Source organism: Burkholderia sp. 4M9327F10, from assembly GCF_005503145.1.
In the GTDB taxonomy this organism is placed as follows: Bacteria; Pseudomonadota; Gammaproteobacteria; order Burkholderiales; family Burkholderiaceae; genus Paraburkholderia.
In genome coordinates, this window is sequence record NZ_SCNV01000057.1 from 1 (window position 1) to 56,787 (window position 56,787).

A 56,787-nucleotide genomic window follows, 5' to 3' on the forward strand; every position below is an offset into this window, starting at 1 on the left:
GGGTAGGTGCCTCAGGCGCCCTTGGCGAGCGGAAACTCGATCGTGACCTCGAGTCCGGGTCCGGGGGTCCGGTTGCGCAGGCGCAGGCCGCCGCGGTAGCGGCCGACGAGGCGCTGCACGATCGCCATGCCGAGGCCGGTGCCGTTGGCCTGGGTGCGTGCGGTATCGACCCGGTAGAACGGCCGCGTGACGAGCGAGAGTTGATCTTCCGGAATGCCCGGTCCCTCGTCGACCACTGAGAGCTCGACCCGCGAATGCGACACGCGCGTCTCGAGGATCACGTGCGGAATGCCGTCGGTTTCGCTCAGGCCATACTTGCGGGCGTTCTCCAGCAGGTTGCCGATGACGCGCCGCATGTCGGTTTCGTCAGCCTCGATCACCGCCGACGGCGCGAGCCGCGTGATCAGCCGCATGCCGTCTTCCGACGCGATCCGCGCCGCCAGCTCGCCGGCGATCACGGAAAGGTCGACGGGTTCCGGCACGCGTTGTACCGGCCGCGCGTAATCGAGGAAGCGGCCGATGATCATGTCCATCTGCTCGATGTCGTCCACCATCGCGTCCTTGGTGGTCTGATCGGACGGGCTCATCTCGGTTTCGAGCCGCAGGCGCGCGAGCGGGGTGCGCAGATCGTGTGAGATACCGGCCAGCATCAGCGCGCGGTCGGCCTCGAGCTGTTCGAGGTCCTGCACCATCTGGTTGAAGCTACGGTTGGTCTCGGCGGCCACGCCCATGCCGCGTTCGGGCAAGGGCTCGGGCAACTGCCCTGAGCCCACCCTGCGTGCGGCCATGGCAAGGCGCGCGAATGGCCGGTTCACCAGACTCGTGATGAAGGCCGCGCCAAACAGCGAGAGCGCCAGCGCGAACACGCCCCAGCCAGCCCATTGCAGGCCGGTGGCGTTGTCGAGCTGGTCGCGGTCGAGCGCCACCCAGTAGTCGTCGTCGTCGATCTTGAAGCTGATCCACACGCCTGGGATGTCGTTGACCGATTGCGCAATCACGGTGTCGTCGCCAAGGCGCCCGCGAATGTCGTGCTCGATCAGGCGGTTCAGCGACTCGTCCGGTTGCAGCTTGTACTTGTCGGTGGTTTCGCGCGGATACACGCGCACCCCTTCGTTACTCTCCAGATCCTGCAGCAGCGCGCGCCGCAGGTCGGGATCGGAATAGAGGAGTGCGGTGCGCGTGAGCTTCACGATGGCGACGAGCTGCAGAGCCACGCGCTGTGCGCGCGGCTCGCGTTCGATCACCCGGAAGCTCTGGAACCAGGCGGCGAGACTGACTGCGATCAGCAGTGCAATCAACAGAAAGGTCCGCCAGAAAAGGCCGCCGAACGCGAGCGTCAGGAGGCGCCGGTCGATCCGCATGGGCCCTTCTTATCAGAAAACAAAAACGGAAAGCGCGATCAAGCTCAGGCTGCGCCGTCGGGAATGAATACGTAGCCCAGACCCCAGACGGTCTGGATGAAGCGCGGACTGCCCGGATCCGGTTCGATCAGCTTGCGCAGACGCGAGATCTGCACGTCGAGACTGCGGTCGAACACTTCGTACTCGCGGCCGCGCGCCAGTTCCATCAGCTTTTCGCGCGACAGCGGTTGCCGCGGATGGCGGGCAAACACCTTCAGCACGGAGAATTCACCGGTGGTCAGCGGGATTTCCTGGCCGGCCTTGGTCAGCGTGCGGGTGGCGAGGTTGAGGGCGAACTCGCCGAACTCGAAGACCTCAGTGGTTTCGGACGGCGCGCCCGGCAACTCGGACGGCGATTGCCGGCGCAGCACCGCGTGGATGCGGGCCACCAGCTCGCGCGGATTGAACGGCTTCGGCAAATAGTCGTCAGCGCCCATCTCGAGGCCGACGATACGGTCGACGTCTTCACCCTTGGCCGTGAGCATGATGATCGGCGTGCGGTCGTTGCTGCCGCGCAGGCGCCGGCAGATCGACAGACCGTCTTCACCCGGCAGCATCAGGTCGAGCACCAGCAGATCGAATCGCTCGCGCACCCAGAGCTTGTTCATTGACGGCGCGTTTTCGGCGACGTAGACGTTAAAGCCCTGTTCGCCAAGGTAGCGGCGCAGAAGATCGCGCAGACGCGGATCGTCGTCGACGACGAGGATTTTCGAAGGGTTTTTGGTTTCCATGGTCGGCATCTTAGCGCGATTACAAAGTGGTGCGAGTTTGCATCAATTCGCGGGTTACAGTCAGTTACAAAATTTACCCGCACTGTGGCACGGCGTAAAGCGGTGACGCGTAGACTGCTTTACTGAATGCGGCTGTTCGGTGGATACTTCACTCGACCAAAAAATTCGCGCCCGGCATCTTCTCCGGGTTCTGTACACGCATTTAGGGTAGCCGGTTGCCGCACCACGAAGGGAACAAGATGAAGGGAGGGGTTTGGCCGAATGTGCGCCTAAGCGTGATTGCGCTGGCAGCGGCCGGCTCACTCGCGGGCACATTAGGCCCTACGCTCGCCCATGCCCAGTCCTCCGAAGAGCGGGCATCGAACGCCCACGTGCCACGCCCCCGGGGTCCGAAGCCACCTCATCAGCCTCGCAATCCCAATCTCGATCATCCTGCTTCAGACGCCATGATGCGTGCTGCAGTTCCCCCCGATCTTGATCAACGCCGCCGCGACGGTCACATGACGCCCGAAGAGCGGCGTCTGTTGCGCCAGCATATCGAAGACGCCGTCCGCGAGTTGTACAAGCGCTAGGGCGGACACGCCTAACGCCCGTCATCGTGTGCCGCGATGTGCGTGAAAAATTTCGTTGCACTTCCCCCGTCAACTTTCCGCTCCTGTCTGCCGTTGAGTCGCCAGAGGGGACAACCGCACGTCATGCGCAAGTCTGCCTGCGTTTGCCTGCCATCGACCACCGCCACCGATAACGGACAACTGATAATGAAAACGCTGTTCTCGAGGACTCGCGGCCTATCGGCTCCATTGCTGGCCGCCGCGGCATGTGCGGCGCTCGGTTGCGCCTTGCCGGCAGTGGCTCAGGATGGTGCGTCTGCCGTACCGGGCTATACCCGGCATAGCCAGCACACCCAGCATACCCAGCGCAGCAAACACCAGACCCCAGTGGCGGCCGAGGCCGTGGACGATTCGGCCGCGGCTCTACTCGACGATGACGACGCACGCTTTTTCCTGACCCGCGTGGGGTTCGCGCCCGATAACGCCGAGGTCGCCCAATACGTCGGCCTGACACGGGAACAGGCGGTCGACAAGGTGCTGGGGACGGCGCGCACGGAAGCCTTCACACCCATGCCCGCCTGGGTGCTGGAGCCGATCCCGACGCGCGAGGAGCGCAAGGTCTGGACCCAGGACCAGCGCCAGGCCGAACAGCGCACGCGCGGCCAGCGCTACGAAGAGCTGCGCGCATGGTGGGTGCGCGAGATGCTGACGACGCCTTCGCCGCTGACCGAACGCATGACGCTCTTCTGGCACAACCACTTCACCTCGGGACAGGACAAGGTGGGCTACCCGCAACAGATGGCGCAGCAGAACATGCTGCTGCGGCACGACGCACTGGGTAATTTCGGCGACATGCTGCACGCCGTGGCGAAAGATCCGGCCATGCTGCAGTACCTCGACGGCGCCAGCAATCGCAAGGGCAAGCCCAACGAGAATTTCGCCCGCGAGGTGATGGAGCTGTTCACGCTCGGTGAGGGCCACTATTCACAGCAGGACGTGTCGGAGGCGGCGCGCGCCTATACCGGATGGACGCTCGATCCGGACACTCAGGCCTACGTGTGGCTTCCCAATCAGCACGATGACGGCGTGAAGCGGGTACTCGGCCAGAGCGGTCCGTTCGACGGCGATCAGGTGCTCGACCTTCTGCTGGCCCGCCCGGAGACCGCTACCTTCGTGACGACCAAGCTGTGGCGCGAGTTCGTCTCCGATACGCCGGACCCGGCACAGATTGCGCCGATTGCCGACCGGTTTCGCGCCAGCCACTACGACATCAAGGTCGCGTTGCGCGGACTCTTCCTGGGCGATGCCTTCTGGGACGAGCGTAACCGCGGCATTCTCGTGAAGTCGCCCGCTGAGTTCGTGGTGGGAGCGCTGCGCGAATTCGATATCGGCTACGACAACACGGCGCCATTCGCCGGCGAAATTCGCACCCTGGGCGAGAACCTGTTTTATCCGCCCAACGTCAAGGGCTGGCCCGGTGGCACCACGTGGATCAACAGCACGACACTGCTCGCACGCAAGCAGTTCGTCGAACAGATTTTCCGCGCCACCGAGACCGCTGCGCCGCATCATCCGCAGAACGCCATGAGCCAGGATCAGAAGGGCGCGATGGTGCAGCGGGCAATGGCGCGAGTAGGTCAGGGGGGAGTACGCTTCGATATCGACACCTGGCTCACCCAGTTCAATACCGCGCCGACGGCAAAAGCCGGCCTGTCGGCAGAGTTGCAGTTGCAGCACGCGGTCCTGGCGCTCCCGCCGGTCGACGCGATCGAAACCGATTCGACCGCCAGCGCCTATCTGGAGGCACTGTTGATGGACCCGGCTTACCAGTTGAAATGAAACGGACTGAACGGCGTCGCAACGAGCGGCGCGAGCCGGGTGGCGCACTCTGCGCAGCCATAACCGAACGAGGTGCAGTATGAAACGGCGCGACTTTCTTTCGATGACCACCGCGGCGGGCGCCGCCCTCTGGCTGCCGCGGGCGTTCGGTGCGCAGGGGCCAACGGGCCTCGCTGCCGATCCGGCCGTGCCGGCACGCGGCGGCTATGGCAACCTGCTGATCCTCGTGGAGCTGAAGGGCGGCAACGACGGCCTGAACACGGTGATCCCCTACGCCGATCCGACTTATTACCAGCTGCGCAAGAACATCGGCATCAAGCGCGAGCAGATCATTCAGCTCGACGAGCGCACCGGCCTGCATCCATCGCTGCAGCCTTTGATGCCGCTGTGGCAGAGCCAGCAACTGGCGATCGTGCAGGGCGTCAGCTATGAGAAGCCGAACCTGTCGCATTTCCGCTCGATCGAGATCTGGGACACCGCCTCGCGCTCCGACCAGTATCTGCGCGAAGGATGGCTCACACGTGCGTTCGCGCAGCATGCGGTGCCGCCGACTTTTGTAGCAGACGGTGTGGTGATCGGCAGCGCAGAGATGGGGCCGCTTGCCAACGGCGCACGGGCAATTGCGCTGGTGAACCCGGCACAGTTCATCAAGGCCTCCCGGCTCGCAACCCCGGTCTCACTGCACGAACGCAATCCCGAGCTGGCGCATATTCTCGACGTCGAAAACGACATCGTGAAGGCCGCTGACCGGCTGCGTCCGCGTGAAGGGCAATTCCCGCTGAAGACTGCTTTTCCATCAGGCGCGTTCGGGACTTCCATCAAGACCGCGATGCAGGTGCTGGCCGCCGGCGACACGCCACAGGGCAAGCCGCTAAACGGGCAGGGCGTGGCGGTGATCCGCCTCACGCTAAACGGCTTCGACACGCACCAGAACCAGCCCGGACAGCAGGCCGCGTTGCTCAAGCAACTCGCGGAGGGATTTGCGTCGATGAAGTCGGCGCTGGTCGAAATGGGGCGCTGGAACAATACGCTCGTGATGACCTACGCCGAGTTCGGCCGGCGGCCGCGTGAGAATCAGAGCAACGGCACCGATCACGGCACGGTCGCACCGCATTTTGTGATGGGCGGCCGGGTGCGCGGCGGCCTGTACGGCGCGCCGCCGGTGCTGACGCAACTGGATGGCGGCGGCAACCTGCCGGTGGGCGTCGACTTCCGCCAGATCTATGCAACCGTGCTTGGCCCCTGGTGGGGGCTGGATTCCACGGCCGTGTTGCAGCAGCGCTTCGAACCGCTGCCGTTGCTGCGCGCGTGAGCTGAACTGAGCTGCCTGCGCGCGCACGCGCGTAGTGGCCCTTGCCGATAGGCGAGCGTCGTGCAGCGCTGTGATGCACGCATTCGCCTAGCGCTGACGCGCGGCACGCCACGCGATCCACAGCTTGCGGATCGGCGTGAGGGCAATGCTTTGATGCAGCACCTGGTAACCGTCGCGCTCGACCTCATCGAGCAAGGCGAGCGCGAGCGCGGCCTGCGCCCGCAAGGTCCGCTGCGTGCGGCGTTCGCCAGACGGCAGGGCGGCGATGGCGGTGTTCAGGGCGTCCCGGGCGCGTTTGGTCTGAAAGCGCATCATCTCGATGAAGGCGTCGCTGTACTTGCGGTTGATCACATCCGCGGCGGTGACGTTGTAGCGCTGCATTTCGTCGATCGGAATATAGATACGTCCGTGGCGCGCATCGTTGCCGAGTTCGGCGACCAGTTGCGCCTGCAGCAGTGCCTGGCCGAGCGGCGCCGCCCAGGCGGCGGCCTGCGCCGGATCCTGCGCGGTGGCGCGGGCGACCAGCGTCGCAAAGGTGCCGCCGACGCCTTGCAGATAGCGGCGCAGATTCGGATAGTCCAGGTAGCGGGCCTGATCGAGGTCCATTTCGAAGCCGGCCAGCAGTGTTTGCAGTGCCGGGTATTCGGCTTCGATGGCCGCCGTGACCGCTGCGGCCCCGGCAGCCTCTGAGGATGCCGGAGCCTTTGTGCCGTTATTCACCCCGTCACCGAGATGCGCGGCGAGCGCCTTCGAAACCGGATGCGAAGGCGTCCCGGCGGCGAGCGCGGCGATTTCTTTTTGCCACCAGGCGAGCTTGGTGCGGCCGACCGTCGGATCGCTGGTTTCCTTCACCGTTTCTTCGAATTCGCGGCGCAGCGCGAACAGGGCGGTCAGGAGCGGCTGGCGTCCTGCGGGCGCCTGACGGAGCGCGTAGTAGCTGCTCGAGCCGGGAGGCGCCGCCTTCTGCTGGCAATATTCGTCGAAATTCACTTGAATGGAGTGTGGGGCTGGAGCACGGTGGGGCACGGCAGGCGTGCCGTATGAACATTAGCCAAAAATTGTAGCATCGAGATACGTCGGGCAAATGCAGACAAGCGCAAATCAATCGGTTAGAATCTCGCGCTTACGCTTTCGGACGTGATGCCGAACCGGCCTGGCCGGTGAGGGACGGCTGTCGGCGAGCCAGACATCGGGAGCGGCGCGTATGCGCTTGACCCGGCTGCGAGGATGGCGAAATTGGTAGACGCACCAGGTTTAGGTCCTGACGCCAGCAATGGTGTAGGGGTTCGAGTCCCCTTCCTCGCACCACGTATTTGTGAATGTGAAAACCCCGCCAGTCGATGACTGGCGGGGTTTTTTGCTTGGTGGTGATGCGAATGGGCAGACCACATCCTAACTCGCTGTTCTCCGCAAATTGGTTGCGCGTGCAACTAGTTTGCCCTATCCTGAAGAAACGGAGCAAGGTGCCTGAGAGCAGCACTCCGTCCGTCAGACCAGGAGACAACCATGCCCGCCCTCGACATCCCATCCCGCGCAGCCCCCGGTGGGCAATCCGCCGACGCTGCCAGCGAACACGCGTTGCGCATCCAGCTCGCCGGCACCTATCGCATCTTCGCGATGCTCGGCTGGACCGAGTTGATCTACAACCACATCACGCTGCGGGTGCCCGGACCCGAGCGGCATTTTCTGATCAACCCGTTCGGCCTGCACTACACCGAGGTGTGCGCATCGAACCTGGTCAAGATCGATCTCGACGGTAATGTCGTGGGTACTTCAGAACATCCGGTGAACCCGGCCGGTTTCGTCGTGCACGCAGCGCTGCATCGCGCGCTGCCTGATGCGCACTGCGTGATGCACACCCATACGAGCGCGGGTCTCGCCGTCGCGTGCTCGCAAAGCGGGCTCGAAAATTCGAACTTCTATTCCGCCCAGCTCCACGACATGGTGGCGTATCACGACTTCGAGGGCATCACGATACGCGCCGACGAGGGGCCGCGCCTCGTCGCCAATCTCGGCGACAAGCGCTTGCTGATCCTGCGTAACCATGGTTTGCTATCGATCGGCACAACCATCGCACAAGCCTTTGCGCGCTTGTGGACCCTCAATCGCGCGTGTGAAATCCAGTTGGCGACGGCGGCTCTGGGCGCCGCCCGCATGATCCCGGACGATATCGCCGCGCGTTGCACACGTGATTCCCTGCAGTTCGATCCGCGCCACGGCGCCGGTCAGGATGTGCTCGACGCCTTGCTGCGCCAGGTCGAGCGCATCGATCCGTCTTACAAGGAGTGATGCCCGTATGAATGCGCAACAGACTCGAACCACCGTGGTCGGAGCCGGCGCGATCGGCGGCCTGATCGCCGCCGCGCTCGCTCAGGCAGGACACGCAGTTAGCGTGCTCGCGCGCGGCAAGACGCTCGATGCGATTCGCGCCCAGGGAATTCGCATCGTGGATCAGGAGCGCGAGACCGTCGCGCGCGTGGCCGCAGAGGATGACCCGGCGGCACTCGGGGTCCAGGACTTTGTGGTGATTGCGCTCAAAGCCCAGGCGCTGCCCGCGATCGCCGCGAGTCTCAAGCCGCTGATCGGACCTGAAACCGTCGTCGTGGCGGCGATGAACGGTCTGCCGTGGTGGTTCCTGAGCGGCCTGGCTGGACCGCTTGCCGGTCAAGGAATCGAGGCTGTCGATCCCGCCGGTATCGTGTCCGCAGCGTTGCCGCCTGCCCAGTCGATTGGGTGCGTCGTGCACCTGTCGTCGTCGACCGACGCGCCCGGCGTGATCCGGCGCGGGCGCGGCAACCATCTGATCGTCGGTGCGCCGCGGCCTTCACTGGCGCCGCAAGCGCAAGCCTTTGCCATGGCGTTGCAGGAAGGCGGCTTCGAGGTGACTGTCTCGGACCGGATTCGCACCGAGATCTGGGTGAAGCTGTGGGGCAACATGAACATGAATCCGCTGAGCGCGTTGACCGGCTCCGCGGCTGACCGGCTGCTCGACGATCCGCTGACGCATGCGCTGGTGCTGAGGATGATGGAGGAGGCCGATGCAATCGGCACGAGGCTGGGCTTGCCGACTGGCATGAGCGCACCGGAGCGCGTCGCGCTGACGCGCAAGCTCGGCGCATTTCGCACTTCGATGCTGCAGGATTTCGAGGCAGGCCGCCCGCTCGAAATCGAGCCGATTCTGGGCGTCTTTCCGGAGCTGGGCCGCAAGCTGGATCTGCCGACGCCGTTTTGCGACGCCGTCCTCGGGCTATTGCGGCAACGCGCGATCAACAGCGGTTTGTAGTGCGTGCAGCGCGGCGGGCCGCGCGCCTCACTCGGTGCGCGCCTGCACGCTCTCGATGATGCGGTCGAGCGCGGCGCTGAAGGCGGCTCTCTCATCCTCGTTGAGGCAGTCGAACAGATCCACGTTCCACTTGCGTGCAATCGGCATGATCTTGCGGTACAGCTCGCGTCCGTCCGCGGTGAGCGAAATCAGCACGACGCGCCCGTCCTCGACGCTTGCCTCGCGTTGTATGAGCCCTTCCTTGATCAGCGAATCGGCCGCGCGGCTCGCCTGGCTCTTGTCGAGGTTCGCATGCCGCGCCAGATCCATGATCGAAAACGGCCCGAACGATCCCACCGACGCAATCACGCGCGCCTCCGGCAACGTCACGCCGAGCTTTTCCTGATAGCGCTCGCCGATACCGCGCTCGGCCAGCTTGTTCAATACGTGCAGGCGGTAGGTCAGAAACTGTTCGAGTCCGGCTTTGGCGGAGGCCTTCATGGTCGTCCCGATAGTGAGTGGTAGCGGTCGTGGCGCTGTGATTGTTGCCGCAACCGCCTCACCGGTCAACGCGTGCCGTATCTCAGGCGCGTCAACTGCTCGGCTTCGTTGCTGAGCAGGCGGGCTGCATCGCGAATCGCGACCTCGAGCGTGATCGGGCCGGGCGCCGGGGAGAAGCAGCCGCTGAAGTGTTCGGCGAGGCGCGGCAGTGCGCTCGCGTCAACCGCGCCGGACAGCAGCGTGGCCGGTACGCCCAGCGCACGCGCATGGCCGCAAGCGATAAACGGAGCTTTGCCGTGCAGCGTCTGCACGTCCGAGCGGCCTTCGCCGGTGATGAGCCAGTCTGCGCCATCGAGCGCCGCATCGAGGCCGATTTGCCGGGCGACCGTTTCCGCACCCGGTTCGAATTGCGCGCCCAGCATATGCAGCGCGAAACCCAGGCCGCCAGCCGCGCCCGCACCGGGCAGGTTGCGCGCCGTGCGCTGCAGTGCCGGTTCGAGGAGATCGGCGAAGCGGGCGAGGGCTGCGTCGACGCTGGCGATCTGCTCGGGCCCGACGCCCTTCTGCGGACCGAAGACCGCCGTTGCGCCATGTTCTCCGGTGAGCGGATTGTCCACGTCGGACATGCCGACGAACGAGGCATCGGCGAGCCGCGCATCCAGTTGCGATACATCGACACGGTGCAGCCGGGCCAATTGCTCGGGTGTCGGCTCGAGCTCTTGCCCTTGGGCATCAAACAGCTTCATGCCGAGGCCGGCGAGCAGGCCCGCGCCGCCATCGTTCGTGCTGCTGCCGCCCAGCGCCACGAAGAAGCGCCGCACGCCGGCGTCGAGCAGTGTGCGAATCGCTTCACCCATGCCGCGCGAGCTGCGCGCCTGCACCGGTACGCCCATGCCGACCGGATCGGTAATGCCGACAATTTCGGCCGTTTCAACAATCGCGCTGCCATCGCCGAGCAGGCCTGTCGCCGCTTCGCGCAGCGGGCCCGCTGCGCCGCGTACGGTCAGCACCCGGCGCTCGCCGCCGCCGGTGAGCATGGCGTCGAGCGTGCCTTCGCCGCCGTCGGCCATCGGGCAGATGCGCACCACGGCATCGGGCCGCGCGCGCGTGATGCCGGCGGCAATGGCTTGCGCCACCTGCTCGGCACTCAGCGAGCCTTTAAAAGAATCGGGAGCAATGACGACGACGGGCGCGGACGACGGGTTCGGCATAATGTCTCTTGATGGTTGATATCGTGGCGATGGCGGCCCACAGGGGCGTAAGCTCCGGCAGGCGCGCCCGCTAGCTTAGCAGCATGCCGCGCGTGGCTGAATATCCCGAACGGCATAGCCGGCATGGGGGGAGGGTAAAGCCGGAGAAACCACGCTGCGGGCCGCCAAAACGGCCTTAAAGAGGCCTCAAACCCGCTCCAAACCCGTTAGAAATTGGACGAAAGTGCGCGCGAAACATCGAATCCCGGCTAGGCGCGCGAATAGTTTGCTAAAATATTCGGCTCTTTAGACCCAAATCGTGCTGCCGGTGGCCTGCAAGCCGCGGCGCAGGCGCTGAATCGATGTAACGCACGATGCGAAGCGACATCGAATAGCGGCACGTAGAAGATAACTGATTCGCTCGAATAATTTTAGGACGATTGAAGCCATGGCTAACGTTGTTGAAAACCTCGGCAAGCTCGAACGCCGCGTCACGATTTCCCTGCCGAAAGACACCGTGCAGAAGGAAGTGGACTCGCGTATCCGCCAACTCGCGAAGAATGTGCGCATGCCGGGTTTCCGCCCGGGCAAGGTGCCGCTCAAGATGGTGACGCAACAGTATTCGGGCCAGGTGGAAGCCGAAGTGCTGAGCGACAAGGTTGGCAAGGAATTCTTCGACATCAGCCGCGCTGAGAACCTGCGCGTCGCGGGCCAGCCGAGCTTCGCACCGAAGGCCGGCGCAGCGGAAGGCGACTACGCTTTCGACGCAACCTTCGAGGTGTATCCGGAAGTGAAGCTGGGCGACGTCGCCACGGCCGAGATCGAGCGCACCACGACCACCATCAGCGAAGCCGAAATCGACCGCACGCTGGACATCCTGCGCAAGCAGCGCGTGCATTTCCACGCTCGCGGCGAAGCCGGCGAACATGGCGACGGCGGCTCGGATACGGCGGCTAAAGACGGCGACCGCGTGACGGTCGACTTCGTCGGCAAGATCGACGGTGAAGTGTTCCAGGGCGGTAGCGCGGAAGACTTCGCGTTCGTGCTGGGCGAAGGCCGCATGCTGCCGGAATTCGAAAAGGCAGCGCTTGGCCTGAAGGTCGGCGAAGCGAAGGAATTCGATCTGGCATTCCCGGCTGATTATCACGGCAAGGAAGTCGCCGGCAAGACCGCGCAGTTCACGATCACGATGAAGAAGATCGAGTGGCCGCACCTGCCGGAAATCGACGCTGAATTCGCCAAGTCGCTCGGCATCGAAGACGGCGATCTGGTCAAGATGCGCGCTGAAATCAAGGACAACCTCGAGCGCGAAGCGAAGCGCCGCACGCAATCCATCGTGAAGAACCAGGTGATGGACGCGCTGCTGAAGATTTCGGAACTGGACGTGCCGAACGCGCTGATCGAACAGGACCAGCAGCGTCTCGTGGAAATGGCGCGCCAGGACCTGACGCAACGTGGCGTGCCGAACGCCGCAGACGCACCGATTCCGGCAGAAATGTTCAAGGAACAGGCTGAGCGTCGCGTCAAGCTGGGCCTCGTGCTGGCCGAGCTGGTCAAGGCCAATGAGCTGCAGGCGAAGCCGGAGCAGATTCGTGCCGAAGTGGACGAATTCGCGAAAAGCTACGAAGACCCGAAGGAGGTCGTCCGCTGGTATTATTCCAATCAGCAGCGTCTTGCGGAAATGGAAGCGTACGTCGTTGAAGCCAACGTCGTCGATTTCGTCCTCAGCAAGGCCAAGGTGACGGACAAGGAAGTGAGCTTCGAAGAGCTGGCAAGCGCAACGGCGCAAGCGTAAGCGTCGCTGCAACGGCGTGCCGGCTGTCGGAGCGACGGCCCGCACGCCGTTTTTTTCTGGAGCGTCGTGCTGATTGCGTTGCGCCGGGGTTGGCGCACTTGAATACGGCGCTGTCGTACTCACCTGTCCGGTATCGAATAAATATTCCCAGACAAGGATCCATTGCATGACCTTTCGCGCCCAAATGCTGGACACGTTGACCTCCCAGTCGTCGCGGGATCTCGAAGCGCAGGCGCTCGGACTCGTGCCGATCGTCGTGGAAACGAGCGGACGCGGCGAGCGTTCGTATGACATCTACTCGCGCCTGCTGAAGGAGCGCGTGGTGTTTCTGGTCGGTGAAGTGAACGACCAGACGGCTAACCTGGTTGTCGCGCAGTTGCTGTTCCTCGAAAGCGAAAACCCGGACAAGGACATCAGCTTTTACATCAACAGCCCGGGCGGCTCGGTTTCGGCCGGGATGGCGATCTACGATACGATGCAATTCATCAAGCCGGACGTATCCACGCTGTGCATGGGCCTCGCGGCCAGTATGGGCGCGTTCCTGCTGGCGGCCGGCGCGAAGGGCAAGCGCTTCGCGTTGCCGAACGCGCGGGTGATGATTCACCAGCCGCTGGGCGGCGCGCGCGGTCAGGCATCGGACATTGAAATCCAGGCGCGTGAAATCCTGTATCTGAAGGAACGGCTGAATCAACTGCTGTCGCATCACACCGGCCAGCCGGTCGAACGTATCGCCCGCGACACCGACCGCGACAATTTCATGTCCGGCGACGACGCCCAGGCGTACGGTCTGGTCGACCAGGTGCTGCACAAGCGTCCGTAAGGCGGCGCGTTTTCGCCCTTTTTTGAGGGCGAGAACGACCGCGTTTATGGTGTGAAATAATTAGACTCGTCCAAACGCCTGCGGCAAGCGCCGTCACTGCTTCTGCTCATTCGCCCCAACTGCGAGGCAGGGGCAAACGGCGTATCATGTAATCGAGTGTCCGGAGGCTCACACATCTATGGCGGACAAAAAAGGTTCTAACAGCGAAAAGCTGTTGTATTGCTCGTTCTGCGGCAAGAGCCAGCATGAAGTCAAAAAGCTGATTGCAGGCCCGTCGGTATTCATCTGTGATGAATGTATCGACCTGTGCAACGAAATCATCCGTGACGAGGCGGCAGGCGCGGGCATTGAAGCGGGCTTGTCCAAGTCCGATCTGCCGAGTCCGCAGGAAATCCGCGAAATTCTCGATCAGTACGTGATCGGGCAGGAACGCGCCAAGAAGATCCTTGCAGTGGCCGTTTACAACCACTACAAGCGCCTCAAGCACCTCGACAAGAAGGATGAAATCGAGCTGTCGAAGAGCAACATCCTGCTGATCGGACCGACCGGTTCCGGCAAGACCTTGCTCGCGCAGACGCTTGCGCGCCTTCTGAACGTCCCGTTTGTCATTGCCGACGCAACGACGCTGACGGAAGCCGGCTATGTCGGTGAAGACGTCGAGAACATCATCCAGAAGCTCCTGCAGAACTGCAATTACGAAGTCGACAAGGCCCAGCGCGGGATTGTCTACATCGACGAAATCGACAAGATCAGCCGCAAGTCGGACAACCCCTCCATCACCCGCGACGTGTCGGGCGAGGGTGTCCAGCAAGCGCTGCTCAAGCTGGTCGAAGGCACGATGGCGTCGGTGCCGCCGCAAGGTGGCCGTAAGCATCCGAACCAGGACTTCATCCAGGTCGACACTACCAATATCCTGTTTATTTGCGGCGGCGCGTTCGACGGCCTTGAAAAGGTTATCGTCGACCGTACGGAAAAGACCGGTATCGGTTTTGGGGCCAGTGTCAAAAGCAAGCAGGACCGTGACGCGGGCGAAGTACTGCGCGAGGTGGAGCCGGAAGATCTGATCAAGTTCGGGCTGATTCCTGAGCTGATCGGCCGTCTGCCGGTAGTCGCCACGCTCGGCAAGCTCGACGAAGCGGCGCTCATGAAGATTCTCGTCGAACCGAAGAACGCGCTTGTGAAGCAGTACCACAAGCTGTTCAACATGGAACGCGTCGAGCTCGAGATTCGTCCGGGTGCATTGCAGGCCGTGGCTCGCAAGGCAATCCGTCGCAAGACGGGCGCGCGTGGTCTGCGTTCGATCCTGGAGCAGGCATTGCTCGACGTGATGTACGAGTTGCCGGCAATGAAAGGCGTTAGCAAGGTCATCATCGACGACAATGTCATCGATGGCGACGGCAAACCGCTGCTGATCTACGAAGACGCGCCGAAGGTCGCGGGTTCGAATTGATCGGCTTTACGAGTTCTGCAAAAGAAGCCGTTCATGGCAACGTGAACGGCTTTTTTGTTTATCTTGGGTTAGGATGGTTGTGTTTCCATTGGAGTCACTGAACTTTTCCCACACGCGGAGGCCTTGTAATCGTTTTAGCAGGCCTCACCTATCGAACGAACTGATACCACTCATGGGGAAATGAAATGTCAGGAACCCAACTCCTCCCGCCGGAACGCACTACGCTCCCGCTGCTCCCGCTGCGTGATGTAGTCGTTTTCCCGCACATGGTGATTCCGCTCTTCGTAGGCCGCCCGAAGTCGATCAAGGCTCTCGAAGCAGCAATGGAAGGCGGCAAGCACATCATGCTGGTCGCCCAAAAGACGGCTGCAAAAGATGAGCCGACCGAAAAGGACATGTACGAAGTAGGGTGTATTGCCAACATCCTGCAAATGCTGAAGCTGCCGGACGGCACCGTGAAGGTGCTCGTCGAAGGCTTGCAGCGCGCGAAGACGCTCTCGATCGAAGAGCAGGAAACCCAGTTTTCGTGCGAAGTCATGCCGCTCGAACCCGACCACGCCGACAGCGCTGAAACTGAAGCGCTGCGCCGCGCGATCGTGTCGCAGTTCGACCAGTATGTGAAGCTGAACAAGAAGATCCCTCCGGAGATTCTGACTTCGCTGTCGGGCATCGACGAAGCCGGCCGTCTGGCCGACACGATTGCAGCGCATCTGCCGCTCAAGCTCGACCAGAAGCAACACATCCTCGAGATGTTCCCGGTCATCGAGCGCCTCGAGCATCTGCTCGCGCAACTCGAAGCCGAGATCGACATCCTGCAGGTGGAAAAGCGCATCCGCGGGCGTGTCAAACGCCAGATGGAGAAGAGCCAGCGCGAGTACTACCTGAACGAGCAGGTCAAGGCCATCCAGAAGGAACTGGGCGAAGGCGAAGAGGGTGCGGATCTCGAAGAGCTCGAGAAGCGCATCACCGCCGCGCGCATGCCGAAGGAAGCCAAGAAGAAGGCCGACGCCGAGCTGAAAAAGCTCAAGCTGATGTCGCCGATGTCGGCTGAAGCGACCGTCGTGCGCAACTATATCGACACGCTGATCGGCTTGCCGTGGCGCAAGAAGAGCAAGGTCAACAACGACCTCTCGAATGCGGAACGCGTGCTCGACGAAGACCACTTCGGTCTTGAGAAAGTCAAAGAACGCATTCTCGAATATCTTGCGGTCCAGCAACGCGTGGACAAGGTCAAAGCGCCGATCCTCTGCCTCGTTGGGCCTCCGGGTGTCGGTAAGACGTCGCTGGGTCAATCGATTGCGCGCGCAACGAATCGCAAGTTCGTGCGCATGGCACTCGGTGGCGTGCGTGACGAGGCTGAGATTCGCGGTCACCGCCGCACGTACATCGGTTCGATGCCCGGCAAGATCCTGCAAAGCCTGACCAAGGTCGGCGTGCGCAATCCGCTCTTCCTGCTCGACGAAGTCGACAAGATGGGGCAGGATTTCCGCGGCGACCCGTCTTCGGCGCTGCTGGAAGTGCTCGATCCGGAACAGAACCATACGTTCGCCGACCACTACGTCGAAGTCGATTTCGACCTGTCGGACGTGATGTTCGTGGCGACGTCGAACTCGCTGAATATCCCGCCGCCGCTGCTCGACCGGATGGAAGTGATCCGTCTGTCGGGTTACACGGAAGACGAGAAGGTCAGCATCGCGCAACGCTATCTGTTGCCGAAGCAGAAGAAGAACAACGGCCTGAAGGAAGGCGAGGTCGACGTCACGGAAACCGCAATCCGCGACATCATTCGTTACTACACGCGTGAAGCGGGTGTGCGTTCGCTCGAGCGTGAAATTTCGAAGATCTGCCGCAAGGTCGTGAAGATGCTTCTGCTGAAGAAGGCGGAAGGCGCCGTGAAGGTTGACGGTGGCAATCTCGACACATTCCTTGGCGTGCGCAAGTACGACTTCGGTCTGGCCGCGAAGGAAAACCAGGTTGGCCAGGTTACGGGTCTCGCGTGGACGGAAGTGGGCGGCGATCTGCTGACCATTGAAGCTGCCGTGATGCCGGGCAAGGGCAATGTGACTCGCACGGGTTCGCTGGGCGACGTGATGAAGGAATCCGTCGAAGCCGCGCGCACCGTGGTCCGGTCGCGTTCACGTCGTCTGGGTGTCAAGGACGAAGCGTTCGAGAAGCAGGACATTCACATCCACGTGCCGGAAGGCGCGACGCCGAAGGATGGTCCGTCCGCCGGCATCGCGATGACGACCGCGCTGGTGTCGGTGCTGACCGGTATTCCGGTGCGTGCCGACGTCGCGATGACGGGCGAAATCACGCTGCGTGGCGAGGTCTTGCCGATTGGCGGCCTGAAGGAAAAGCTGCTCGCAGCGCATCGCGGCGGCATCAAGCTGGTGCTGATCCCGGAGGAAAACGTCAAGGATCTGACGGAGATTCCGGACAACGTGAAGAACGCGATTGAAATCGTGCCGGTCCGCTGGATCGACAAGGTTCTCGAACTCGCGCTCGAACGTGTGCCCGCACCGTTGCCGGAAGAAGAGCCGAAGGCCGCCACGCCTGTCGCGGCTGAGCCAGGCAAAGAGGCCGCAACGGAAGTCGTGAAGCACTAAATCGGCTTGCAGCTTCGTCTGCGCGTCAAACGAAAACCCGCGGCATGTCCGCGGGTTTTTTATTATCTGTCCGGCGCGGATCGCGTTGTTCTGGCGAGCGTTATCCCAGTAATTGGATTGCCAAACGGGATTACCAAACGAATCGGCTGTCAGTGCACCTGGCGACTGCAAGATTTGGTTATCAATCGCCCGTCGCGGAGTCTCTCGAATCCGGCGCAACCCCGCTTGACACAAGGGTTTCGGCCAATTCTAATGGGTTGGCCCGGCATTCGTGCCGTGCTGCGTTGGTACCCGGCGCAATGGCGCGCCATCACGATTGCCCAATAATATTCTCGGGGGTTGGAATGAATAAAACGGAATTGATCGATCACATCGCACAACAGGCCGATATTTCGAAAGCGGCGGCGGGGCGTGCGCTAGATGCTGTGATCGGTGGAGTCAAAGGGACGTTGAAGAAGGGTGGTTCGGTCACGCTGGTCGGTTTCGGGACGTTCGCAGTCGGTAAGCGCACGGCACGCACGGGACGCAATCCGCGCACGGGAGCGGCGATCAAGATCAAGGCAGCCAAGGTACCTAAATTTAGGCCTGGCAAAGCGCTGAAAGATGCGCTAAACTAATCGACTTGCTGCATGAGGGTAACGCGATTCGCGTGGGGCAGGATGCTGGCTTAAGATGATTTGAGAGTCAGTTGAAAACCCGGTAGTAATCGAGAAGCGCGGTGCGACTTGAAGCGGCAGAAAAGCAGTTGGCAGAATCGCGAAGCGGGTGCTTAGCTCAGTTGGTAGAGCGGCGCCCTTACAAGGCGTAGGTCGGGAGTTCGAGCCTCTCAGCACCCACCAGTTTCCGGTTCGGCATGCAGTACTTAGGCAGCACACATGCAGTATAAGGAGTGGTAGTTCAGTCGGTTAGAATACCGGCCTGTCACGCCGGGGGTCGCGGGTTCGAGTCCCGTCCACTCCGCCAGTATCCTTGAAAGGCGAACTCCGGTTCGCCTTTTTTATTGCCCGCTGTTGTAATATCGGGCGTTCCGTTTTTGGCATCCTTAACGCATGCTCGATTTCTTCCGCAATCACAAACGCCTGATGATGTTCATGCTCATCCTCGTCATCGTGCCGGGGCTGGGTTTTGTGGGTATTCAAGGCTTCCGCGGCTTCTTTGACGAAAGTGCAAACGTCGCCAGCGTCAACGGGCATAAGATCACTCGTGCCGAGTACGACGACGCGATGCGTCAACAACTGAACCGCGCACGTCAGATGCTCGGCGCCCAGTTCGACTCGAAGATGTTCGATACGCCGGAGCGCCGCAAGCAGATGCTCGACGGCCTGATCGAGCAGCGCGTGCTGGCTGACGAAACGCAGCGTCTGCATCTGACCGCTTCCGACGACGCGGTGCGCCGCACCTTGCTGAGCGATCCGGTTATCTCGTCGCTCAAGAATCCTGACGGTTCGATCGACGTGAACCGCTACAAGGAACTGCTCGCCATGCAAGGCATGACGCCCGATCAATATGATGAGCGCGTGCGTTATACATTGGCCACCCAGCAGTTGCCGAGCAGTATCGAGGGCAGCGCCTTCACGTCGAAGACGCTCGCACAAACGCTCACTGGACTCGCTGAACAGCAACGTGAAGTGCAGGGGCTCGCATTCAATCCGCACGACTACATCGCGAAGGTGCAGCCTACGGACGCGCAATTGCAGGCGTACTACGATGCGCATCGCAATGACTTCGCGACGCCCGCCACGGCCACCATTCAATATCTGGTGATGTCGCCGGCCGCGCTGGCTGCGGGCATGCAGCCCACAGACGACGATCTCAAGAAATATTACGAAGACAACATCACGCACTATCAGACCGCTGCGCAAATGCGCGCGAGCTTGATCCTGATCTCCGTGGCGCCGAATGCGAGCGCGGACGACAAGGCCAAGGCGAAGCAGAAGGCAGATGCATTGCTGGCGCAAGTGAAGGCGCATCCGGACGACTTCGCGAAGATTGCCGAGCAGAATTCGCAGGACCCGGCCTCGGCCTCGAAGGGTGGCGATCTGGGCTATTTCGGCCGCGGCATGATGGCCGGCGGCCAGGCGTTCGACGATGCGGCGTTCAAGCTGAAGAAGGATGAGATCAGCGATGTCGTGCCGACCGACGTGGGCTTGCTGATCCTGAAGGCAACGGATGTAAAGCCGTCGGTCACGCAGCCGTTCGACACGGTAAAGGACGCGATCGCCAAGGACCTGAAGGCGCAACTGGCCGCCAAGGCATTCACGGACGATTCGGACGGCTTCACATCGCTTGTCTATGAAAAGGCCAAGAGCCTTCAGCCCGCTGCGGACAAATACAAGCTGCAGGTCCAGACGGCCACGGTCACGCCGCAGCCGAGCGCAGCGTTGCCGCCGGATAGCCCGCTGAATAATCCGAAGTTCCTCGCAGCGGTGTTTGCGAATGACTCGGTGCAGGCACATAACAACACGCAAGCTATCGATGTCGGCAACAGCACCTTGATCGCCGCGCACGTCACCGATTACAAGCCGACGGCCGTGCCTGCGCTCGACACCATCAAGGACGCTGTGCGTCAGAAGGTGATCGCAGTGCAGGCCGACGAGATGGCACACAAGGACGGCGTTGCCAAACTGGCTGAGTTGCAGAAGTCGAATGCGACCACGGGCTTCTCGGCGCCGCTGAAGGTTTCGCGCAACGATGCACAGGGTTTGCCGGTCGCCGCACTGAGTGCAATCTACAAGGCTGATTCGCAAAAATTGCCAGCCTATGTCGGTGTCGATCTCGGCGATGCGGGTTATGCGGTGTATCGCGTGAACGCAGTGCTGCCCGGTGCGCCGATCGATCCGCGGCGTCTCGCCGCCGCGCAACAGGAGATTGCGCAGACCGAGGCGCAGTCCGAGGTCGGCGCGTATGTCGAAGCGTTGCGCGCCCGCTCGAAGGTCAAGTTCTATGGCTCGCTGGATAGCGCGCAATCGGGCGGTGACTGATCGCGCGGCACCGAGGGCCGCCGCCGTGTGAGCGGCGAGCGTCTCGACTCAAGAGCATAGGCTCACGAGCAAAAAAACCCCGCAATTGCGGGGTTTTTCTTTTCCGGCGCATCTGCCGCCGGATGGGGTGAATGGAGGCTTAGAGGCAAGCCGTGATCGCGCCGGTTGCGTCGCTGCCGGCACCGCCGTTGGCGCGAAAGCCCACCCATGAGCCCGTGCCGGTGTACGCCGGGCGTACCACTGCGGCCGCGCCGGTAGGCGGCTGCTGACCCGGTACATACACGTCGAGTGCCTGGTCGTTTGCCATGGTGTCTTGCGAGACGACTTGCTGCTGCGAGCCGTCAGCCCACTTCTGGGCGATACATTGCGCAACGGCCTTGGGCGGTTGCTGGCTTTGTCCAACGGACTGGACGCCAGCCGGCGGTTGAGCGGCGCAGGCAGACATTGCCACGGTAAAAGCGATAAGCGGTAAGTATTTCACGTTATCTCCTCACAAAAGCGCTCGGAACGAGCCGGGTTACGCGGATAGCGTCAATGTCGGATCGACATCCCCTACGCCTGTTCCCCGGTTGTTCGCAACAAGTTGTAAGAAGCTTGTCAGTGTGAGGAGCTGGCGTTGAGCAGGGGTTTGAGTGTCGGCCACACGTTATTGAGTAGCACTCCCTGTGCCTGCTGCGTCGGATGGATCTGGTCGGACTGGAACATCTCCGGCTTGTCCGCGATACCCGCGAGCAGGAACGGCACGAGCGGCAGGTGGAATTCCTTCGACAACTGCTCGTACACGCCATGGAACTTTTGTGTGTAGTCGGGGCCGTAATTGGGCGGCACGTACATGCCGATCAGCACGACCTTTGCATGACCCTGTTGCGCCTGTTCGATGATCGTGCGCAAGTTGTCTTCGGTGGTCGCGAGCGGGACGCCGCGCAACGCGTCGTTGGCGCCCAGTTCGACGATCACGATGCTGGGCTTGAGCCGTTGCATCAGCTCGGGCATCCGCGCACGTCCACCGCTTGTCGTGTCGCCGCTGATGCTTGCGTTCGCAACGCTATAATCGATTCGCTCGCTAGCGAGACGCTGGCGCATCAGCGCCACCCAGCCGGTATCGCGCGGCAGTCCGTACTCGGCGGAGATGCTGTCGCCGAGCACGACGATGACAGGTTTGGCCGCCTCGGGCGGATTGACGGAATTGGCGGCATGGGCCGCAAACGGAATGACCGCGGGAATGGCCGCGGCCATCACGGCGAGGCCCAGGGCTGTGTTCAACGCGGCGGCGCGCAGCGCAAGGCGCACTTTCAACCTACGCCTCACCATGCAAAAGAAAACTGATCCAGTCATCGAAGTGCGGGGGTTGTGTAAGAGGGTTAAGGATGCAACGGGCGAGCTGACGATTCTGGATCATATCGATCTTTCCATCGAAGGCGGCAGCAGTGTGGCAATTGTCGGTGCATCCGGGTCCGGCAAGTCCACGCTGCTGGGTCTGCTAGCAGGCTTGGACAGCGCGACCTCCGGGTCGGTTCGTCTGCTCGGTCAGGAGCTCACCACCTTGAGCGAGGACGAGCGCGCCGCGTTGCGCAACGGCTCGGTTGGCTTTGTGTTTCAGTCGTTTCAGCTGATGCCGCATCTGACGGCGCTCGAGAACGTGACCTTGCCGCTCGAACTGCAAGGCGGCATTGCCACGCGTGATGCGGCGGCGCGGGCGCGCGGGCTGCTCGAACAGGTTGGATTGGGGCAGCGCACGCGCCACTACCCCAAGCTGCTCTCGGGCGGCGAGCAGCAGCGCGTTGCGCTCGCGCGTGCGTTCGTCACGCATCCGGCGATTCTCTTTGCTGATGAGCCGACCGGCAGTCTCGATGCGGCCACTGGGCATGCCGTGATCGATCTGATGTTCGAGATGAACCGGGCCAACGGCGCCACCTTGATTCTCGTCACGCACGATATCGAACTCGCGCGCCGATGCGATACCACAGTGACGATCGAAGCGGGGCGCCTCGCCTAAGGCCAGGGCTTAGGCAGAGCACGCGCGCAAAAAAAGCGGGCCACGCATGGCCCGCTTCATCGCTTCTTCACACCTTGAGCGGTCGAAACAGGCGACCCGCTACGATCCGTCGCCTGACGCCAACGACTACTTGCCCACTCAACGCTTCAACGCCGCCCGGGCGCGTGCGATCAACGCCGAGGTCGACGAGTCGTGCTTCGCCGCATCGACGCTCGCCGCGGTCAGATCGGCCTCGACCACCTTGCCGAGAATCTTGCCAAGCTCGACGCCCCATTGATCGAACGGGTTGATGTTCCACACCGAGGCCTGCACCAGCACCTTGTGTTCATACAGCGCGATCAGCGCGCCGAGCGAACGCGCGGTCAGCGCCTCGACCAGCAGCGTGCTGGTTGGACGGTTGCCCGGGAACACCAGGTGCGGCGCCAGCTCCGGCTTGTCGGGGCCGGCCACTTTCTTCGCTTCTTCCAGCGTACGGCCGAGCATCAGCGCTTCGCTTTGCGCGAAGCAGTTCGCCAGCAGCTTCGGATGATGGCTCACGAGCGGATGCTCGGGCGTGAGCACGGCGATGAAGTCGATCGGCACGATTGTCGGGCCCTGGTGCAGCATCTGGAAGAACGCATGCTGGCCATTCGTGCCTGGTTCGCCCCACGTTACCGCGGAGGTCGGATAGTCGACCGTCGCACCGTCCAGCCGCGCGGACTTGCCGTTGCTCTCCATCTCCAGTTGCTGCAGATAGGACGGCAGATAGTGCAGCGCTTCGGAGTACGGCGCCACCAGATAGCTTTGCGAGCCGAAGAAGTTGCGATACCAGATGCCGATCATGCCGAGCAGCACCGGCAGATTGCGCTCGAGCGGCGCATCGCGGAAGTGCTGATCCATCTCGTTCGCACCGGCGAGCAGTTCGTCGAACTGCTTCGGGCCGATCGCGATCATGATCGACAGGCCGACGGCCGACCACAGCGAATAGCGGCCGCCCACCCAGTCCCACATCTCGAAGACATTTTCTTTGGCGATACCGAACTTGACGACCTCGGCCGGGTTGGCCGACACGCCGACGAAGTGCTTCGCCAGCGCGCTTTCGGGACAGCCTTTCTCGATGAACCAGTCGCGCAGCGAACGCGCGTTGGTCATGGTTTCGAGCGTGGTGAAAGTCTTCGAGACGATGATGGCGAGCGTCTCCTCCGGATCGATCTCCTGTATGACGCGGTACAGATCGGCGCCGTCGACGTTCGAGACGAAGTGGCTCGTGATCTCAGGCGTGGCGAGGTGGTGCAGCGCGTGCACGACCATCTTGGGACCGAGATCCGAGCCGCCGATGCCGATGTTCACCACATAGCGAATCCGCTTGCCGGTGTAGCCGGTCCATGCGCCGCTGCGTACCTGATCGGCGAACGCGGCCATCTTTGCGCGCTCGGCTGCGACCTGGGCATGGAACGGCGCGTTCGGGTCGGTGGCGCGCAATGCGGTATGCAGCGCGGCGCGGCCTTCGGTCGGGTTGACGACTTCGCCCGCGAACATCGCGTCGCGGCGTTTTTCGACGCCGGCTTCACGGGCCAGTTGCACGAGCAGCTTGAGGGTTTCGTCGGTGATGCGGTTCTTCGAGAAATCGGCCGCTAGACCGCCGCCGGCAAACGCGAAGCGTTCGGCTCGGGTTGGGGCGGGATCGTTCGCGGGGGCGAACCAGTCGCGCATATGCGCATTGCGAATCTGTTCGTAATGGGCTTGCAGCGAGGACCAGGCAGGGAGCGAGTTCAACGTCATGATCGTCCGTCTAACGAAGGGGCACGAGAGAAAGGCAGTGCGCAAAGCGCAGCCGGTGAAATGCTCGGGCGCGCTGCCGGGCTACACGGGTTCGCAACGGCTCCCGGCCGGCCAGCGCAGTCATTCAGTATAGCGGCCTTGGCGAGAAGCGGGCAGGGACTTGGATAATGGCGTAGGCAGGATCGAGCGAGGTAGGCAGGCAGGACCGGGCGAGGCAGCCGGTTCCCGCCGCCACGCGGATCATCCGTGCGCCGGATAGAACATCCGGTTCAGCAGCTTGCGAACCATCGGCGCCAGTTCCCCCGCCGTCAGCCCTGCGGGGCCGTCGCCCTGCGCGGTGAGCGTGTCGGCGGCAAGGCCGTGCAGATAGACGCCCGCCAGCGCCGCCTCGTAAGGCGGCAAGCGCTGCGCCAGCAAGGCGCCGATGATGCCGCCGAGCACATCGCCCGTGCCGCCGGTGGCGAGCGCCGCGTTGCCGGTCGGATTGACCGCGAGCCGGCCGTCCGGTGCCGCCACGACGGTGCCGGTCCCCTTGAGCACGATCACGCTTGCAAAGCGCGCCGCCAGCGCGCGCGCCGCGGCCAGCCGGTCGCGCTGCACGGCGGGGACATCGCTGCCGAGCAGGCGCGCCGCTTCGAGCGGGTGGGGCGTGAGGATGCACGGATCGCCCTGGGCGCCGCGCACGCTGACCTGGGCAGCCAGCGTGGCGTCCCCCGCCAGCAGGTTGAGCGCGTCGGCGTCGAGCAGTTTGGGGACAGCGAGCGGCAGGACGTCGTGCAGCACCTGGGTCGCACGTTCGCGATGACCCATGCCGCAGCCGATCGCGAGCGCATCCATCTTGTCGAGCGGGATATCGTCGATGGCGTGCAGCATCAGTTCGGGATGGGGCGGATCGTAGGGCGGGGCGCCGGAGCCGAGCAGCGCGACGTGGATCTTCCCAGCGCCCGTGTGCAGCGCCGCGCGGGCGGCGAGAATCGGTGCGCCGCACATGCCGGTGTCGCCGCCGACCACCGCCAGGCTGCCGAACGAGCCTTTGTTGGTCGAGAAGTCGCGTGCCGGCAGGAAGGGGGCGAACAGCGCCGGTGCGTTGAGCTGAACCGCCTTGCGGGCCGCCGTGTCCACGCCAATCGGCGCGACGCGCACCGCGCCGGCCAGGTCGCGCCCCGACGCCGTGAAAAGGCCGGGTTTTGCGCCGATGAAGGTGATGGTGTGCGTGGCGCGCACGCTGATGCCGTTGCCGACCACGTTGCCGGTGTCGCTGTCGAGGCCGCTAGGCACATCGAGTGCCAGCACCCGGCCCTGGCGCCTCGCATGTTGCGACAACTGCTGGGCGAGCGTGGCGAACACGCCGTCGAGCGGGCGGCCAAGGCCGATCCCGAACATGCCGTCGACCAGCCAGCCAAAGTGCTTGAACGAGGCCGGCGGCGACGCGGAAATCGGCACGCCGGCCGCGCGTGCTTCGCCGAGCGCCCAACGGGCGTCGTCCGGTTTGACTTCGACCGGCATGCAGACTTCGACCGCGAGACCCGCGCGCTGTAACTCGGCGGCCACCACCAGCGCGTCGCCGCCGTTGTTGCCGGGGCCGGCAACAATCCAGACAGGCGCTGCCTGCGCCGCCGCGGATTCCTGCGCGATTCGCTCGCGCAGGAAGTGCGCCGCGGCATGGCCGGCACGCGCCATCAGCGTATGAGGGGGCAAGCCGCGCGCGGCGTCCGTTTCGAGTGCGCGCAGATCCGCCACGCTCAGGAGGGCGAGCGGGCGGTCGTGCGGGTCCAGCAGCGTCGGAAGTTCGGTAACGATCGTGCGGGTGGCGGGTGTGGCTTCGGTCATGGCGGCGTCAAGCGGTGGCCCGGGGCGGGCGTGGAACTGCCATGGTAGTGCGAATGCGCGCGGTGGGTGAAGCTGTTCGGCTCAGGGCGCAGGACAACCGGCGTTCAGTACCCGAAGCGGTATGGAGCCGTGCGGAGCCGCCCCGGAAACCCCAAGCGGCATGGAGCGTCATAGAACCGCGCCAGGAGCGCGAAGCGGCATAGCGTGGCGCGAAGCCGCACCGAGGCGTCTCAATGCCGGAATCGCTCCGGCCGCAAGGCCGCCAGCGTATCCGCCGGCAGCTCCGGTGCGACACCGCCGATCAGATCGGCCACCAGTTTGGCCGCTCCGCAGGCCAGCCCCCAGCCCGCCGGTCCATGCCCGACGTTGACGAACAGACGCGGATGCAAGGCATTGCCGACCAGCGGCAGCCCGTCCGGCGAGAGCAGCTTCAACCCATCCCAGGACAGCGCCGCCGAAATCTTGGCCGCACCCGGAATCCAGTCGTGGGTGGCCTGGCCGAGCAGGGCCAGCGCGTCCTTGGTGACGGCTTCGGAGAGCGGCTTGTCGGCCTGGCCCGCGCCTTGCAGCACGGCGCCCCCGGCAATCCGCAACCGATGATTCATGCGCGTGATGGTGATGCGCTTCACCGCGTCGACGATCGCCACGTGCGGCGCGCATTCCTCATGCGCGATAGGCGCCGACAGCGTATGCAGCCGCAGCGGATGCAGCGGCACCCGCAGGCCGAGCCGCTCCAGCAGCGGCAGGCTGCCGGTGCCGGCCGCGACCACGATAGCGTCGGCGTTGATCACGTCGACTTCACGCGGGGAGGTGACTTCGCCCAGCCGCGGCGCCAGTTCGACCGCGGCACGCGCGCCGTCGAGACGGATGGCCTCGACTTCGCGGTTCAGCATGAACTGCACGCCGCCCTGGGTATCGAGCGTCTGCTTGATGAGCTTGGTGAAGAGCGGGCAATTGGCGGTGCGTTCCTGGTCGAACAGCACGCCGCCGGCAAACCCGGGATCGGTCGGCACCGAATGCTCGAAGGCGGCGCACTCGGCCGGTGTCAGCACGTGATGCGGGACTTCGTAGTGGCGCAGCAACTCGAGCGCCGGCTGGGTCAGTTGCCATTCCTGCGGCGAGCGCGTGAGGTACAGCACGCCGCTCGACTGTTCGAATTCGAGTCCGAAACGCGCCTCGATATCGGCCATGGTGTCGCGCGAGGCTTCGATCAGCGGGCGCAGCAGCCCGTATTGGCGGCTGAAGGCCTGCGGTTCCTGCCAGGCAGCCAGTTGCCGCTCGAACAGGCGCGCGGCGCCGTTAAAGCCGGTCTTGCGGATTACCCCGTTTCTGGCGGCGTGGCGGCTCTGCATGAAGGTTGGCCCGAACCAGACGTCGAGCGGCGTCGGCAGGACGGTGCCGCCATGGCCGTAGGTCGCACCTTGCGCGACCGTCGCATGGCGTTCGACCACGCATACCCGGTGGCCCGCTGCACGCAGTTGATAAGCGGTGGCGACGCCCACAATTCCGCCGCCAATGACGATGACATCCATGATTGATTCGATTTGCCGGCGGAACGCGGCCTGGCTGGCGTTCCCCGTATGCGTGGCATGCGGCGCAGGCGAAGGGTGGCTGCGCCGATCTGATGAAAGGCCGAATGATAGCAGTCAAACCGGTCAGCCCGCTAAGCGGCGCCGAATCTCGATATCGGCCGGCAAGGCGCCGCGCGCCCCGGTAAAACGCCACCGGCACAGGCGCTGGCGGGGCTCCGACGGGGTATAATCTCGGACTTCTCTTTCGCCTCACGTCGCCTGCACGCGCGACTCATCGACGCAACGTCAAGTCCATGGCCCACTTCTCGTGTTTTCCCGGCGCTTCGGCCCTCTCCGATTTCCGTCAAACCCGCCTGCTCGAGACGCTTACGCGCATCGACGCCAATATCACCGGCGTGCGCGGTCAGTATCTGCACTTCGTCAACGCCCAGACGCCGCTTACGGCTGAACACAGCGCGAAGATCGAGGCGCTGATGCACTACGGCGATCCGTTCGTCGACGCGAAGGAGCGTGGCGCGAGCGAGACTTTCCTCGTGGTGCCGCGTTTCGGCACGGTGTCGCCGTGGGCCAGCAAGGCGACGGATATTGCGCACCTGTGCGGTCTCACGCAGTTGCGCCGCATCGAGCGCGGCGTCGAGTATACGGTGACGCTCAAGAGCGGTCTGCTGGGTGGCAAGAAGACCCTGTCCGACGAAGCGCGCGAAGCGGTGATCGCCGCCTTGCACGACCGCATGACCGAAAGCGTCGCACCGTCGCGCGACCATGCCATGCACCTGTTCGACGAACTGCCGGCCAAGCCGCTGCAAACCGTGGATGTGTTGGGCCACGGCCGCGGCGCGCTGGAAACCGCCAACACGGAACTGGGCCTCGCGCTCGCCGACGACGAAATCGACTATCTGGTGGACGCATTCACGAAACTCGGCCGTAATCCGACCGACGTCGAACTGATGATGTTCGCGCAGGCCAACAGCGAGCACTGCCGCCACAAGATTTTCAACGCGGAATGGACGATCGACGGCGAGAAGCAGGACATCTCGCTGTTCAACATGATCCGCAATACGGAGAAGCTCAATCCGCAAGGCACGATCGTCGCGTACTCGGACAACTCGGCAATCATGGCGGGCGGCATGGCCGAGCGCTGGTTCCCGCGCAAGCCGGGCGAGACCAGCGGCGCGAGTGAGCTGTCGGAACACTACGGCCGTCACGTCGAGCTGACGCACACACTGATGAAGGTGGAGACGCACAACCACCCGACCGCGATCTCGCCGTTCCCGGGCGCCGCGACCGGCGCAGGCGGCGAAATCCGCGACGAAGGCGCAACCGGCCGCGGTGCGCGTCCGAAGGCGGGCCTGACGGGCTTCACGGTGTCGAACCTCGACCTGCCGGATGCGCGCGAAGCCTGGGAAAACGCCCGTGACGCCGTGCAGCCGGTCGGCCACCGCAACCCGGCCGATGCGCAGGACGTGTACGGTCGCCCGGACCGCATCGCCTCGCCGCTGCAGATCATGATCGACGGGCCGCTCGGCGGCGCCGCGTTCAACAACGAATTCGGCCGGCCGAACCTGGGCGGCTACTTCCGCACCTACGAGCAGAACGTAGCGGGGCGCGTGCGCGGCTATCACAAGCCGATCATGATCGCGGGCGGCATCGGCAACATCTCCGATCAGCACACCCACAAGCACGATCTGCCGGAAGGGTCGCTGCTGATCCAGATCGGCGGCCCCGGCATGCGCATCGGCATGGGCGGCGGCGCGGCGAGCTCGATGGCGACCGGCACCAATACCGCTGAGCTCGACTTCGACTCGGTCCAGCGCGGCAACCCGGAAATCGAGCGGCGCGCCCAGGAAGTCATCAACGCCTGCTGGCAGCTTGGCGAGAAGAATCCGATCCTGAGCATTCACGACGTCGGCGCGGGCGGTCTGTCGAACGCGTTCCCGGAAGTGGTGGATGGCGCCAGCAAGGGCGCGATTTTCGAGCTGCGCAAGATCCAGCTCGAAGAAAGCGGCTTGTCGCCGCGCGAGATCTGGTCGAACGAAGCGCAGGAGCGCTACGTGCTGGCGATTGCCCCGGCCGATCTGCCTGAGTTCCAGGCGATCTGCGAGCGCGAGCGCTGCCCGTTTGCGGTAATCGGCACGGCAACGACCGAACGCCAGTTGAAGCTGATCGACGTCGAGCAAAAAGACGACAATGCGCACCAGCCGGTCGATATGCCGATGGAAGTGCTGCTCGGCAAGGCGCCGCGCATGCATCGCGACGTGAAGCACGCCGAGACTGCGCTGCTGCCGGTCGATGTCACCGGCATCAACCTGTCGGAAGTGGCGGTGAGCGTGCTGCGTCACCCGACTGTGGCGAGCAAGTCGTTCCTGATTACGATTGGCGACCGCTCGGTGGGCGGCACGACGGTGCGCGACCAGATGGTCGGCCCGTGGCAAGTGCCGGTGGCCGACGTGGCCATCACCACGATGGACTACGCGGGCTACCGCGGCGAAGCGATGACCATGGCCGAGCGCACGCCGCTCGCCGTCATCAACCCGCCGGCGTCGGGCCGCATGGCGGTGGGCGAGGCGGTCACGAACATCGCCGCCGCGCCGATCGCGTCGCTCGACAAGCTGAAGCTGTCCGCCAACTGGATGGCCGCGTGCGGCAGCCCGGGCGAAGATGCCGCGCTGTTCGACACGGTCAAGGCGATCGGCATGGAACTGTGCCCGGCGCTCGGCATCAGCATTCCGGTCGGCAAAGACTCGTTGTCGATGCGCACCAAGTGGGAAGACCAGGGCGTGGCGAAGGAAGTGGTTGCGCCGGTCTCGCTGATCATCTCGGCCTTCGCGCCGGTCGAAGACGTACGCGGGCATCTGACGCCGCAACTGCGCCGCGCCGACGAGGCGGGCGATTCGGTGCTGATCGCGATCGACCTGGGCCGCGGCAAGCATCGCCTCGGCGGCAGTATCCTCGCGCAAGTCACGCAGCAGGTCGGCGACACGACGCCGGACGTCGACGACGCCGAAGACCTGAAGCACTTCTTCGCCGCCATCCAGGCGCTGAACAGCGACGGCAAGCTGCTCGCCTACCATGACCGTTCGGACGGCGGCCTGTGGGCGACGGTCTGCGAAATGGCGTTTGCGGGCCACGTGGGGGTGTCGCTGAACGTCGACATGCTGACGCTCGATCCGAATCACGAGTTCGACTACGGCGACGCCAAAGACTGGGCCAAGCAGACCAGCGGCCGCCGTGAAGACCGCACGATCCGCGCGCTGTTCAACGAAGAGCTCGGTGCGGTGATCCAGGTGCGTGCGCAGGATCGCGACGCGGTGCTGGCCGCCTTGCGCGAGCATGGCCTGTCGGCGTGCTCGCACGTGATCGGCAAGATCAACGAGCGCGACGCCATCGAAATCTATCGCGACGCGAAGAAGATCTACGAAGCGCCGCGCACCGAACTGCAGCGCGCGTGGAGCGAAGTGAGCTGGCGCATCTCGCGTCTGCGCGACAACCCGGCTTGCGCCGACGCCGAGTACGACACGCTGCTCGACGCCGCCGACCCCGGCATCACGCCGCAACTGAGCTTCGATCCGGCACAGGACGTGGCCGCGCCGTTTATCGGCAAGGGCGCTCGTCCGCGCGTGGCGATCCTGCGTGAGCAGGGCGTCAACTCGCACCTCGAAACCGCGTACGCATTCGACCGCTCCGGTTTCGACGCCTACGACGTGCACATGAGCGACCTGCTGGCCGGCCGCGCCACGCTGGCTGATTTTGCCGGCGCGGTGGCATGCGGCGGCTTCTCGTATGGCGACGTGCTGGGTGCAGGCGAGGGCTGGGCGAAGACGATCCGCTTCAACGCGCAACTGGCCGACATGTTCACGGCCTTCTTTGCCCGCAAGGACACGTTCGCACTCGGCATCTGCAACGGTTGCCAGATGATGAGCAGCCTCGCGTCGATGATCCCCGGCGCTGAAGCATGGCCGAAGTTCACGCGCAACAAGTCGGAGAAGTTCGAAGCGCGCTTCTCGCTGGTGGAAGTGCAGCCATCGCCGTCGCTGTTCTTCACCGGCATGGAGGGCTCGCGCATTCCGGTGGCGGTGGCGCACGGCGAAGGTTTCGCGGACTTCTCGCAGCAAGGCGATGCGTCGAAGGTGGCGGTTGCCATGCGCTTTGTCGATCACCGTGGCCAGGCTACCGAGCAGTATCCGTTCAACCCGAACGGTTCGCCGGACGGCATCACCTCGGTGACAACGCCGGATGGCCGCTTCACCGTCTTGATGCCGCACACCGAGCGGGTGCATCGCACGGTGCAGATGAGCTGGCATCCGGAAGGCTGGAATGCGAACGACGGCAGCCCGTGGCTGCGCGTGTTCCAGAACGCACGGCGCTGGCTGGGGTAACACGCGCGCGCTGAGCGCGAGTACACCGCTGCTGCGGCAAGCACGCCGCAGCGGTATGGTTCCTTAGCTTGCCAGAAACAACAAAGCCGCCCGAGGGCGGCTTTGTTGTTTGCGAGTCAGGCCGGGCGACGAAACCACCCAGCCGTGTTCAGTTAGCAGTAACGCCGGAGCAAAGTCCGGCGCAACCCCACTTACTGGATCTTCGCGTTCTTACGCAGACCTTCTTCGAACGCCTGCAGCTTTTCCTGCTGCAGTTGCTGGACGATCTGCGGGCGAACCTGCTCGAGCGGCGGCGGCGTGATGTCGCGCGTGTCGTCGAGACGGATGATGTGCCAGCCGAATTGCGTGTGCACCGGCGTGTCGGTCATCTGGCCTTTCTGCAGCTTCTCGGCGGCTGCGGCAAACTCAGGCACGTAGGCCTTCGGGTCCGACCAGTCGAGGTCGCCGCCGTTCTTGCCCGATCCCGGGTCCTTCGAGTACTGCTTGGCAAGATCTTCGAAGCTCGCGCCGGCCTTGATCTTGGCGATCAGATCCTGGGCCTGCTGCTCGTTGTCGACGAGGATGTGGTGCAGGTGATATTCCTTGCCGCCTGCGTCCTTCACGAGCGAGTCATAGCGTGCCTTGATGTCGGCATCGCTCGGCTGGTTGTTCTTCAGGTAGTCCTCGATCAGCGCGCGCAGCACGACGGTCTGCTGGGCCACGGCGACTTGCGCCTTGACGTCCGCACGCGTCGGAATGCCGCGACGGGCCGCTTCCTGCGAGAGGATTTCGCGGTTGATCAGTTCTTCGCGCACGGCCTGCTGCAGTTGCGGCGAGTCCTGCTGGCCCTGATGGACGAGTTGTTCGACGAGCGCATCGGCGCGTGCCTTGGGGATCGGCGTGCCGTTTACCACGGCGATATTCTGTGCAAACGCAGGCGCTGCCGCAAAAGCGGCCAGCAATACCCAGAGGCGGGTTTTGTTCAAGGTCATCGGAAGTTTCCTAACGGGACAGCAAATCGAATTCTTCGGGCGTGTACGCCGTGATTGCGAGGGCGTGAATGCCGCGCTGCATGGCATCGGCCAGCGCATCATACACCAAGCGGTGCCGCGCCACGCGGGCCTTGCCGGCAAAAGCGGCTGCCACAATAGTGACACTGAAATGGCCTCCGGCCGCGGCGCCGGCGTGCCCCGCATGCTGTGCACTGTCGTCGCGCACGCTGATGGAGGTAATCGGCGCGAGCGCCGCCGCGAGGCGCGCTTCGATCAGCGCGAGACGCTCAGCCGGCGTGGCGTGCAGGAACGTGTCGTCGCTCATGTCATTCTTCTTTCATATACTTCGACAGCCACAGGCTCTGGCCGACAATGAACACCACCAGGCAGCCGGTTGCGCCGAACAGCTTGAAGTTGACCCAGGCGTCGGTCGAGAAATGGTACGCAACAAACAGGTTCAGGATGCCGAGCAGCACGAAGAACACCGCCCAGATCACGCTCAACTGGCCCCAGATGCGATGCGGCAGGGTGATCTGCTTGCCCATCATCGCTTCGATCAGGTTCTTGTTGAACGCCAGTTGCGAGACGATCAGCGCGACTGAGAAAGCCCAGTACAGCACGGTAGGCTTCCATTTGATGAAGGTGTCGTTGTGCAGGACGAGCGTGGCGCCGCCGAACACGGTGACGACGCCCAGGCTCACCCACAGCATCGCATCCACCTTGCGGTGGCGGAACGCCACCCAGGCGATCTGCACCAGTGTCGCGACAATCGCCACTGCCGTTGCCGTGAAAATGCCCCACAGCTTGAACGCGACGAAAAACAGGATGATCGGGAACAGATCGAACAGGAATTTCATTATCTGGGCGGGGATGTCGAGGAATGAGGGAAGACGGCAGCGCGCCGTTCAGCAACGCCGCCGGACCCACGTTGCCCGCGTGGCGTTACTTGGGCTCGAATTGTAACGCAGCCGAATTGATGCAGTACCGAAGCCCGGTCGGCGCGGGGCCGTCCTCGAACACATGGCCCAGATGCGCGCCGCAATTCTTGCACTGCACCTCGATGCGCAGCATGCCGTGCGAGCGGTCGGTTTTCTCGGCGATCACTTCGCCGTTGATCGGTTTGAAGTAGCTCGGCCAGCCGCAGCCGGCGTCGAACTTGGTGTCCGACTCGAACAGCGGCGTGCCGCAGCAGACGCAGTCATAGATGCCGCGGTCCCAGTGGTCGTGGTAGCGGCCGGTGAACGGGCGCTCGGTGGCCGCATGGCGGGTCACCTGATACTCCATCTCGGAGAGCTGCTTGCGCCATTCGGCGTCGTCTTTCTGCACCGGATGCGCGGGAGTCCTGGTGTCGTCGGAGTTCATGGTCGGTTCCTGTCTCGATGTCGGTTTAGTTGGGGGCGTGGCTTATGACGAGCAACTCACTTCCAGCGAACTGGCCCAGTCGGGCGGCAGCGCAGCATAGGCCTCGTGTTCCGGCTGTTCGTCGAAAGGACGGCGCAGTATTGCCGCCAGCCGTTCGACTTCCGTAAAGTCCTTCTCCCTGGCGCGGCGAATCGCCGTTTCAGCCAGGTGATTGCGAAGTACGAATTTGGGGTTCACGCGGTTCATTGCAATGGCGCGTTCGGCGTCGTCGAGTGTTTCTTCGGACAGCCGCGCGCGGTAGTCGTTCACCCACACGTCGAACGCCGCGCGGTCCAGAAACAGGTCGCGAACCGGCGCGTCACCACTTGCGTCGTGCTTCGAGACGCGCGCCAGATTGCGGAAGGTCAGCGTGAAATCCGCGCGGTTTGCCTGCATGACTTCGAACAGGCGGTTGACGAGCGACGTGTCGCTCGACGCATCGTCGCCGGGCCGTTCGGTTTGCAGGCCGAGCTTGGCGCGCATGAGGCGCTCCAGTGCCGGCGCAAAACGATCCTTGAAGCCTTCGAGCACGCGCTGCGCGTCCTTCACGGCTGCTTCGCCGCGCACGTTTTCATCATGCTGCTGACCCAGCAGCGGCAGCAGCCCCTGGGCGAGGCAGAAGAGGTTCCAATAGGCGATCTGCGGCTGCATGCGGTACGCGTAGCGGCCTTGCGAATCGGAGTGATTGCAGATGTAGTTCGCGTCGAAGCCGTCCATGAAGCCGAACGGACCGTAGTCAATCGTGAGGCCGAGAATCGACATGTTGTCCGTGTTCATCACGCCGTGGCAGAAGCCGACCGCCTGCCATTGCGCGAGCAGATCCGCGGTGGACAAAACCGCTTCGTTCAGCAGCGCCAGATACGGATCGTCCGCTTCCCTGCAATGCGGATAGAAGCGCTCGATGACGTGATCGGCAAGCGACTGCAAGGCGTCGACCCGGTCGTTCGAATAGAAATGCTCGAAGTGGCCAAAGCGCACGAAGCTCGGCGCGACACGCGTGACGACCGCGGCCGTTTCGATTTCCTCGCGCCGCACCGGCTGGTCCGAGCCGATCACGCACAGTGCGCGGGTGGTCGGAATGCCGAGGTGGTGCATTGCTTCCGAGCACAGGTACTCGCGGATCGACGAGCGCAGCACCGCACGGCCGTCGCCCATGCGCGAGTAGGGCGTGCGTCCGGCGCCCTTCAGTTGCAGTTCATAACGTGCGCCGGCGTGTTCCACTTCGCCAAGGCCGAGTGCGCGGCCGTCGCCCAGTTGCCCGGCCCATACGCCGAACTGATGTCCCGAGTACACCGACGCATACGGCATAAGCTCGGCGGGCCAGTCACGCGTGGTGTTGCCGCAGAAGAACTCGGCGAAGGCCGGATCGTGCGCCGCCTGTCCGTCTAAACCGAGCAGTGCAGCGGTGTCGGCAGAAAAGCCGACCACATAGGGGGCGCTTAGCGGCGCGGCCGGCAGGCGGGTCATGAAGACGCCGCCAAGTTGGGAAAATGCGTCTGCACGCGGGGTGCCTAAGGCGTCGGCAAGCGCCGCCATCGGCCCGGACAGGCCGGAAATGCTTGGGGAAAACGACATATTGAGCGCCTCTGGATTAACCGATATTGTAAGTCGGCGCCAGCGCCGCTGCTGGCCGGCCGTTAGCCGACGGCGCCGGCAAGGCGCAGCGCGGCATCCGACCTGCCATCGATGACGTAAACACCGCGAGGAGACCTCTCTTTATGACGACGCCTTTGCTGGGCCAGATGATGGATGTGCCGCTCACCGTGTCTTCACTCCTCGCGCATGCTGCGCGGCATTTCGGCGACACGGAGATCGTCTCGCGGCGCATCGAAGGCGATATGCATCGCTATACCTATCGTGACTGCGAGAAGCGCGCCAAACAACTGGCACAGGCCCTGATCGCGCTCGGTGTGCAGCCCGGCGAGCGGGTCGCCACGCTGGCGTGGTGCGGCTACCGGCATCTGGAGGCGTACTACGGCACGACCGGCTTCGGCTCCGTCTGCCACACGATCAACCCGCGCCTGTTTCCCGAGCAGATTGCCTACATCGTCAATCATGCCGACGACAGCTATGTGCTGTTCGACATCAGCTTCGCCGCGCTGGTCGATACATTGGCTCCGCAATGCCCGAAGGTGCGCGGCTGGATTGCGCTGACCGACGACGCGCATCTGCCCGCGATGCAGACCCCGGTAACCAGCTACGAGACCTTGCTGGCCCCGCAGTACGGCGTGTACGAATGGCCGCTGCTCGACGAGCGCACCGCGTCCTACCTTTGCTATACGTCAGGAACCACGGGCAATCCGAAGGGCGCGCTGTATTCGCATCGCTCGACCGTGTTGCATGCCTACGGCGCGTCGTTACCGGATGCGATGAGCCTTTCGGCGCGCGATTCGGTGCTGCCGGTGGTGCCCATGTTCCATGTCAATGCATGGGGCATACCGCATGCCGCGCCGCTGACGGGCGCGAAACTGGTATTTCCCGGCAAGGACCTCGACGGCAAGTCGCTCTACGAATTGATGGAAGCGGAGCGCGTCACCTATTCCGCCGGCGTGCCAACCGTCTGGCTCGGCCTGCTGACCTATATGAAGCAGGCCGGCGTGCGCTTTTCTTCGCTCAACCGCACGGTGATCGGCGGCTCGGCGTGCCCGCCGGCGATGCTGCGCGCCTTCCAGGACGATTACGGCGTCGAAGTGATTCATGCCTGGGGCATGACGGAGATGTCGCCGCTTGGCACCTTGTCGAAGCTCACATGGGAGCAGAGCCAGCGCTCGCCCGACGAACAACGCAAGCTGCGCGAGAAGCAGGGCCATGCAATCTACGGCGTGGACATGAAGATCGTCGGCCCGGATGGCAACGAACTGCCGTGGGATGGCGTTGCCTTTGGCGATCTGCATGTGCGCGGCCCGTGGGTGATTGACCGGTATTTCCGCAAGGACGATTCGCCGCTCGCGGACGGCTGGTTTCCGACCGGCGACGTGGCCACCATCGACCGCGACAGCTTTCTGAACATCACCGACCGCAGCAAGGACGTGATCAAGTCGGGCGGCGAATGGATCAGCTCGATCGACATCGAGAACGTGGCGATTGCGCATCCGGCGGTGGCCGAGGCGGCTTGCATCGCCTGTGCGCATCCGAAGTGGACCGAGCGGCCTTTGCTGGTGGTCGTCAAGCGCAAGGACGCCGAGGTGACGCGCGACGAACTGATTGCCTTTTATCAGGGCAAGGTGGCGAAATGGTGGATCCCCGACGATGTGGTGTTCGTCGACGAACTGCCGCATACCGCCACCGGCAAACTGCAGAAGCTCAAGCTGCGCGAGATCTTCCGCGACCACGTGCTGCCGTCGGCTCTGGAAGGCGCGGCCTGAGGTGGTACCGGCGTGGCGCCGATGTGACATCGACGCTACCCTGAGCGCCCCAGGGCAAACCCTTGCCACGATAAATTGAACGAGCGTGCTTTTTTGTGTAGTCTGCTTGCTGACCCGGAATGTCGGACAATGAACCGGCACAGGCAGCGCGTCATGCGTTGCCTCACCGCATGGAGGCAGGCAGATGGCAGTGGACTACACGACTCATGACGGCGTCGCCGTCCTTACGCTCAACAATCCCCCGGTCAACGGGCTCGGTCTGTCGACGCGAGCCGGCATCGTCGAAGGGCTCGAACGCGCGCAGAACGATCCGGCCATCAACGCCATCGTGCTGACCGGCGCCGGCAAAGCCTTCTCGGGCGGCGCGGACATCACCGAATTCAACACCCCCAAAGCAACCCAGGAACCGACGCTCGCCACGGTCATCAAGGCCGTTGAAGGCAGCGCCAAGCCGGTCGTCGCGGCCATCCACAGCGTCGCCATGGGCGGCGGTCTGGAGCTCGCGCTCGGCGCGCATTACCGCATCGCGGCGCCTGGCGCGCAGATCGCGTTGCCCGAAGTGAAGCTCGGCATTTTGCCGGGGGCGGGCGGTACGCAGCGTCTGCCGCGCGCCATCGGTCTTGAAGCCGCGCTCAACATGATCGTCTCGGGCACACCGGTGATGTCGGAGAAGCTGGCCGGCTCGGGGCTCTTCGAAGAAGTGGTGGAGGGTAATCTGGCCGAGGCCGCGCTTGCCTTTGCACGCAAGGTCGGCGCACAGGCCGGCCCGCATCCCAAGGTGCGCGATCGCAAGATCGAGCATGCGAATGCTGCAGGTTTTATCCAGTTCGCGCGCAATAGCGTCGCGGCGATCGCAAAGAATTTCCCGGCGCCGCACAAGTGTATCGACGCGGTCGAGGCCGGCGTGAAGAACGGCTTCGACAAGGGCCTCGCGTTCGAACGCGAATGCTTTATCGCGCTGGTGCAGACGCCGGAAAGCCGTGCGCTGCGTCATGCGTTCTTCGGCGAGCGTGCGGCCAGCAAGATTCCCGACGTGCCTTCCGATACGCCGGTACGCGAGATCAAACAGGTCGCCGTGATCGGTGCAGGCACGATGGGCGGCGGCATCGCGATGAACTTCATCAACGCGGGCTTGCCAGTTACGCTGCTCGAAACGAAACAGGAAGCCCTCGATCGCGGCCTCGCGACGATTCGCAAGAATTACGAAGCGACGGTGAAGAAGGGCAAGCTGAAGCCCGAGGCACTGGAACAGCGCATGGCGCTGATTACTCCCACGCTCTCGTACGACGATCTGAAAAACGCCGATCTGATTGTCGAAGCGGTGTTCGAAGAACTCGGTGTGAAGGAACAGGTATTCAAGCGCCTCGACGAAGTCGCGAAGGCGGGGGCGATTCTTGCCTCGAACACCTCCACGCTGGACGTCGACAGGATCGCTGCATTCACAAGGCGTCCGCAGGACGTGGTCGGCATGCACTTCTTCAGCCCGGCCAACGTGATGAAGCTGCTCGAAGTGGTGCGCGGCAAGGAAACGGCCAAAGACGTGCTTGCCACCGTCATGCAACTGGCCAAAAAGATCAAGAAAACTGCGGTGGTGTCGGGCGTGTGCGACGGCTTTATCGGCAACCGCATGATCGAGCAGTACATCCGTCAGGCGCTTTTCATGCTGGATGAAGGCGCGCTGCCGGCGCAGGTCGACAAGGCGATCGAGAAATTCGGTTTCGCCATGGGCCCGTTCCGCATGAGCGACCTCGCGGGCAACGACATCGGCTGGGCGATCCGCAAGCGCCGCTATCAGGAACATCCGGACATGCATTACTCGAAGATCGCCGACCGTCTGTGCGAGACGGGCCGCTTCGGGCAGAAGACCGGCGGCGGCTGGTATGACTACAAGGCGGGCGACCGCACGGCTTATCCGTCGAAGCTAGTCGATGAGATGATCGTGGCGTATTCGCAGGAAACCGGTGCGCAGCGCCGCAAGATCAGCGACGAGGAGATCGTCGAGCGGCTGGTGTTTTCGCTCGCGAACGAAGGCGCGAAGATTCTCGAAGAGGGCATTGCGTCGAAGGCGTCGGATATCGACATGGTGTATCTCACCGGCTACGGCTTCCCGCTGTGGCGCGGCGGCCCGATGCTGTATGCGGACACGGTCGGCCTCTACAACGTCGAGCGGGCAATTCGCGCTTACGCGGCGCGTCCGAACGGCGACGCCTGGCAACTGGCGCCGAGCATTGCCGAGCTGGCGGCAAAGGGCCGCGGATTCAACGGCTAGAAGACCGATGCCGCAGAGAGGCGAGACGACGCGAGGTGCTGCGATGAAAGATGCCGAGGACGTATTGCTTGTCATTGACGTGCAAAACGATTTCATGCCGGGCGGCGCATTGGCCGTGGCGCATGGCGATGAAGTCGTGCCGGTCATCAACCGCCTGGCGCGTGGCTTCAGCCAGGTCGTGCTGACGCAGGACTGGCATCCGGCTTCGCACGTCTCGTTCGCCGCTAACCACGCGGGGCGCGCACCGTTCGAGATGCTCACGCTGCCGTATGGCGAGCAGGTGCTGTGGCCGACCCATTGCGTGCAGGACACGCCTGGCGCGGCCTTGCATCGCGATCTCGACATTGCGCATGCGCGTCTCGTGATCCGCAAGGGGCTCAATCCCGGCGTCGACAGCTATTCGGCCTTTCTCGAAGCCGACCGCACGACGCCGACGGGCCTCGCCGGTTATCTGCGCGACGTGGGTGCGAAGCGCATCTGGTGCTGTGGGCTCGCGACCGACTACTGTGTCGGCTGGTCCGCGCTCGATGCGCGCGCAGCAGGTTTTGAAGTTGCATTGATCGAGGACGCGTCGCGTGCCATCGATCTCAACGGTTCGCTCGACGCCGCCTGGCGCGATCTGCATGCCGCGGGTGTCGAGCGTGTGCAGTCTGCGCAGGTGTCGGGGCAATGAAAGCCCTTATGGGCACGCATTGAAACTGCCTACGCTGGCACGCCGGACCGCCGGTGCGAACGAACCACATTCAACATTGGAAGCAGGAGACATGCATGACTGACGCCGTAATCGTATCGACCGCCCGCACGGGTCTTGCCAAATCGTGGCGCGGCGCTTTCAACATGACGCATGGCGCGACGCTCGGCGGTCATGTGACGCAAGCCGCGGTCGAACGCGCGAAGCTCGATCCGGCTCGCGTCGAAGACGTGATCATGGGCTGCGCGAATCCGGAAGGCGCGACGGGCATGAACATCGCGCGGCAAATCGCCTTGCGCGCCGGCCTGCCGGTCAGCGTGCCGGGGATGACGGTCAACCGCTTCTGCTCGTCGGGCCTGCAGACGATTGCGCTTGCCGCCCAGCGCGTGATTGCCGGTGAAGGCGAGGTGTTCGTCGCAGGCGGGGTCGAGTCGATCTCGTGCGTGCAGAACGAGATGAATCATCACATGATGACCGACGGCTGGCTGAACCAGAACAAGCCGGAAATCTACTGGTCGATGCTGCAGACCGCCGAGAACGTCGCGAAGCGTTACTCGATTTCGAAGGAGCGTCAGGACGAATACGGCGTGCGCTCGCAGCAGCGCGCGGCGGCGGCCCAGGAAGCCGGCCGGTTCGACGACGAGATCGTGCCGATGACGGTGCTCGCGGGCGTCGCGGACAAAGCGAGCGGTCAGCTCTTCACGAAGGAGGTGACGATTGCCGCCGACGAAGGCATCCGCGCGGACACGACGCTCGAAGGTGTGTCGAAGATTCGCACGGCGCTGCCGGGCGGCGTGATCACCGCCGGCAACGCGAGCCAGTTTTCCGATGGTGCGTCGGCTTGTGTGGTGATGAACGCAAAGGTTGCCGAACGCGAAGGGCTGCAGCCGCTGGGTATTTTCCGTGGTTTTGCGGTGGCCGGTTGCGAGCCCGATGAGATGGGCATCGGTCCGGTGTTCGCGGTGCCGAAGCTGCTCAGGCAGGCGGGATTGAAGGTCGAGGATATCGACCTGTGGGAACTGAATGAAGCGTTCGCCGTGCAGGTGCTGTATTGCGCCGACAAGCTCGGCATCCCGCACGACAGGCTCAACGTGAACGGCGGCGCGATTGCGGTCGGCCACCCGTACGGGGTGTCGGGCGCGCGCCTGACCGGGCATGCGCTGATCGAGGGTAAGCGGCGCGGCGCGAAGCTGGTCGTCGTGACGATGTGCATCGGCGGCGGCCAGGGCGCGGCCGGGCTGTTTGAAGTGGTGTAAGGCGGGATGAGCCGGCGCCGCCTGAGGTCCCAAGGGATCTTGGGCGGTTGATCTGGCGGGCCGGCGCGGTCAGTCGATCAACCAGTCAGTCAATCAGTCAACCAGTCAGTCAATCAGTCAGTCCGGCAACGCGCAGCTGCCGTCCGCGCAATCGTCGGCCGCTTGACCCGTGCGCTGCACGGCGCTGCGTGAGCCGGCCTCGTCCTGCAGGACGCGTTGCAACAGCGCGGTCCATGTATCCGGGTGGCCGATAAACTGCCCCGCGTCGATCACCGCAAGCGCGCCGTCGGCGCTCTCCACCGCAAAGGTCGGAAATCCACGTGCGCCGGTACGCGCCAGCAAGCTGCGGCTCGCGGCAATATGTTCGTGCGTCGTTTTGCCGGAAACACGCTCGAACTCAGCCGTGAAGACCTGCGCATCAAGGCCGAGCTCGACCGCCAGCGAGACCAGCACGTCGCGATCGGCAATGCGCCGGCCTTCTTCGTAATGCGCCCGCTGCAGCCGGTGGATCATGTCGAGGCCACGGCCGTCGAGCGCTTCGGCGGCGAGAATCGCCGTGATCGGCGGCTCCGAGTCCATGATCGCCGTAGTGTCGCGCAGCAGGCCTTCGAAATAGGCTGCCCCGAACGGCTGGCCGGAAAGGGCGGCGATGCGCTCGTCGTGCGGCATCACATAGTCGCGCCATTGCGGCGTGATGGGCCGCCGGTTGCTGCCGGCCAGCATGCCACCGGCGTGAAAAGTAACGCTCAGTTCAGGCAAGGCCCGCGCCGCATCGACCAGCGGGGCAACCGCGTAGCACCAGCCGCACAGCGGATCGAAGATGTAATGCAGTTTCATCGTAGCGTGTTCTATGGGTTGGCAGGCCGGTTGGCAAGCCGGTTGGCGAATCGTCACTGACCCGCGACGCCGAGTCCCGGCAGCGACAGCACGCCCTGATCGAGAAAGCGCGTGCCACCGCTGAGGCCACCCGCCAGGCGGCCGTGCAGGATATACGGGTACTGGCCAGGCGGCGTATCGCTGCCTGCGAGCGAGAAGGCCTGGCGCACCGCCGTGAAGGCCGGCACAGTCAACGGTACGTCGACTACCGTCTCGCCGTAGCGAGGCACGGTGCCATGCTGGTCGGTGACGCCGCTCGCAAAGGACTGGCCGTTCAGCTGGAGGTCGACCGAGACGCCGTCGAAGCTAAGGGAGTCTTCATTGGGGTTCTGGATGCGCAGCTTGATCTTGAAGCGCATTTCGAGCCCCTGGCTGTCGAGCGGCTCGAGGCCGGCGACGCTCACACGCAGCGGGTCATGGCCGAACCATCCCGCGCAGCCGCCGAGCGACAACACGGTAAGCACGCCGAGCGCCAGCAGGCGCACGGAGCGGCCAGACAACAGCAGACGAACAAAGGACATAGCCGGGACCTCGAGTCGAACTGAGTTAGACGAACTGGGTTGGGCGGTATTGTAGCGGGCAAACCCTGATTCGTCTGATGACCCGCGCGTCGCTGCCTTGCTCCCGCGCCCGAACTTGGCGCGTCGATCATGGTCCCATCTGCAACCGCCACGCGTCGTCTCCAGCAAGCACCTTCAATGAAGCGGTTGCAGAGCGTTCGAAAACGGACTTCAATGCCGTACTAATATTGCGCGCGCGGACGGTCGATCAACCCTCTCTTCATAGGAAAGCCACATGCACCGACGTCAATTCATTACCGGCACCAGTGTGCTCCTCGCGTCGAGCGGCCTGACTCTCGCAGGCTGTACGACCACGCCGCTCGGCTCCGGTGAGACTGCCGAGGACTACGCGCAGAAGCGCAACACCATCAACGCCGGGATTGATTCGACGCTCGCCCGCCTGCAGAGCACGGTGCACGGTTCACAGGAGATTCTTGCCAAGGCGCGCGGCGTGCTGGTGTTTCCGTCCGTGTTCGCCGCGGGTTTCTGGTTCGGCGGCCAATACGGGCAGGGCGGCTTGCGCGTCGACGGTCAGACGACGGGGTACTACAGCACCGTTGCCGGGTCGTTTGGCCTGCAGATTGGCGCGCAATCCAAGGCCATCATTTTTGCCTTCCTGACGCAGGAGGCGCTCGACCGCTTCGTGCAAAGCCAGGGCTGGGCAGCCGGTGCCGACGCCACCGTGGCGCTGGCGAAGCTCGGGGCGAACGGCAATCTCGACACCTCGACCGCCATGAGTCCGGTGGTGGCCTTCGTGCTCACCAATGCCGGCTTGATGGCCGGCATCTCGCTTGAAGGGACCAAGGTGTCGCGGCTCGTTATCTGAGGATGTGCGCTGCCGGCTTCCTGCTTACTCCACGTCCACGACGATTTTTCCACGCGCGGTGCCGTTCGTGAGCGCTTCATAGGCGAGCTCGGCCGAACTCAGGTCGAAGCGGCGCGGATCGAGCCGCGGCTTGAGCTTGCCGGCTTGCACGAGCGCGGTGGCGTCAGCGAGCATGGCGCCGTGGTGGGCGCGATGTTTGCCGCTTAACAGCGGATACAGGGTGAACACCCCCGAGTAGCTGGCTTCGCGAAACGACAGCGGCGCCAGTGCATGGGTGCCCCAGCCCAACGCGCTCACCACGTGGCCGAAATGGCGCACCGCTGCGAACGACGCATCGAGTGTCGCGCCGCCCACCGTATCGACCACCAGATCGAAGCCGGTTCCCGCCGTCGCGGACGCCACGTACTGCTCGACCGTCTGCGCCCGGTGGTCGATCGGCGTGGCGCCCAGGCTCGCGACGAAATCGTGATCGCGTGCGCTGGCCGTGGCGAACACCTGGGCTCCGAGCGCGAGCGCCAGTTGTACGGCGAGATGCCCGACACCACCGGCGCCGCCTTGAACCAGCACGGTTTGCCCGGCTTGCAGCCGTGCCCGGTCCACGATCCCCGAACAGGCCGTGATGAAGGCGAGGGGCAGCGCGGCCGCCTCGCGCATCGACAGATTGGCCGGCTTGAGCGCGAGCAGGTCGGCATCGACCGCTGCGTACTGGGCGAGCGAGCCCTGGATGCCGCCGACCCCACCGGTCATGCCGTAGACCTCATCGCCGGCCTTGAACACGCTGACCCCGGCGCCGACTGTTTCGACCACCCCCGCCATGTCGATTCCCAACACGAGCGGCAAAGGATGCTGCGCATGCGCGGCGCTGCCGGCGCGGATCTTGGCATCGAGCGGGTTCAGGCCGCTCGCCGCAATCCGCACCAGCACCTGGCCGCCTGCCGGTTCGGGCCGGGCCAGTTCGGTCAGTTCGAGCGGGCCGTGATAGCGGTTGAGAACGAGAGCGTGCATGGACATGATGATTTCCTTTTCCGGTTGAGTCAGCGTTTCGACACGTCCATACTCGAACATGCAAAACCGCATGTAAATTAACGTAACTGCATATCAATCAAACAGAAATGATTGGAAATAAGCTGGAATGGAGCGATGTCCGCATCTTCCTTGCGATTGCCCGCCACGGCACGCTGGGCGCGGCCGCACGGCAACTCGGCCAGACCCAGCCGACGATGGGCAGGCGCTTGCGTGCGCTCGAAGAGGCGACTGGCCACGCGTTGTTCCAGCGTACTCGCGACGGTTTCGTCCTGACGGACGAAGGTGCGGCGGTTCTCGCCTATGCCGAGCGGATGGAAGAGGAAGCGCTTGGTTTCACGCGGGCGCTGGCCGGCAAGGATGCGCATCTGAGCGGCTTGCTGCGCGTCTCGTCATCCGACTGGTTCGGCGTTCACGTGCTCACGCCGGTGTTCGCCCGGTTTCTGGCTCAGCATCGCGGCGTGTCGATCGAACTGGTGACCGATGCGCGCCGCTATAACCTCGCGCGCCGCGAGGCGGATCTGGCCTTTCGCATCACACCGTTCGAGGAAGCCGATGTGGTCCAGCGCAAGCTTATGCACATGGAATACGCCTTGTATGGGCGGATCGACCTGGTCGCGCCGCAAGCAGGCGACGGCGCGGGCTATACGCTGATCAGCATGGACAGCGCTTTCGGCACCTTGCCGGATGTGGCGTGGGTCAAACGCATGTTGCCGAATGCGCGGATCGCGTTCGGCAGCAACAACCGCGGCGCGCAGGCACGGATGTGCGCGGAAGGCGGCGGCTTTGCGGTGCTGCCATGCCCGCTGGGCGACACGACGGCGGGACTGCGGCGCATCGATCTGGGCGAAGCGCCGCCGGGGCGCGACGTCTGGCTGGGCTACCACCGTGACCTGCGCCGCGTGGCCCGCCTGCGGGCATTGCTGGATATGACGATCGGGACGCTCGGCAAAGAGGCGCTCGGCAATGAAGCACCCGGCAGCGAGGCGCTCAGCAGTGAACCCCTCAGGAACGATGTATAAAACGGTACCTTGCATAAAACAGTAGAGCCTGCTACATTTCAGCCATGGTCACCGCGGCTATGAGTCCGTCCGGTGACAGTGCATAGCACGGTACCTTGCAACGCACACTACGAAGCGTGGAACTGGATGAAAACGCAGTTGAAAAAAGGAACGCTCGACATGTGCGTGCTGGCCGTTCTGGCCCGCGGGGACAGTTACGCGTACGAGTTGGTGTCGACACTCGCGGAAACGATGGAAATCAGCGAGGGTACGATTTACCCGCTGATGCGCCGTCTGCAGGCCGAGGCCTGGGTGTCGACCTACCTGGTGGAGTCGAGCTCGGGGCCGCCGCGCAAGTACTATTCGCTGACGGGCACGGGTCGCCGCAGCCTGCTGGAGATGGAAGGGGAGTGGCGCAGTTTCGTGGATGAGGTGAACGGCGTGCTAGGACAACCCGGCATAAAAATGAACACAGGGGAAAACCCATGAAGCAGGACGTATTCATTGATTCTCTGCGGCAGGAATTGAGCAGTCTGCCGAAGCAGGCGGTCGATGAAATCATCGCGGATTATCACGAGTACATTGGCGACGCGCTGGCTGCCGGGCGCCGCGAGGAAGACGTGATCGCCGCGCTGGGCGACCCGGTCAAGCTCGCCCGTGAGTTGAAGGCGCAGGCCAACTACCGGCAGTGGCAGGACCGCCGTTCGTTCGGCAACCTGTTCCGCGTGATCATGTCGATCTCCACGCTGGGCCTGCTGAACGTGCTGCTGCTGGTGCCGTTCATGGTGTACCTCGGCTTGCTGACGGTGGGCTATGTGGTGTCGGCGGGGCTGACGATCGCGGGGCTGGTCGGCGTGCTCGCGCTGAGCGGGCATCATTTCTTCGGCAAGACCGCCCGCGACGCGCTGCCGTTCAGCTTCATCAGCAGCGATCACGCCAAGGCGGCAGCCGGGGATGCCGCGAGCGGCGCGGCGGGTGCGTCGGGCGCATTGGTGGCATCGGCAGCGGCGGCGGCATCGGGCGCATCCGATACGCAGGAAGCGAATGACGACGATAGCGACAGCGATACGCCCGGCAACCTGAAGAGCCTGAAAATCGTCGGCGACCGTTTCGTCTTCAACCTGGAGGACGACAGCAAGCTGGATATCGTCACTCGTGCCGGAGCAGTCTCGATCCGCACCGACGGCTCCGACTTCCGGTTCGAGAGTTCATCGGACGCGGCGCGACGCATGCTGACCCGAGACAAGGACGGTACGTGGAGCATCGCTCGCGACGACGTGGTCGCGCTGGAACTGAAAGACGACGACGAGAAAGTGTCGCTGGCCCGCACCTCGAAGGATCCGAAGTCGATGGTCTGGGATATCTCGAGCGACGACGGCGATCATGTCCAGCTCGAAGAAGACCCGCACGGCAAGCCCAGTCACCTGAGCGCGCGCAGCGGTTCGGACTCGGTGGATATCGGCGAAGGCAAGGTTGCCATCGACGACGGCCACCACCTGATCCGCGTGGCGGCATCGGACAGCGAATACACCTATGCGATCGTGATGCTGCCCATCGGTCTTATCGGCCTTGCGTTGTGCATCTGGTTGACACGGATTACCTGGCGCGGCATCTCGCGCTATGTGAAACGGCAGATCGACGCCGTCTCGGCGAGTCTCGACCGCCAGCAGGCGTCCTGAAGAAAAGCACCTGAAATACTTGAACAACGAAGTACCGGATATCTAAACCATTAGTAGTACGAATAAACCACTTTTGCTTTAACTGAGGAAACTGTCATGAACATCGATTACCCGAGCGACGTTTCTAAGCAAACTCGCCTCCATCGTGTGCCGGCACTGCCTTTTTCCGGTGGAAGAGAAGTCAATCCCCTGCGTATTGCCGACTGGCTCGCGAGCGGCGCGCGTGCGGCGGGCCAGCAGCCTGTGCTGTGGCTGAGCGTCCTGCTGGTCTGCGCCGACTTTGCGACGCTGCTGGGCTTCCTGCCGCTGTTGCGCCCGCTGGCGGTGCTGCTGGCGCCGCTCGTGGTGGGTGGGCTGATGTTCGTGCAGGACGGCGCCAGCAAGGGGCAACTGGTGTCGCTGCGCGAAACATTCGCGGCGCTGGCCCGGCGCAGCAACGCGCTGTGCGTGATCGGGCTGTACGGCGCGGCAATTGTGGCCGTGGGCTATGTGGTCCTGCTGGCGACGTTCCATGTCTCGCTGAACGCCTCGGTCACGGCAAGCGGCGTGCACAATGTGTCGATCAGCTACGGCGGCGATCACGGCGTGCGCGGTGCGCTGGAATCGCTGCTCGGTGCGTCGATCTTCGCAGTGGCGATTGCCTCGGCCTGCTTTGCCCCGGCGCTGGTGCTGCTGCATGATATGACGCCGCACGATGCGATGCTTGCGAGCCTGAGTGGCGCGGCGCGCAACTGGCCCGTGACGCTGATGTACTTCGCCGCGATGACGGTGGCCGTGCTGTTCGCCCCGATGGTTCCGCTCGCGTTGCGTGCCTTGGTGCTGACGCCAGTGATGACCGCTGTGCCGCTGCTGTCGCTCTACGGTGCGTATCGGGATGTGTTTCTTGGTAGGTGAGTGGGGATGCCGACGGGCGCAGGAACCGTTCGCGATGACGTTAAGGCGATGCAACCGGTGACGGAGTCTGCATGAGAGTGCTGATCATGGGGGGAACCTTGTTTCTTGGCCGCCATATTGTGGAGGCTGCCTTGAAACGAGGGCACGAAGTCACGCTGTTCAACCGCGGCGTGCGGAATCCCACCTTGTTTCCGGAAGCCGAAAAGTTGACGGGTGAGCGCAGCACAAACCTGACCGCGCTGACGGGGCGCAGGTTCGACGCGGTGATCGATCCGTCGGCATACGGTCCGGAGCAGATCGAGTTGTTGCTGTCGGCCCTCGGCGAACAGCCTTCGCACTACACGTTTGTATCGACCATTTCGGTGTACGGCGCGTTTCCACCGAATCGCCGCTACGATGAAAGCACCGACGTCGTCGCGGGTCAGGAAGGGTATGGGGCACTGAAGGCACGCGCGGAGGAAGCGCTTCAGTCGGCGTTGCCGGACCGGACCGCAGTGGTGAGGCCGGGGCTGATCGCCGGACCTTATGATCCGACCGGGCGGTTTACCTATTGGCCGCGCCGCATTGAGGCAGGCGGGCGGGTTCTGGCACCGGGCCGTCGTGAGCGTCCGGTCCAGTTTATCGACGCGCGCGATCTGGCCGAGTGGTTGGTGCGACTCACAGAGGATCGTATTAACGGCATCTTTCAGGCGACCGGTCCGCAAACTACGCTGACGATGGGACAGTTCCTTGACGAGTGCGTGCGCATAGCGGGAAACGGCGCTGAGCTGGCGTGGGTCCCCGACGACAGTATTCGTGCGGCGGGCATCGAGGGCTGGACGGAGTTGCCGCTGTGGATCGCAGAAGACGATCCAGAAGCAGGCGGGATTTTTGAGGCAGACAATCGTCGCGCGATCGGGCAGGGCCTTACTTTCCGGCACGTGGCACAGACCATCCGGGAGACGCTCCAATGGTGCCGGGAGACGGGCGAAATACCGGATTCGCCGCTGCGCGTCCAGACCTTGAGCGCAGACCGGGAGCGGCAGACGCTCGCACGTGTGCTGCCGCTGTGAGGTCCACGGGCAGGCAACTACGCCGTTGTCTTAACCGATAAATCCTTCTCCATGAAGACGCTCAACGGATCAGGACGATAGTCGGCGAACGGCTCACGCGCGGCAAAACCGGCCTTGGTGTACAGACCGAGCGCCGAATGGCTGTCGATGCCGGTTTCGAGGCGCAGCCAGCGTACTCCGTGAGCCCGGGCCTGCTGTTCGAGTGTCGTCAAGATGGTCCTGGAGAGCCCCTGGCCGCGGGCTTGCGGCTCGACCCACATGCGCTTGATCTCCGCCCAGTCGCCTTTCAGGACCACGGCGCCGGTGGCTAGTGCAGTGCCGGAAGTGTCGCGAGCCACATGGAACAGCACATTGGGTTCGCGTAACGCGTCGATCGGCAACAGATGGTTGCTCTCGGCCGGATAAAGCTTGGCGGCTTCTGCGTCGCCGTGCTCCAGCAAGGTGATGATGTCGGTTTGGGCGGGATCTTCGATGGCGATGTTCATTGAGGAGGAGGTCCTTCAAGCCTTTTACCAAGGCCTTGATTAAACAAAAATCCCCTGAATTTCGTCAGGGGATTTAGGGGAGTCGGGATGGCTATGAGTGTGTGCGACCAGCGGATTGCCTGAATCAGTCTTTGTCCGCCCTTGAGGCCCAGTGCTTATGATCGAATTCCTGAACATCTTCATTCTGCCGGAAGCCAACGGCACCTTTTTCTCTGGCGACGCGCTTAACTTGTGCGGCCCGCTCTTCGACGAGATGATCGAATTTGCCCATCTTCATACTCTCCGTGGTACTCATCAACAGTTCGTCGCTGAGTGACGATGGCACGTGAAGGAGGCGGAGGAATCGGGCCGCAAAGCGCTTTTCTACCTCCTGGGTGCTTGCATCGGGAGAAAGCGCGTCTTCCACCAGACGATCGGTAGCAGCCCGTGTCGCACCGTCTGCAGGCTGAAACAATTCCAGCACCGTAGTCATAGCGTATTCTTAGCGTAAAAAATCCAGCCGAAGCTCGCATTTTAGACTCAAACCACAACAGAGTAAAAATAGCGACCATCGTTTCTTCGCGCGTTGCCCACGACCACGAGCCAAAACCGGCCAAGTTGTTTCGGGCTCGCATGCCAGACGATACCGTTTTCATTCCTGCTTTTTTAACCGCGCATGCGAATTTGCGGTGCCTCAGCGGGGGCCTCGCAGGGATCTCCAATGGTGCGACGCGACCATCGCACCTGCGCCCCACATAACCGCCATCTATCACCCCCTTTGAATAATTTCATGCGAACCGCACCGAATAATTGCCATGGCCACGCTGTTATACGGGAAGAAATACGAAAAGACGCGCCGCTCTGGCCGCCTGGCCAGCCAAAAACGAAGAAACGAATCGGGGAATCAATACATGACGATCATTCGCCGCCTCATCGTGACGCTCGGTGGCGCGCTGCTCGCGCTGGCCGTAGTGAGTGGTTATGGGCTGGTGCAACTGCGAGCGTCCCATCAACGTATCGAAGGACTGCAGACACGCACGATTCCGGGCTTGAAATCGGTCGCGGCAGCGCTCGACAACGTTGCCGCCATGCGGCTTGCAGTCTACCGCTACGTGGTCGACGGTGTCGACGATGCCAGCCGCGAGGGGATGACACGCGAGATCGCCGGGACCGACCGCCGGTTCGACGAGACAATCGCGAACGCCACGGCTGACGAGCTGCCCAGCGACCCGGACCGGCAACTCTTCGACGCCGATCGCGCCCGCATGGCGGCTTATCGCGAGGCCCGCAGCACGTTCTTCGAAAAGCTGGGCGCGGGCGATCGCGACGGCGCGCTTGCCATGCTTCACGATGGCGGCGCTGTCCACAATGCGGCGTTGGCATTGAACGAGGGGCTGCACGCGCATCTGGACAGCGATATCGCACGGTCGAATCTGGTGCGCGAAGAAAACGCGCGCGCGTACCGGCTCGCGCTCGGACTCATGCTCGCGGTTGCCGGCGCGGCCCTCGTGCTGACCGGCATATTAGGCAGCCGCCTTTATGTGTTGATCAGCCACGGCCTGCGCCAGATGCAGGACATGCTGCAGCAGATCAGCCAATCGCTGGATTTGTCGCGGCGGGCACCGGTCGAGCGGATGGACGAAATTGGCCATACGGCGACGGCGCTGAACAGCCTGCTCGAGCAAATCGAGGGTGTCGTCGTCAACGTGCGTGCGTCGAGCAGTGCCGTCGGCGTTGCGTCGAAGCAGATTGCCGCGGGCAACCTGGATCTGTCTTCGCGCACCGAACAGCAGGCTGCCTCGCTGCAACAGAGCGCTAGCACCCTTGGCGAGCTTACGGTGACCGTGCAGCAAAATGCCGAAAACGCGCGTAAGGCCAATTCACTAGCGACCAGCACGGCGCACATTTCGGATGAAGGCAACCGGGCGGTCGAGCGGATGGTCGGCACGATGAACGAAATCGCCGCGAGCTCCTCGCGAATCGCGGAAATCATTTCGATGATCGAGGGCGTTGCGTTCCAGACCAATATCCTGGCGCTGAACGCAGCGGTCGAAGCTGCGCGGGCGGGCGAAGAGGGACGAGGCTTCGCCGTCGTCGCGGCGGAGGTGCGCAGTCTTGCGCAACGTTCTTCCACGGCCGCCAAGGAAATCAAGGATCTGATCGAGCGATCGGTCGCGACGATCGAATCGGGCTCGCAACAGGCGCTAGAGGCGGGCCGGGCCACCGCTGAAGTACAGCAGGCGATTCGCCGCGTCGCCGGTATTGTCGAGGAGATCGCCGCCGCCTCGGATGCGCAGGGTCAAGGCATTCAGGAAGTCAATGAGGCGATCGGCCAGATCGACCAGGTTACCCAGCAAAATGCGGCGTTGGTGGAGGAAGCTGCGGCCGCCGCGCAATCGCTCGATGAACAGGTCACGCGACTTGACGAGGTGATTGCCATTTTTGCGTAAGCCATGAGCCGCCCTCCGCATGACATACACTCCTGGTTCAATGCCGCTAGTTTTTGCCAATCCGGCTTAACCATGGTGACGGTCTCATGCCCGATCATTCGCTGCTGTCCTTTCGGCCTTCGCTGCGATTTTCAGTCTGCGGCCGGAAACGAAATATCGTCCTTGCGCTGATTTTGTCCCTGAGTGGCTGTGGAGGCAGCGTGAGCCCGCCGGCGCCGGTCGCTACGGTAAGGTCGATTTCATCGTTCGCCGTGAGTCTGGACGAGCAGGACGTCATCCCCCCAGGTTCCCCCTTCGGAGTGGACAACCCGGACGAACATCTCTCGTTCCGGCGTCAGGCGGACGGCAGCTTTCGGCTGTGGGTCGCGGGCGGCGGCAGTGCAGGAACCTACGGACTGGCCAGCCCGGATCTGGTGTCCTTCACGTCGCTGGCGACTTCCGGTGGCGCTCCGATAGGCGTCCTGCTACCGTCCGGCCCCCGAACCACCGCGTTCGATGCGGACTACGCCGGCGCAGGCAGCGTGTTTCCGGCTGCCAACGGAACGGATCTGTTGATGATCTACCACGGCGAAAATCACCTCTTCAACGGTGTCCTCTCGTCGGGCAATCCGTTCTATGCCGCCATCGGACTCGCCCGCTCAAGCGACGGCGGTGTGACGTGGACGCGGGAGGGGGAGATCATCGCGGCTCACGATCCCCAATTGCCGACCCAGGCGAGCGGCGGTGCAGGTGCGCTCACACCTTCGGCCATCGAGTCCGGAGGCTACATCTACGTTCTCTTTCGCGAAATCGATCCGCAGAGCAAGGCGACAGGTTTCGCGATTGCCCGGGCGCCGATTGCGAGCGACGGTATGCCGGGCAACTGGCAAAAGTACAGCGGCGGCACTTTTAGCACGGCAGGCCTGGGGGGCACGTTCACACCGTTAAACATCGTTCTCGATCCCGCAGTGCCGGGCGATATGCGGCAACCCCAAGTCTCCTTCAATACCTATCTCAACCAGTTTCTGATGATCTGTATCGGCAATGGCGGCGTGTACGCCCAGACCTCGCCTGATCTGATCAACTGGACGCCGGGCGTTGTCATTCTGAAAGCGCCGGTTCCGGACTCGACCGTGAGCTTCTCGACAAAGCCGCCATCGCCGTTCAACTGGTATCCGACGATTGTCAGCACCGATCAGCCGTCCGACCAGACTTCGGATCAGACGGGGTTCCTGTATTACGCCAAGGGGACGGGCGTCAATTCCCAACACTTGATGTACCGCCGCGCGTTCAACATCGTCGCAGAGTGAAGGCGATGGCAACCCGCTACAATGCGCTGCGTTGCGATGATTTCGACACCATCGAGGCGGTCGTACATGGACATCGGATATGAGATGAGGCGTGTAGCCGCTGCGTTTGCCTTCGTCGTCGCGGCGGGTATCGGCGCGGCAAGCGCCCAGACGCCGAGCACACCGAGCGCGCCGAGCGTGCCAAAAATCTGGTTCGGCATGGGCGCCATCTCGAGCGACGCGGGTCATCATAGCTGGGAGGCCCTCTACTATCAGCCGGACCCGCAATGGCCGCCGGCCTTGACGCGCGTCACGGTAATGGGCCTTCTGACCCAGGCTCTCGTCAAGATTCCGGATGCGGACCTGGCCAGGGTTGTCGCCGAACTGAAGCGGCGGCATATCGCTCTTGGCGTGGAGATGCTGGCGCAGGCCTACACCTTGCCCGGAATGACGGCGCCGGCGGGCTGCGGAGGCGGTGTGGAAGGGTACTACCCGCCCGAGCAGACTGCCGCGCTGGCCGCCAGGATTAGGCGTGCGGGCGGCCAGCTCGACTACATCGCGATGGACGAGCCGCTCTGGTTCGGCCACTACTACACGGGGCCGCACGCCTGCCGTTCCTCGATCGAGGACGTGGCCGCCCGCGTCGCGGCCAATCTGCGCGAATATCAGAAGCTGTTTCCGAAGGTGGTGATCGGCGACATTGAGCCGTTCCCTTCGATCACTGACGAGCCGCAATGGAGCGCCGATTATCAGCACTGGCGCGAGGCGTTCCGGCGCGCAGTGGGTGAGCCTGTCGCCTTTCTGTCGGCGGACCTCAACTGGGGGCAGACGTCCTGGCCGCGGAGCCTCGTGGCCGCGGCCGATTTCGCCCATCATGCCGATCTCCCTTTCGGGGTGATCTACAACGCTGCTCCGTCAACGGCGGCCACGACCAATCAGGCCTGGCTCGATGCAGCGGTGCGCAACGCTGCCTATATCGAACGCGATCTGCACGTGTCACCGGACTGGATTACCTTCACTTCCTGGGACCGCTATCCGGGGCATGCCGTGACGGACCAGTACGGGCCCGGCGAGGATTATGTGCTCTCACAATATCTGAAGCAGCGTGACGCCGGCCGCTAGACGGCTCAGGGAGGGCTTTTGACGAACTCCATTTTCCCGGTTGTCTGTGTTGTCCTGGGCGCCGCCCTGATCTGCGCACCGGCCGACGCTGCGCAGCAGATCTGGCTCTCAGGCGTCGACCCCGTGGTTCAGGCCGACCGCGGCGGTAGAGCGGAAAGCGACTTCATGGACCTGTTCCGCCCGAACGCGCCTTGGCGCGGCGCCGCGGCCGCCGTTCAGGTCTTCAAGCTTTCCACCCAGTTCCTGCAGCGATCGAGCGATTCCGACCTTGCCGCCGTGATCCAGGATCTTCGCCGCCGCCATATCGCGCTCGCCATGGAGGCCGAGATTCTGGTCGCGACACCCCGGTGCGGAAACGGCGTCCCCGGCTATACCACCACGGCCGTCATCAGGAAGGCGGCGCAGCGCGTCGCGGCCCAAGGCGGCGAGATTGCCTATGTGGCCTTCGATGAACCCATGACCTGGGGGCACTTCGCGCATCGGGCCTGCCAATACCCGACCGAGGACCTGGTCGAGAACATCGCGCCCAACATTCGCGCCCTGAAGGCGGTTTTCCCCGCCGTACGCTTTGGCGACATCGAGCCCGTCACGGACCAGACTTCGGGCCGTCTCGGCGAGATCCTGCGGTTCGCCGAGCTGTTCAAGGCGAAGACCGGCGAACCCTTGAGTTTCCTGCAGGCCGACTTGATCTGGCAGAACAACTGGAGGCCGCAACTCACAGTCTGGAAGTCTCGCCTGCACGCGGCGGGCCTCGCGTATGGCGTCGTGATCGACGGCGACCCGGCTGACAGCAGCGATCTCGTCTGGACTCGCCATGCCGTGCAGCGATACCGCGAACTGGCTGCCGATCCCACGCTTTCGCCGGACGCCTTCATCATCCAGAGCTGGCAACCCCGGCCAACCCATATGTTGCCGGAGGACGATCCGGGCAGCTTGACTGGGGTAGTCGTCCAGACGGTGGGGCGCTGACGATGGTGATTGCGCGCCACCTGGCATCCTGCTGCGCGCGCACCGCGCGGCTCATGGCCACATTGCTGCTCTGGCTGGCGGCGTTTCTGCCGCAGGCCATGGCTCAATCCTGCCCGCTCACCCCCGCAAACCTGCCGACGACGGCGCCGACACCCCGTCCAACGGCGTGGGTCGAGCAACAGGCGGCGGTGCGGGAGCGGCTTAAAGCCGGCCACTACCAGCTCATCACCTTGGGCGACTCGATCATGGCCGGCTGGAGCGAGCGCCGCCTCAGCGATGCCACGGGCCTGACTGTCCTGAACGCGGGCTTCGGCCAGGATGGGACCGAACACACGCTATGGCGCCTGAAAGCCTTCGATTTCACGGGTCAGTCACCGCGCTACGTTCTGCTGCTGATCGGCACCAACGATATCGGCTATGCCACCTGCGATATCGTTTCAGGGATTCTCGCCGTGGTGAGAGAGTCGCATGCGACGTTTCCCATGGCCCAGGTGATCGTGACCAGTATCCTGCCGCGCGGCACGAACCTGATGGGCGCCGACGACAAGATCCGCGCCGTGAATCTCGCGCTGGCCCACGCCGCAGACCCAGACGGATTTGCTTTCTTCGACGTGCACGACGCGCTTACCTGCGATCACAAGACGCCGTGCCCGCTGTTTGTCCCCGATCTCAACCTGCATCTGACGAGCGCCGGTTACGATGTCCTGACATCCAGGC

Annotated in this window: 48 protein-coding genes and 3 tRNA genes (1 of these 51 only partly in view); 31 read left to right on the forward strand and 20 right to left on the reverse strand. The window is 63.6% G+C overall.

What is annotated here, in order from left to right; all coding sequences use genetic code 11:
* Nucleotides 1-11: 11 nt before the first annotated feature.
* Together FFS45_RS33255 and ompR are read right to left on the reverse strand one after the other, a co-directional pair.
* A complete protein-coding gene (locus FFS45_RS33255) occupies nucleotides 12-1,361 on the reverse strand; it encodes an ATP-binding protein (RefSeq protein ID WP_137958884.1) in 1,350 nt (449 codons plus the stop codon).
* Between the two features lie 44 nt (nucleotides 1,362-1,405).
* Nucleotides 1,406-2,131, reverse strand: a complete 726-nt coding sequence (gene ompR / locus FFS45_RS33260; protein WP_033379433.1) for a two-component system response regulator OmpR — start codon at nucleotides 2,129-2,131, stop codon at nucleotides 1,406-1,408.
* Between the two features lie 239 nt (nucleotides 2,132-2,370).
* On the opposite strand from ompR, the gene FFS45_RS42570 reads away from it, so the two are divergent.
* From FFS45_RS42570 to FFS45_RS33275, 3 genes are all read left to right on the forward strand, one after another.
* Nucleotides 2,371-2,703, forward strand: a complete 333-nt coding sequence (locus FFS45_RS42570; protein ID WP_137958885.1) for a hypothetical protein — start codon at nucleotides 2,371-2,373, stop codon at nucleotides 2,701-2,703.
* A 186-nt stretch (nucleotides 2,704-2,889) separates the two neighbouring features.
* Nucleotides 2,890-4,521: a DUF1800 domain-containing protein gene (locus FFS45_RS33270; RefSeq protein ID WP_249363032.1), complete on the forward strand. Its 1,632-nt coding sequence runs from the start codon at nucleotides 2,890-2,892 to the stop codon at nucleotides 4,519-4,521.
* Between the two features lie 79 nt (nucleotides 4,522-4,600).
* A complete protein-coding gene (locus FFS45_RS33275; RefSeq protein WP_137958886.1) occupies nucleotides 4,601-5,833 on the forward strand; it encodes a DUF1501 domain-containing protein in 1,233 nt (410 codons plus the stop codon).
* 87 nt (nucleotides 5,834-5,920) lie between these two features.
* Here the strand turns inward: FFS45_RS33275 and FFS45_RS33280 are convergent, their stop codons facing one another.
* Complete coding sequence (locus FFS45_RS33280) at nucleotides 5,921-6,823, reverse strand: squalene/phytoene synthase family protein (RefSeq protein ID WP_137958887.1); 903 nt, start codon at nucleotides 6,821-6,823, stop codon at nucleotides 5,921-5,923.
* Nucleotides 6,824-7,054: 231 nt separating this feature from the next.
* Between FFS45_RS33280 and FFS45_RS33285 the strand changes: the two genes are divergently transcribed.
* The 3 genes from FFS45_RS33285 (at nucleotide 7,055) to FFS45_RS33295 (ending at nucleotide 9,116) form a co-directional block, all read left to right on the forward strand.
* A tRNA-Leu gene (locus FFS45_RS33285) sits at nucleotides 7,055-7,141 on the forward strand.
* A gap of 198 nt (nucleotides 7,142-7,339) precedes the next feature.
* Entirely contained in the window at nucleotides 7,340-8,122 is a 783-nt protein-coding gene (locus FFS45_RS33290; protein WP_137958888.1) for a class II aldolase/adducin family protein, read from the forward strand.
* Between the two features lie 7 nt (nucleotides 8,123-8,129).
* A complete protein-coding gene (locus FFS45_RS33295) occupies nucleotides 8,130-9,116 on the forward strand; it encodes a 2-dehydropantoate 2-reductase (RefSeq protein ID WP_137958889.1) in 987 nt (328 codons plus the stop codon).
* 27 nt (nucleotides 9,117-9,143) lie between these two features.
* On the opposite strand, the gene FFS45_RS33300 is transcribed toward FFS45_RS33295, so the two are convergent.
* Both FFS45_RS33300 and FFS45_RS33305 read right to left on the reverse strand, forming a co-directional pair.
* On the reverse strand, nucleotides 9,144-9,596 hold the full coding sequence (locus tag FFS45_RS33300; RefSeq protein ID WP_137958890.1) for a MarR family transcriptional regulator: 453 nt from the start codon (nucleotides 9,594-9,596) through the stop codon (nucleotides 9,144-9,146).
* Nucleotides 9,597-9,661: 65 nt separating this feature from the next.
* The gene (locus FFS45_RS33305; protein ID WP_137958891.1) at nucleotides 9,662-10,807 is read right to left on the reverse strand and encodes a glycerate kinase; all 1,146 of its coding nucleotides are present in this window, start codon (nucleotides 10,805-10,807) and stop codon (nucleotides 9,662-9,664) included.
* A gap of 427 nt (nucleotides 10,808-11,234) precedes the next feature.
* Between FFS45_RS33305 and tig the strand changes: the two genes are divergently transcribed.
* The 8 genes from tig (at nucleotide 11,235) to FFS45_RS33345 (ending at nucleotide 20,438) form a co-directional block, all read left to right on the forward strand.
* Nucleotides 11,235-12,581, forward strand: coding sequence for a trigger factor (tig, locus tag FFS45_RS33310; RefSeq protein WP_137958892.1), 1,347 nt, complete (start codon nucleotides 11,235-11,237; stop codon nucleotides 12,579-12,581).
* A 166-nt stretch (nucleotides 12,582-12,747) separates the two neighbouring features.
* Nucleotides 12,748-13,401 (forward strand): ATP-dependent Clp endopeptidase proteolytic subunit ClpP, encoded by a 654-nt coding sequence (gene clpP, locus FFS45_RS33315; RefSeq protein WP_137958893.1) that lies wholly within the window; start codon nucleotides 12,748-12,750, stop codon nucleotides 13,399-13,401.
* A gap of 178 nt (nucleotides 13,402-13,579) precedes the next feature.
* Entirely contained in the window at nucleotides 13,580-14,851 is a 1,272-nt protein-coding gene (clpX, locus tag FFS45_RS33320) for an ATP-dependent Clp protease ATP-binding subunit ClpX (RefSeq protein WP_074298724.1), read from the forward strand.
* Between the two features lie 185 nt (nucleotides 14,852-15,036).
* A complete protein-coding gene (gene lon, locus FFS45_RS33325; protein WP_137958894.1) occupies nucleotides 15,037-17,457 on the forward strand; it encodes an endopeptidase La in 2,421 nt (806 codons plus the stop codon).
* Between the two features lie 344 nt (nucleotides 17,458-17,801).
* Complete coding sequence (locus tag FFS45_RS33330) at nucleotides 17,802-18,074, forward strand: HU family DNA-binding protein (RefSeq protein WP_007585907.1); 273 nt, start codon at nucleotides 17,802-17,804, stop codon at nucleotides 18,072-18,074.
* Nucleotides 18,075-18,220: 146 nt separating this feature from the next.
* A tRNA-Val gene (locus tag FFS45_RS33335) sits at nucleotides 18,221-18,296 on the forward strand.
* A 47-nt stretch (nucleotides 18,297-18,343) separates the two neighbouring features.
* Nucleotides 18,344-18,420, forward strand: a tRNA-Asp gene (locus FFS45_RS33340).
* Between the two features lie 86 nt (nucleotides 18,421-18,506).
* Nucleotides 18,507-20,438, forward strand: coding sequence for a SurA N-terminal domain-containing protein (locus tag FFS45_RS33345; protein ID WP_137958895.1), 1,932 nt, complete (start codon nucleotides 18,507-18,509; stop codon nucleotides 20,436-20,438).
* Between the two features lie 139 nt (nucleotides 20,439-20,577).
* Here FFS45_RS33345 and FFS45_RS33350 read toward each other — a convergent pair whose 3' ends face one another.
* Together FFS45_RS33350 and FFS45_RS33355 are read right to left on the reverse strand one after the other, a co-directional pair.
* Nucleotides 20,578-20,919 (reverse strand): hypothetical protein, encoded by a 342-nt coding sequence (locus FFS45_RS33350; protein WP_137958896.1) that lies wholly within the window; start codon nucleotides 20,917-20,919, stop codon nucleotides 20,578-20,580.
* Between the two features lie 116 nt (nucleotides 20,920-21,035).
* Nucleotides 21,036-21,749, reverse strand: coding sequence for an arylesterase (locus tag FFS45_RS33355; protein WP_137958897.1), 714 nt, complete (start codon nucleotides 21,747-21,749; stop codon nucleotides 21,036-21,038).
* Between FFS45_RS33355 and FFS45_RS33360 the strand changes: the two genes are divergently transcribed.
* Nucleotides 21,748-22,434, forward strand: a complete 687-nt coding sequence (locus FFS45_RS33360) for an ABC transporter ATP-binding protein (RefSeq protein ID WP_137958898.1) — start codon at nucleotides 21,748-21,750, stop codon at nucleotides 22,432-22,434. The two genes, FFS45_RS33355 and FFS45_RS33360, sit on opposite strands and share 2 nt — an antisense overlap.
* 138 nt (nucleotides 22,435-22,572) lie before the next feature.
* Here FFS45_RS33360 and pgi read toward each other — a convergent pair whose 3' ends face one another.
* From pgi to FFS45_RS33375, 3 genes are all read right to left on the reverse strand, one after another.
* Nucleotides 22,573-24,195 carry a glucose-6-phosphate isomerase gene (gene pgi / locus FFS45_RS33365; RefSeq protein WP_137958899.1) on the reverse strand — a complete coding sequence of 541 codons (1,623 nt, stop codon included), beginning with the start codon at nucleotides 24,193-24,195 and terminating at the stop codon, nucleotides 22,573-22,575.
* A gap of 240 nt (nucleotides 24,196-24,435) precedes the next feature.
* The gene (locus tag FFS45_RS33370; RefSeq protein WP_137958900.1) at nucleotides 24,436-26,025 is read right to left on the reverse strand and encodes an NAD(P)H-hydrate dehydratase; all 1,590 of its coding nucleotides are present in this window, start codon (nucleotides 26,023-26,025) and stop codon (nucleotides 24,436-24,438) included.
* A gap of 230 nt (nucleotides 26,026-26,255) precedes the next feature.
* Entirely contained in the window at nucleotides 26,256-27,557 is a 1,302-nt protein-coding gene (locus FFS45_RS33375; RefSeq protein ID WP_137958901.1) for an FAD-dependent oxidoreductase, read from the reverse strand.
* A gap of 293 nt (nucleotides 27,558-27,850) precedes the next feature.
* On the opposite strand from FFS45_RS33375, the gene purL reads away from it, so the two are divergent.
* Entirely contained in the window at nucleotides 27,851-31,933 is a 4,083-nt protein-coding gene (gene purL, locus FFS45_RS33380; RefSeq protein WP_137958902.1) for a phosphoribosylformylglycinamidine synthase, read from the forward strand.
* A 191-nt stretch (nucleotides 31,934-32,124) separates the two neighbouring features.
* Here the strand turns inward: purL and FFS45_RS33385 are convergent, their stop codons facing one another.
* The 5 genes from FFS45_RS33385 to FFS45_RS33405 all read right to left on the reverse strand — a co-directional run bounded on the left by FFS45_RS33385 (nucleotide 32,125) and on the right by FFS45_RS33405 (nucleotide 35,880).
* Complete coding sequence (locus FFS45_RS33385; protein WP_137958903.1) at nucleotides 32,125-32,904, reverse strand: peptidylprolyl isomerase; 780 nt, start codon at nucleotides 32,902-32,904, stop codon at nucleotides 32,125-32,127.
* Between the two features lie 10 nt (nucleotides 32,905-32,914).
* Nucleotides 32,915-33,229, reverse strand: coding sequence for a BolA family protein (locus tag FFS45_RS33390; RefSeq protein ID WP_137958904.1), 315 nt, complete (start codon nucleotides 33,227-33,229; stop codon nucleotides 32,915-32,917).
* A 1-nt stretch (nucleotide 33,230) separates the two neighbouring features.
* Complete coding sequence (locus FFS45_RS33395) at nucleotides 33,231-33,761, reverse strand: septation protein A (protein ID WP_137958905.1); 531 nt, start codon at nucleotides 33,759-33,761, stop codon at nucleotides 33,231-33,233.
* Nucleotides 33,762-33,846: 85 nt separating this feature from the next.
* Nucleotides 33,847-34,266, reverse strand: coding sequence for a peptide-methionine (R)-S-oxide reductase MsrB (gene msrB / locus FFS45_RS33400; protein ID WP_137958906.1), 420 nt, complete (start codon nucleotides 34,264-34,266; stop codon nucleotides 33,847-33,849).
* A 42-nt stretch (nucleotides 34,267-34,308) separates the two neighbouring features.
* Nucleotides 34,309-35,880, reverse strand: a complete 1,572-nt coding sequence (locus FFS45_RS33405; RefSeq protein WP_137958907.1) for a protein adenylyltransferase SelO — start codon at nucleotides 35,878-35,880, stop codon at nucleotides 34,309-34,311.
* Nucleotides 35,881-36,023: 143 nt separating this feature from the next.
* Here FFS45_RS33405 and FFS45_RS33410 point away from each other — a divergent pair, with 143 nt between their 5' ends.
* The 4 genes from FFS45_RS33410 to FFS45_RS33425 all read left to right on the forward strand — a co-directional run bounded on the left by FFS45_RS33410 (nucleotide 36,024) and on the right by FFS45_RS33425 (nucleotide 41,886).
* Entirely contained in the window at nucleotides 36,024-37,670 is a 1,647-nt protein-coding gene (locus FFS45_RS33410; RefSeq protein ID WP_137958908.1) for a 3-(methylthio)propionyl-CoA ligase, read from the forward strand.
* Between the two features lie 184 nt (nucleotides 37,671-37,854).
* Nucleotides 37,855-39,939 (forward strand): 3-hydroxyacyl-CoA dehydrogenase NAD-binding domain-containing protein, encoded by a 2,085-nt coding sequence (locus FFS45_RS33415; protein ID WP_137958909.1) that lies wholly within the window; start codon nucleotides 37,855-37,857, stop codon nucleotides 39,937-39,939.
* A 43-nt stretch (nucleotides 39,940-39,982) separates the two neighbouring features.
* Nucleotides 39,983-40,612 carry a bifunctional nicotinamidase/pyrazinamidase gene (pncA, locus tag FFS45_RS33420; RefSeq protein WP_137958910.1) on the forward strand — a complete coding sequence of 210 codons (630 nt, stop codon included), beginning with the start codon at nucleotides 39,983-39,985 and terminating at the stop codon, nucleotides 40,610-40,612.
* A 95-nt stretch (nucleotides 40,613-40,707) separates the two neighbouring features.
* Entirely contained in the window at nucleotides 40,708-41,886 is a 1,179-nt protein-coding gene (locus FFS45_RS33425) for an acetyl-CoA C-acyltransferase (protein WP_137958911.1), read from the forward strand.
* Nucleotides 41,887-42,003: 117 nt separating this feature from the next.
* Here the strand turns inward: FFS45_RS33425 and FFS45_RS33430 are convergent, their stop codons facing one another.
* Both FFS45_RS33430 and FFS45_RS33435 read right to left on the reverse strand, forming a co-directional pair.
* Nucleotides 42,004-42,723, reverse strand: coding sequence for a DsbA family protein (locus tag FFS45_RS33430; protein ID WP_137958912.1), 720 nt, complete (start codon nucleotides 42,721-42,723; stop codon nucleotides 42,004-42,006).
* 53 nt (nucleotides 42,724-42,776) lie between these two features.
* Nucleotides 42,777-43,283: an LEA type 2 family protein gene (locus FFS45_RS33435; RefSeq protein WP_137958913.1), complete on the reverse strand. Its 507-nt coding sequence runs from the start codon at nucleotides 43,281-43,283 to the stop codon at nucleotides 42,777-42,779.
* Between the two features lie 274 nt (nucleotides 43,284-43,557).
* Here FFS45_RS33435 and FFS45_RS33440 point away from each other — a divergent pair, with 274 nt between their 5' ends.
* Nucleotides 43,558-44,148, forward strand: coding sequence for a YSC84-related protein (locus FFS45_RS33440; protein ID WP_137958914.1), 591 nt, complete (start codon nucleotides 43,558-43,560; stop codon nucleotides 44,146-44,148).
* A gap of 24 nt (nucleotides 44,149-44,172) precedes the next feature.
* Here the strand turns inward: FFS45_RS33440 and FFS45_RS33445 are convergent, their stop codons facing one another.
* Entirely contained in the window at nucleotides 44,173-45,159 is a 987-nt protein-coding gene (locus FFS45_RS33445; RefSeq protein ID WP_137958915.1) for a zinc-dependent alcohol dehydrogenase family protein, read from the reverse strand.
* 101 nt (nucleotides 45,160-45,260) lie between these two features.
* On the opposite strand from FFS45_RS33445, the gene FFS45_RS33450 reads away from it, so the two are divergent.
* From FFS45_RS33450 to FFS45_RS33470, 5 genes are all read left to right on the forward strand, one after another.
* Nucleotides 45,261-46,193, forward strand: coding sequence for a LysR family transcriptional regulator (locus FFS45_RS33450; RefSeq protein ID WP_137958916.1), 933 nt, complete (start codon nucleotides 45,261-45,263; stop codon nucleotides 46,191-46,193).
* A gap of 126 nt (nucleotides 46,194-46,319) precedes the next feature.
* A complete protein-coding gene (locus FFS45_RS33455; RefSeq protein ID WP_137958917.1) occupies nucleotides 46,320-46,661 on the forward strand; it encodes a PadR family transcriptional regulator in 342 nt (113 codons plus the stop codon).
* A complete protein-coding gene (locus tag FFS45_RS33460; RefSeq protein ID WP_137958918.1) occupies nucleotides 46,658-47,851 on the forward strand; it encodes a DUF1700 domain-containing protein in 1,194 nt (397 codons plus the stop codon). Before FFS45_RS33455 ends, FFS45_RS33460 begins: the two co-directional genes overlap by 4 nt.
* Nucleotides 47,852-47,947: 96 nt before the next feature.
* Complete coding sequence (locus tag FFS45_RS33465; RefSeq protein ID WP_137958919.1) at nucleotides 47,948-48,745, forward strand: BPSS1780 family membrane protein; 798 nt, start codon at nucleotides 47,948-47,950, stop codon at nucleotides 48,743-48,745.
* Nucleotides 48,746-48,816: 71 nt separating this feature from the next.
* Nucleotides 48,817-49,797: an NAD-dependent epimerase/dehydratase family protein gene (locus FFS45_RS33470; protein WP_137958920.1), complete on the forward strand. Its 981-nt coding sequence runs from the start codon at nucleotides 48,817-48,819 to the stop codon at nucleotides 49,795-49,797.
* A 17-nt stretch (nucleotides 49,798-49,814) separates the two neighbouring features.
* Here the strand turns inward: FFS45_RS33470 and FFS45_RS33475 are convergent, their stop codons facing one another.
* Together FFS45_RS33475 and FFS45_RS33480 are read right to left on the reverse strand one after the other, a co-directional pair.
* Nucleotides 49,815-50,282: a GNAT family N-acetyltransferase gene (locus tag FFS45_RS33475; protein WP_137958921.1), complete on the reverse strand. Its 468-nt coding sequence runs from the start codon at nucleotides 50,280-50,282 to the stop codon at nucleotides 49,815-49,817.
* Between the two features lie 124 nt (nucleotides 50,283-50,406).
* Nucleotides 50,407-50,754: a hypothetical protein gene (locus tag FFS45_RS33480; RefSeq protein WP_137958922.1), complete on the reverse strand. Its 348-nt coding sequence runs from the start codon at nucleotides 50,752-50,754 to the stop codon at nucleotides 50,407-50,409.
* Between the two features lie 418 nt (nucleotides 50,755-51,172).
* Between FFS45_RS33480 and FFS45_RS33485 the strand changes: the two genes are divergently transcribed.
* The 5 genes from FFS45_RS33485 to FFS45_RS33505 form a co-directional block, all read left to right on the forward strand.
* Entirely contained in the window at nucleotides 51,173-52,711 is a 1,539-nt protein-coding gene (locus FFS45_RS33485) for a methyl-accepting chemotaxis protein (RefSeq protein ID WP_137958923.1), read from the forward strand.
* A gap of 200 nt (nucleotides 52,712-52,911) precedes the next feature.
* The gene (locus FFS45_RS33490; protein WP_137958924.1) at nucleotides 52,912-54,000 is read left to right on the forward strand and encodes a hypothetical protein; all 1,089 of its coding nucleotides are present in this window, start codon (nucleotides 52,912-52,914) and stop codon (nucleotides 53,998-54,000) included.
* Between the two features lie 66 nt (nucleotides 54,001-54,066).
* Entirely contained in the window at nucleotides 54,067-55,101 is a 1,035-nt protein-coding gene (locus FFS45_RS33495) for a hypothetical protein (protein ID WP_137958925.1), read from the forward strand.
* 18 nt (nucleotides 55,102-55,119) lie between these two features.
* On the forward strand, nucleotides 55,120-56,070 hold the full coding sequence (locus FFS45_RS33500) for a hypothetical protein (protein WP_137958926.1): 951 nt from the start codon (nucleotides 55,120-55,122) through the stop codon (nucleotides 56,068-56,070).
* Between the two features lie 53 nt (nucleotides 56,071-56,123).
* A protein-coding gene (locus FFS45_RS33505; protein ID WP_171029823.1) for a GDSL-type esterase/lipase family protein crosses the window boundary here: on the forward strand, nucleotides 56,124-56,787 show its 5' portion. It continues 41 nt past the right edge of the window; only the first 664 of its 705 coding nucleotides appear in the window; the start codon lies at nucleotides 56,124-56,126; its stop codon lies beyond the right edge, outside the window.

What these genes read in the sequence shown, in the direction of transcription:
- FFS45_RS33255 (WP_137958884.1), bottom strand. Translation starts at nt 1,361, where the DNA reads ATGCGGATCGACCGGCGCCTCCTGACGCTCGCGTTCGGCGGCCTTTTC.
- ompR (WP_033379433.1), bottom strand. Translation starts at nt 2,131, where the DNA reads ATGGAAACCAAAAACCCTTCGAAAATCCTCGTCGTCGACGACGATCCG.
- FFS45_RS42570 (WP_137958885.1), top strand. Translation starts at nt 2,371, where the DNA reads ATGAAGGGAGGGGTTTGGCCGAATGTGCGCCTAAGCGTGATTGCGCTG.
- FFS45_RS33270 (WP_249363032.1), top strand. Translation starts at nt 2,890, where the DNA reads ATGAAAACGCTGTTCTCGAGGACTCGCGGCCTATCGGCTCCATTGCTG.
- FFS45_RS33275 (WP_137958886.1), top strand. Translation starts at nt 4,601, where the DNA reads ATGAAACGGCGCGACTTTCTTTCGATGACCACCGCGGCGGGCGCCGCC.
- FFS45_RS33290 (WP_137958888.1), top strand. Translation starts at nt 7,340, where the DNA reads ATGCCCGCCCTCGACATCCCATCCCGCGCAGCCCCCGGTGGGCAATCC.
- FFS45_RS33295 (WP_137958889.1), top strand. Translation starts at nt 8,130, where the DNA reads ATGAATGCGCAACAGACTCGAACCACCGTGGTCGGAGCCGGCGCGATC.
- FFS45_RS33300 (WP_137958890.1), bottom strand. Translation starts at nt 9,596, where the DNA reads ATGAAGGCCTCCGCCAAAGCCGGACTCGAACAGTTTCTGACCTACCGC.
- FFS45_RS33305 (WP_137958891.1), bottom strand. Translation starts at nt 10,807, where the DNA reads ATGCCGAACCCGTCGTCCGCGCCCGTCGTCGTCATTGCTCCCGATTCT.
- tig (WP_137958892.1), top strand. Translation starts at nt 11,235, where the DNA reads ATGGCTAACGTTGTTGAAAACCTCGGCAAGCTCGAACGCCGCGTCACG.
- clpP (WP_137958893.1), top strand. Translation starts at nt 12,748, where the DNA reads ATGACCTTTCGCGCCCAAATGCTGGACACGTTGACCTCCCAGTCGTCG.
- clpX (WP_074298724.1), top strand. Translation starts at nt 13,580, where the DNA reads ATGGCGGACAAAAAAGGTTCTAACAGCGAAAAGCTGTTGTATTGCTCG.
- lon (WP_137958894.1), top strand. Translation starts at nt 15,037, where the DNA reads ATGTCAGGAACCCAACTCCTCCCGCCGGAACGCACTACGCTCCCGCTG.
- FFS45_RS33330 (WP_007585907.1), top strand. Translation starts at nt 17,802, where the DNA reads ATGAATAAAACGGAATTGATCGATCACATCGCACAACAGGCCGATATT.
- FFS45_RS33345 (WP_137958895.1), top strand. Translation starts at nt 18,507, where the DNA reads ATGCTCGATTTCTTCCGCAATCACAAACGCCTGATGATGTTCATGCTC.
- FFS45_RS33360 (WP_137958898.1), top strand. Translation starts at nt 21,748, where the DNA reads ATGCAAAAGAAAACTGATCCAGTCATCGAAGTGCGGGGGTTGTGTAAG.
- FFS45_RS33355 (WP_137958897.1), bottom strand. Translation starts at nt 21,749, where the DNA reads ATGGTGAGGCGTAGGTTGAAAGTGCGCCTTGCGCTGCGCGCCGCCGCG.
- pgi (WP_137958899.1), bottom strand. Translation starts at nt 24,195, where the DNA reads ATGACGTTGAACTCGCTCCCTGCCTGGTCCTCGCTGCAAGCCCATTAC.
- FFS45_RS33370 (WP_137958900.1), bottom strand. Translation starts at nt 26,025, where the DNA reads ATGACCGAAGCCACACCCGCCACCCGCACGATCGTTACCGAACTTCCG.
- FFS45_RS33375 (WP_137958901.1), bottom strand. Translation starts at nt 27,557, where the DNA reads ATGGATGTCATCGTCATTGGCGGCGGAATTGTGGGCGTCGCCACCGCT.
- purL (WP_137958902.1), top strand. Translation starts at nt 27,851, where the DNA reads ATGGCCCACTTCTCGTGTTTTCCCGGCGCTTCGGCCCTCTCCGATTTC.
- FFS45_RS33385 (WP_137958903.1), bottom strand. Translation starts at nt 32,904, where the DNA reads ATGACCTTGAACAAAACCCGCCTCTGGGTATTGCTGGCCGCTTTTGCG.
- FFS45_RS33390 (WP_137958904.1), bottom strand. Translation starts at nt 33,229, where the DNA reads ATGAGCGACGACACGTTCCTGCACGCCACGCCGGCTGAGCGTCTCGCG.
- FFS45_RS33395 (WP_137958905.1), bottom strand. Translation starts at nt 33,761, where the DNA reads ATGAAATTCCTGTTCGATCTGTTCCCGATCATCCTGTTTTTCGTCGCG.
- msrB (WP_137958906.1), bottom strand. Translation starts at nt 34,266, where the DNA reads ATGAACTCCGACGACACCAGGACTCCCGCGCATCCGGTGCAGAAAGAC.
- FFS45_RS33405 (WP_137958907.1), bottom strand. Translation starts at nt 35,880, where the DNA reads ATGTCGTTTTCCCCAAGCATTTCCGGCCTGTCCGGGCCGATGGCGGCG.
- FFS45_RS33410 (WP_137958908.1), top strand. Translation starts at nt 36,024, where the DNA reads ATGACGACGCCTTTGCTGGGCCAGATGATGGATGTGCCGCTCACCGTG.
- FFS45_RS33415 (WP_137958909.1), top strand. Translation starts at nt 37,855, where the DNA reads ATGGCAGTGGACTACACGACTCATGACGGCGTCGCCGTCCTTACGCTC.
- pncA (WP_137958910.1), top strand. Translation starts at nt 39,983, where the DNA reads ATGAAAGATGCCGAGGACGTATTGCTTGTCATTGACGTGCAAAACGAT.
- FFS45_RS33425 (WP_137958911.1), top strand. Translation starts at nt 40,708, where the DNA reads ATGACTGACGCCGTAATCGTATCGACCGCCCGCACGGGTCTTGCCAAA.
- FFS45_RS33430 (WP_137958912.1), bottom strand. Translation starts at nt 42,723, where the DNA reads ATGAAACTGCATTACATCTTCGATCCGCTGTGCGGCTGGTGCTACGCG.
- FFS45_RS33435 (WP_137958913.1), bottom strand. Translation starts at nt 43,283, where the DNA reads ATGTCCTTTGTTCGTCTGCTGTTGTCTGGCCGCTCCGTGCGCCTGCTG.
- FFS45_RS33440 (WP_137958914.1), top strand. Translation starts at nt 43,558, where the DNA reads ATGCACCGACGTCAATTCATTACCGGCACCAGTGTGCTCCTCGCGTCG.
- FFS45_RS33445 (WP_137958915.1), bottom strand. Translation starts at nt 45,159, where the DNA reads ATGTCCATGCACGCTCTCGTTCTCAACCGCTATCACGGCCCGCTCGAA.
- FFS45_RS33450 (WP_137958916.1), top strand. Translation starts at nt 45,261, where the DNA reads ATGATTGGAAATAAGCTGGAATGGAGCGATGTCCGCATCTTCCTTGCG.
- FFS45_RS33455 (WP_137958917.1), top strand. Translation starts at nt 46,320, where the DNA reads ATGAAAACGCAGTTGAAAAAAGGAACGCTCGACATGTGCGTGCTGGCC.
- FFS45_RS33460 (WP_137958918.1), top strand. Translation starts at nt 46,658, where the DNA reads ATGAAGCAGGACGTATTCATTGATTCTCTGCGGCAGGAATTGAGCAGT.
- FFS45_RS33465 (WP_137958919.1), top strand. Translation starts at nt 47,948, where the DNA reads ATGAACATCGATTACCCGAGCGACGTTTCTAAGCAAACTCGCCTCCAT.
- FFS45_RS33470 (WP_137958920.1), top strand. Translation starts at nt 48,817, where the DNA reads ATGAGAGTGCTGATCATGGGGGGAACCTTGTTTCTTGGCCGCCATATT.
- FFS45_RS33475 (WP_137958921.1), bottom strand. Translation starts at nt 50,282, where the DNA reads ATGAACATCGCCATCGAAGATCCCGCCCAAACCGACATCATCACCTTG.
- FFS45_RS33480 (WP_137958922.1), bottom strand. Translation starts at nt 50,754, where the DNA reads ATGACTACGGTGCTGGAATTGTTTCAGCCTGCAGACGGTGCGACACGG.
- FFS45_RS33485 (WP_137958923.1), top strand. Translation starts at nt 51,173, where the DNA reads ATGACGATCATTCGCCGCCTCATCGTGACGCTCGGTGGCGCGCTGCTC.
- FFS45_RS33495 (WP_137958925.1), top strand. Translation starts at nt 54,067, where the DNA reads ATGGACATCGGATATGAGATGAGGCGTGTAGCCGCTGCGTTTGCCTTC.